Genomic DNA, 44,675 nt, shown 5'->3' with positions numbered 1-44,675 from the left:
AGGACGTCCCGGTCCTGTCGGCCCCGCAGAACCAGCAGTGCGTCGAGAACTCCACCCAGGCCAAGGGCGACGAACCGCTGTCGCACATCCTGGACCAGATCCCGGTCCTGTCCGGCAACGGTGTCGGCAACAAGTAGCACTCTTTTCCGCCGGCGGGCCGCAGAACTCTCGGCGGCCCGCCGGACCATCTTCTTTACGTGACCATTCACTTGCCGAGTCACGTCACGAGTCACGTGTCGAAGAGAAGGCCCCCGCCGTGTCCGGCGAAACTCAACATCGGGGTTCCTGGTCGCGGCGCTGCACAGGCCACGGGGCAGGCACGTCCTGACCGATGCGGTGGCGATGGCGCGGATCGGCCGCACACCGCTCGGCGCCGCCCGGACCGGCCTGGGTTTCCACATCGAGACGCTGATGGACCTGGCGCCCGTCTGGAAGCCACGCGAGGAGAGTCCGCCGATCCCGCCCAAGGAGCGGCCCCGGCCGAGCGATCCGCCACGCGTCGGCCAGATCGACCACTACGTGTCGGTTCGGAGGAGCTCACTGGCGTGTCGGGTGACGGGGCGAACGCCCCGCAGGCTGGGCCAAATGGGGCACTACCCGCAACCCTTGGGCGGTCTGCCCAGTTGATGATCATGCAGCTCCCCAACAGGAGTCCGCTTTCCGAAGGGAATGAACATGAAGAAGCTGTGGGCAACCGCGGCTATCGCCGCTTCTGTCGCCGGTATCTCGGCCGCGGCCGCCCCCCAGGCCCTGGCGATCGGCGACGACGGTGGCACGACCTCCGTCAGCGGCTACGGCGCCACGCAGTCGTTCGGCAACTCGGCGACCTACGGCAGCATGAGCCCTCAGATGGCGCTCATCCAGGGCTCGCTGAACAAGCCCTGCGTCGGCCTGCCCGCGAAGGCCAACGTGGGCTCGCTCGTCGGCGTCGTCCCGATCGCCGTCCAGGACGTCCCGGTCCTGTCGGCCCCGCAGAACCAGCAGTGCGTCGAGAACTCCACCCAGGCCAAGGGCGACGAACCGCTGTCGCACATCCTGGACCACATCCCGGTCCTGTCGGGCAACGGCACGAACAACAGCTGATCCCAGCACCGCGAGAGCGGGCCGCCGAGCACCTCGGCGGCCCGCTCTTCGCGTACTCGGTGGCCCTCTTGGTGTAGTCGGCGATCCACCCCTCGCCGCTCACTTCCCCAATACCGCCTCGGAACGAACGCACGGACGGACTCGGCACGGGAGACCGCATCCGGCCGCCTGGAAGAACGGGTTGAGCTTGCGGGCGACGGGGAGCCGGCGCTGATGGCGTTCTCGGGACGCGCAGGGACTCCGGGCCCGGCCAGTACGCCGCATACGGTCGCCGAGTCCTTACCGCCGCCGCTATCCCATGAGTCCACTCGCCCGCTCCACCGAGTCCGCCAGGTCGTCCACCGCCTTGTCCTCCGCGGCGGACGCCACCCGGTGTGCGCGGTCGGCGAGTTCGCCCAGCGGGAGGGCGCCGGGGAGCGGACTGCTGTTGTCGTCGCCCCTGCGCAGGTCGTCGGCGAAGTACGCGGCCACGGCGTCGACCTGGAGACGGGTGGAGGAGGTCCACAGGTCCTTGTCGAGGGAGCCGGTCTCCAGTTGGCCGGACTCCTCGTGCGGGGCGCGGGTGTCGGGGTCGAGCCAGCGGACGCTCGCGGTGGCGAGATGGCCGGAGGCGCCGGGCCTGGTGCGGACCGCGTAGAGGGCGGTGACCGTGTGGCCGGGGCCGATCTCGCCGCCGTCCACCCGGTCGTTGCGGAAGTCCTCGTCGGCGACCTGACGGTCGTCGTATCCGATCAGCCGGAACTGGTTGACGGTCTCCGGGTCGAAGGCGACCTGTGCCTTGGCGTCGCGGGCCGTGAGGTCGATGTTCTGCGGGAGCTGCTCGCAGAAGACCTTGCGGGCGTCCTCGATGGTCGAGACGTACGTCGTGTGGCCGTCGCCCTTGTCGGCGAGGCGCTCCATGAGAGCGTCGCCGTACTCGCTGCCCACGCCGACGCCGAAGAGGGTGATGCCGTGTTCGCGACGGGCGGTGGAGATGTTCTCGAGGATGGCGTCCGCGTCGGTCTCGCCGGTGTTGGCGAGGGCGTCGGAGATCAGCACGACGCGGTTGGTGGCGCCCTCGCGCAGACCCTTGACGGCCGTGGCGTACCCGGTGCGCACGCCCGCGCCGAGGTTGGTCGACTCCGTCGGTTCCAGTCCCCTGATCACGTCGTAGATGCGGTCGCGGTGGTGGCCAATGCGGGTCATCGGGAGCACGGTCCGGGCCTCGTCGCTGAAGGTGACCACGGCTATCGAGTCGTCGTCGCGCAGCCGGTCCGTCATCACGCCGAGGGCGTCCTTGGCGAGGTCGAGTCGGCCGGGCTCGCCCATGGAGCCGGAGATGTCGATGACGAAGGTGAGGGCGGCGGGCGGGCGCATACCGCTCTGGGCGGCATCGCGGGTGGCGAGGCCGACGCGGACCAGCGACCAGTCCTTCTCCCGGGTGCGAGCGCCGTCGACGGTGACCGAGAAGCCGTTGCCGTCGGGGCGCCGGTAGTCCTGCCGGAAGCTGTTGACGAACTCCTCGGGGCGGACGGTCGACGCGTCGGGCAGCCGGCCGTCGGCGAGGGCGCGGCGGGCGTAGCCGTAGGAGGCGGTGTCGACGTCGAGGGCGAAGGTGGAGAGGTAGTCGGGGGACGGCGCGAACTCGCGGCTCGCGTCGCCCGTCGGCGTGTCCTTCTGTTCGCCCTGGGAGGTGCCGGAGGTCCGGTTCGGGGCGGGCTGCGGGAACCCGCGTCCGCCGGACTTGTTCGAACCGTCCGTCGAGGAGCCGTTGCTGTCGCCCGCGCCGCAGCCGGTGAGGAGCAGGCCGCCCGCGAGCGTCAGGCCGATCAGGATGGCGACCGGTCGCCGCCGTCGCCCGGTCCTCGGCCGCCGCCGCGGTCGCCCTGTGTGCTCGTCGTTCCCCGTCCGTGTCATCCGTGCCCCCTCGGTGAGTCGCCTGTCCGCCGGCTGTCTGCCGACGTCCTTGGGCCGACGTCTGTGACTGTGACGCCCGAGGGGGCCCGGATGTGCGCTACGGAGCGTTGCGGATGGATCTCGAAGAGGCCACGAAGGGCGGTCGTCGAGACCGGTAGGAGACGCTCCGGAGATCTACGACACGATGTCCTTGCGCCGGAAACCCCGGAAGGCCAGGGCGAACAGGACGAGCGCGTACGTTATCGAAATCGCGGTGCCCTGGATCATGCCGCCCCACTCCGGGTTGGGCTGGATGGCGTCGGCCCAGGCGAACTGCCAGTGCGCGGGCAGGAAGTCGCGCCAGTGGCCGAGGGCGGTGACCGCGTCCAGGACGTTCCCCACGATCGTCAGGCCGACCGCGCCGCCGACCGCGCCCAGGGGTGCGTCCGTCTTGGTGGACAGCCAGAACGCGAGCCCCGCCGTCACCAGTTGGGACACGAAGACGTACGCGATGACCACGAGGAGCCGCTGGGCCGCGGTGCCCGCGGAGAGCGCGCCGCCGGTGGGGATCTCCAGCGGCCCCCAGCCGTACGCCGCCGTGCCCACCGCGATCGCGACGATCGGCAGCAGCACCATCGCGGCGAGGCTGAGGCCCAGCGCGACGGTGAGCTTGGACCACAGCAGCCGGGCCCGCGGCACGGGGGCCGCGAGCAGATAGCGCAGCGAGGACCAGCTCGCCTCGGAGGCGATCGTGTCCCCGCAGAACAGCGCGACGGGGATGACCAGGAGGAAGCCCGCGGAGACGAAGAGGTTCACCGCGGCGAAGTTGGCGCCCGACGCGGTCGCCGTGTCCATCAGGGTGACCTGCCCGTTGCGCGAGCCCGGGTCACCGCCGATCGCGAAGGCGACGACGAGCACGAAGGGCAGCACCGCGAGGATCGCGCCCATGACGAGCGTGCGGCGCCGCTTCAACTGCCGCAGCAGCTCGACGCGGAGCGGCAGCGTGTGCCGCGCCCGGTACCCGTCCGCCGTCTCGGCCCGTTCGACGAGCGTGCTCATGCGGCACCTCCGATCAGGGTGAGGAACGCGTCTTCCAGCCGTCGGTGGGGGCCCACCGACCGCACGGGGACTTCCAGTCGTACGAGCTCCACGAGCAGGCGCTCGGCGCTGCCGCCCTCGTCGAGGCGGACAAGCAGCCCGCCCTCGGCGGCGACGGCCGAGGCCACGCCGGGCAGCGCGCCGACCTTCTCGACGACCGGCCCCTCCACGGGCACGCCCGTACCGACGAGGAGGGTGTCGCCGGAGCCGACGATCTCGCTCACCGGGCCGGCCTGGATGAGCCGGCCGCGGTCCATGACCACCAGGTGGGTGCAGGACTGCTCGACCTCGGCCAGCAGGTGGCTGGAGACGATGACCGTGCGGCCCGCGGCGGCGTAGCGGATCATGACCTCGCGCATCTCGCGGATCTGGGGCGGGTCGAGACCGTTGGTCGGTTCGTCGAGGATGAGGAGGTCCGGGAGGCCCAGCATCGCCTGGGCGATGGCCAGGCGCTGGCGCATGCCCTGGGAGTAGGTGCGGACCGCGCGGGCCAGCGCGTCGCCCAGGCCCGCGATCTCCAGCGCCTCCTCCATGTGGGCGTCCTCGGCCGGACGGCCCGTCGCCTGCCAGTACAGCTCCAGGTTCTCGCGGCCCGAGAGGTGCGGCAGGAAGCCCGCGCCCTCGACGAACGCCCCGACCCGGGAGAGCACCGGGGCGCCCGGCCGGATCGCGTGCCCGAAGACACGGATCTCGCCGCCGTCGGGCTTGATGAGGCCCATCAGCATGCGCAGCGTGGTCGTCTTGCCCGCGCCGTTCGGCCCCAGCAGGCCCAGGACCTGGCCCTTCTCCACGCGGAACGACAGGTCCCGTACCGCGTACCGGTCCGCCGACTTCGCGTACCGCTTGCTCAGGTCGGTGATCTGGAGCGGGACTTCGGCGAGCTCGGGGTCGGGCGCGACCGGAGCCGTACGACGACGGCCGGTCAGCAGGAGTGCGGCGGCGGCCAGCGCGCCGGCCAGGGGCAGCCACCACACCCATGAGGGCAGCACGGCGGCGGCGGTCTTCACGCCGGGCGCAGTGGGCACGTGCAGGTCGCTCTTCAGGGAGACCGTGTACGTCGCCGGGGCCGCCGGTGAGGCGTAGCCGAGGTCCGTCGAGGCGAGGACCAGGCGCAGCCGGTGGCCCTTCTGGACGTCGTGGTCGATCGCGGGCAGCACGATCTTGACGTCCTTGCCCGCCTTCGCGCCGGTCACCCGCACGGGCGCCACCAGCTGCGAGGGCAGTACCTGCTGGGTGCCGCCCGGCCCGACGTCGTACACCTTCCCGAAGAGGACCGCGTCGTCGGTGCTCGACCGGACATGGACGGTCACGGTCGGCGACCCGGTGATCCGCAGGTCGCCGCGGAGTGCCGAGGAGTCGAACTGCGCGTACTGGCCCGGGAAGTCGAGGGACACCCCGAGCCCGAGCGCGGACAGCTGGGACAGGCCGCCGGTGCCGCCGCCGATTCCGGGGAGGGCGGAGATCGCGGGCGGACTCGCGCCCGCGGGATTCTGGAAGGTCTGCTCGCGTCGGCCGTCGCTCAGCGCGATGGTGTGCTCGCCGCTCTCCAGGCCGGGGTAGACGTCCCCGCTCGCGCCCCGCAACTGCGCGGCGCCGTCGGTGGAGTCGATGCCGCCGGTGCGGGTGACGCGGAAGGCGGGACCGGTGTCGGCGTTCTTGTCGTCCTTCAGATAGCGGTCGAACCAGGAGCCGACACGGGCCTCGACACGGCTCGTCTCCGGGTTGCCGCCGTCGTGCCCGCCGGCGATCCAGTCGACGTCCACGGGCGCGCCGTTGGCCCTGATCGCCTTGGCCATCGCGTCGGCCTGGCCGAGCGGGAAAAGGGAGTCGGTCTGGCCCTGCAGGATGAGGGTGGGCACCTTGATGCGGTCGCCGACGGCGGACGGCGAGCGTTCCTCCAGCAGAGCGCGCGCCTGGGCGTCCGGCTTCCCCGACTCCGCCACGCGGTTGTACATCGCGCACAGCTGCGCCTCGAAGTGGCCGCAGCCGCCGCCGGAGTTGATGAATATGCCGGCCCAGAGCTTCTTGAACACGTCGTTCGGGAAGAGCGCGTCCGCCAGGTTCCAGTACGTGATCGAGGGGGCGATCGCGTCGACCCTCTTGTCGTACCCGGCGGCCAGCAGGGAGATCGCGCCGCCGTACGAGCCTCCGGCCACTCCCACGCGCGGGTCGCCGCTCGTGTCGAGCCGGACCTCGGGCCGCTTGGCCAGCCAGTCGATGAGCTTGGAGACGTCGGCGACCTCGCCCTTGGGATCGTTCAGCCCGATCTTGCCGGTGGAACGGCCGAAGCCGCGCGCCGACCAGGTCAGCACCGCGTACCCGTCGCGGGCGAGTTGCTCCGCCTCCCGCCGCATGTCGTCCTTGCTGCCGCCGAAGCCGTGCCCGAGGAGCACGGCGGGGCGGCGGCCGGAGCCCGCGGTGAAGAACGACGTGTCGATGTTCACCCCGGCGCCCGTGGTCATCACACGGTCGGTGCGGTGGACGGCCGGTCCGTCGTCCGAGGCGACAGCGGTCCACGTACCGGCGCCGGCGAGCACGACGACGGCGGCCGCGGCGGCGAACCACCGTCGGCGTCCTCGCTGTGCGGGCCCGCGCAGTCGGGGCAGTCGAAGATCCATGTGTCAACGGTACGGGCCGCCACCGACGACGAAGGCAGCCGCCGGTCTGAACCCGCGCCCCTCCTCCGGGCGTACGAGGCCCTCCCCGCATACCGCGCCCGTGGTACGTGCTCTCTCGGGCATCTTCACGAGCGCGGTGGTGACGTGGGACTTCGTGTGAACCCCGGAAGGCTCAGACCTGGGCGTCCTCCGGGATCGACACCAGCCAGCGGGTCTCGCGGCGCGGGCGGAGGTAGAAGGCCCAGTAGAGGGTGGCGACGGCTGTGATGCCGCCGGTCCAGAGCAGGTACGTCATCTCCTGCTGGCTCAGGATGTAGGCGAGGACCGCGATCAGGAGCACCGGCATCGCGGGCCACAGTGGCATGCGCCAGGCCGGGGTGTGGCGGTGCTGGCCGCGCCGGGCGAGCAGGGCGGCGACCGCGACGAGCAGGTACATGGCCGTCACCGAGACGCCCGTGACGCCGTACAGGGTGTCCAGGTTGACGAAGCAGAGGAGGGCGCCGGGGACGCCCACCACGAGGGTGGCGACCCAGGGCGAGCCGAAGCGGCCGAGGCGGGAAAGGCCCTGGTTGACCGGCTCGGGCCAGGCCTTGTCACGGGCGGAGGCGAACAGCACCCGGGAGTTCTGGATGACCATCACGATGCCCGCGTTGATGATCGCGAGGGCGACGCAGAGGCTGACGAAGGTGCCGACGGCGGAGTTGGACCAGGCGGTGACCATGCCGCTGATGTCGCCGCCGGTAAGGGTGGACAGGTCCGAGGCGCCCATGGTGATCGCGACGACCGGGACGAGGATGATCACGGTCGAGATGGCGAGGGTGGCCAGGACCGTACGGGCGACGTTGCGGCGCGGGTCCTCCAGTTCCTCGGAGAGGTAGACCGCGGTCGAGAAGCCCTGGGTGATGAAGAGGGCGATCGCGAGTCCCGAGACCACCAGCATGGCCGTCACGGTGTCCGTGTGGCCGCCGGAGCCCGCCACCTGCATCGAGGTGAGGCTGCCGACGCCGCGCTGGCTGTGTGTGAAGCCCAGCACCGCCACGACGGCCGCCGCGATGACCTCCAGGACGAGGAAGACGCCGGTGATCCAGGCGTTGGCCCGCAGGTCGAGCAGGCCCGCGAGGGTGGCCAGGAGCATCACGCCCGCGCCCGCCATCGACGGGTTGAGATGCACGATCGGCGCCAGGTAGTCCGCGGTGCCCATCGCGATCACCGGCGGCACGATCATGACGACCAGGAGGGAGAGCACGAAGACCAGCCAGCCCGCGAGCCGTCCGGCCATCGTCGACACCATGGCGTACTCGCCGCCCGCGCTGGGGATGAGGGTGCCCAGTTCCGAGTAGCAGAACGCCACGGCGATACAGAGGAGCGAGCCGATCGCGATGGTGAGCGCGGTCGCCGTGCCGAGGGACGAGAACAGGTCGGGCACGACCACGAAGAGCGTGGAGGCGGGCGTCACGCACGAGAGCGTCAGCAGGGTGCCGCCGACGATACCGATGGAACGCTTGAGCTTTTGGGGGCTCCCGGAGGCCGTGGGGGCGGCGTCCGGCAGGGCCTGCTCGACAGGGCGGAGCGTGTCGGTCATGAAGCGGTTCCGATCGACTTATGCGTCAGAAGACGACTCTTGCGTCAGGTGATTCGGGCGGGAGCGCTATCGCCTCCGGCGGCTCGCGTCGTTCATCTCGTCGTCCGCTCCCGACGTTGATGGAACCTTGACGGAAACCGTTGCGTCAATGGCCGTTTACCTACGGAATCCGCAACGGTCAAGCGACGCAGGTCACATCACTTTCCCAGGTGCAGACGCCTACATGTTGCAATCATCAAGATTCATCGGAATGTGACCTTGCTTTCGAAGGCAACAACGCCAAACTGCCTCCGCTATCCGTTTCATCACCTCATGACGAGAACCGCAGTCGAGACCTCGAAATTCACCAGGATTGGTCCGCACTCCGGGACGCCTGGCGAACAGTGGAGCCGAGCATGGCGGTGCCCCGCCCCCCGGGACGGAGGGCGGGGCACCAGGAGGTCGCTCAGTGGTTGCGCGGGAAGCCCAGGTCCACGCCCGTCGGGGCGTCGGCCGGGTCGGGCCAGCGGGTGGTGACGACCTTGCCGCGGGTGTAGAAGTGCGTGCCGTCGTTGCCGTAGATGTGGTGGTCCCCGAAGAGGGAGTCCTTCCAGCCGCCGAAGGAGTGATAGCCGACGGGCACCGGGATCGGCACGTTCACGCCGACCATGCCCGCCTCGACCTCCAGCTGGAAGCGGCGGGCGGCGCCGCCGTCCCGGGTGAAGATGGCGGTGCCGTTGCCGAAGGGCGAGGCGTTGATGAGGGCGACACCCTCCTCGTAGGTGTCCACGCGCAGCACGCACAGCACCGGGCCGAAGATCTCGTCCTTGTACGCGTCCGAGGTCACCGGCACCCTGTCGAGCAGCGAGAGGCCGATCCAGTGGCCGTCCTCGTACCCCTCGACCGTGTACCCGGTGCCGTCGAGGACGACCTCGGAGCCCTGCGCCGCCGCGCCCGTGACGTAGGACGCCACCTTGTCGCGGTGCACGGCCGTGATCAGCGGACCCATCTCGGAGGCCGGGTCGTTGCCGGGGCCGATCTTGATCTTCTCGGCGCGCTCGCGGATCTTCTCCACCAGCGCGTCGCCGACCGAGCCGACCGCGACGACGGCGGAGATGGCCATGCAGCGCTCGCCGGCGGAGCCGTAGGCGGCCGACACGGCGGCGTCCGCGGCCGCGTCCAGGTCCGCGTCCGGGAGGACCAGCATGTGGTTCTTGGCGCCGCCCAGGGCCTGCACGCGCTTGCCGTTCGCGGAGGCCGTGGTGTGGATGTAGCGGGCGATCGGGGTCGAGCCGACGAAGGACACCGCCTTGACGTCCGGGTGCTCCAGGAGGCGGTCGACGGCCACCTTGTCACCGTGGACGACGTTGAAGACACCGTCGGGCAGACCGGCCTCGGCGAGCAGCTCGGCGACCTTCATGGCGGCCGACGGGTCCTTCTCGGACGGCTTCAGCACGAAGGTGTTGCCGCACGCGATGGCGATGGGGAACATCCACATCGGCACCATGGCCGGGAAGTTGAACGGCGTGATGCCCGCGACGACGCCCAGCGGCTGCCGGATCGACGCCACGTCGACCTTGGAGGCCACCTCGGTCGACAGCTCGCCCTTCAGCTGCACGGTGATCCCGCACGCCAGGTCGACGATCTCCAGACCGCGCGCCACCTCGCCGAGCGCGTCCGAGTGCACCTTGCCGTGCTCGGCGGTGATCAGCTCGGCGATCGCGTCCCGGTTCGCGTCGAGCAGCGCCCGGAACTTGAAGAGGATCGTGGACCGCTTGGCCAGCGAGGACTGGCCCCAGGTCGCGTACGCGTCCTTGGCCGCGGCGACCGCGGCGTCCACCTCTTCGACGGTCGCGAAGGCGACCTGGGTGGTCACGGCGCCGGTCGCCGGGTCGGTGACCGGCCCGTACGTACCCGACGCACCCTCGACAGTCTTGCCACCGATCCAGTGGTTGACGGTCTTCGTCATGGCCAAAAACTCCTTCACAGATGGCGGCGTCGGGCGGCGACGTGCCGGTCGTACTCCTCACGTGCCTTGACCGCCGACGATCGGGTCGCGGTCTCGGCCACAGGTACATCCCACCAGGCTTGGGCCGGGGGCGCGCCCGACACTGTGTCTGCCGTTTCGGTCTCCACGTAGACACATGTGGGAGTGTCCGCGGCGCGCGCCTCGGCAAGGGCCGACCGCAGGTCACGGACGGTCTTCGCGCGCAGCACCCGCATGCCGAGGCTGGCCGCGTTGGCGGCGAGGTCGACGGGCAGCGGCGCCCCCGTGTACGCACCGTCCTCGGAGCGGTAGCGGTACGCGGTGCCGTACCGCTCACCGCCCACGGACTCGGAGAGGCCGCCGATGGAGGCGTATCCGTGGTTCTGGAGTATGAGGACCTTGATCGCGACGCCCTCCTGCACGGCGGTGACGATCTCGGTCGGCATCATCAGGTAGGTGCCGTCGCCGACCAGCGCCCACACGGGCCGGTCGGGGGCCGCCATCCGGACGCCGATCGCGGCCGGGATCTCGTAGCCCATGCACGAGTAGCCGTACTCGACGTGGTACTGGTCGCGCGACCGGGCCCGCCACAGTTTGTGCAGGTCACCTGGGAGCGAGCCGGCCGCGTTGATCAGGATGTCGTCCTCGGTGACGACCTCGTCGAGGACGCCGAGGACCTGCGGCTGGGTGGGCCGGATGTCGATGTCCTCGGCCTCGTACGCCGCGTCGACGCGGTACTCCCAGCGCTCCTTGTCGTCCATGTACTCGGTGGCGTACGCGGGCTCGACGCGGTGGTCGTGCAGCAGCAGCGCCTCGGTGAGCGCTTCGAGGCCGGCCCGCGCGTCCGCGATCAGCGGGATCCCCGACAGCTTGTGACCGTCGTACGGCGCGATGTTGAGGTTCAGGAAGCGGACGTTCGAGGCGGTGAAGAGGGTGCCGGAGGCGGTGGTGAAGTCGGTGTAGCGGGTGCCGACGCCGATCACCAGGTCGGCGGTACGGGCGAGCTCGTCCGCGGTCGCCGTGCCGGTGTGGCCGACGCCGCCGACGTCCTGCGGGTGGTCCCACTTCAGTGATCCCTTGCCCGCCTGAGTGGAGGCGACGGGGATGCCGGTGGCGGCGGCGAGTTCGGCGAGCACGTCCTCGGCGCGGCTGTGGTGGACCCCGCCGCCCGCGACGATCAGCGGGCGCCGGGCCTCACGGATCGCCGTGACGGCGGCGGCCAGCTCGGAGGCGTCGGCCGCCGGACGGCGCACGGTCCAGATCCGCTCCTGGAAGAACTCCTCCGGCCAGTCGTACGCCTCCGCCTGCACGTCCTGCGGCAGCGCGAGCGTGACGGCACCGGTCTCGACCGGGTCGGTGAGCACGCGCATGGCCCGCAGGGCAGCCGGGATCAGCGCCTCGGGCCGGGTGACGCGGTCGAAGTACTTCGACACCGGGCGCAGACAGTCGTTGACCGACACATCGCCCGCGTAGGGGACTTCGAGCTGCTGGAGGACCGGGTCGGCGGGGCGGGTCGCGAAGATGTCGCCGGGCAGCAGGAGCACCGGGAGGTGGTTGATCGTCGCGAGCGCGGCGCCGGTGACGAGGTTGGTGGCGCCGGGTCCGATGGAGGTGGTCACGGCGTGCGCCGACAGCCGGTTGGACTGGCGGGCGAAGCCGACCGCCGCGTGCACCATCGACTGCTCGTTACGGCCCTGGTGGTAGGGCATCTCGTCGGCGTACTCGATCAGCGCCTGGCCGAGTCCGGCGACGTTGCCGTGACCGAAAATGCCCCAGGTGGCGCCGATCAGCCGCCGCCGCTCGCCGTCCCGCTCCGTGTACTGGGCGGCCAGGAAGCGCACCAGCGCCTGTGCGACCGTCAGCCTCGTCGTTGAGGTCATCGGTATCCCTCTGTGCTCGCTGTGTTGTCTACGTGTTCCGGGTGGAAGCAGATCCGCCACTCCCTGTCCTCGCCCGGTCCGGCCATCACGTTCAGGTAGTACATGGTGTGGCCGGGCTGGGCGATGGACGGGCCGTGCCATCCGTCGGGGACGAGGACGGCATCGCCGGTGCGGACCTCGGCGAGGACGTCGGATCCACCCTCGCGCGAAGGGAATACGCGCTGATAGCCGAATCCGTTCGGGCCGTCGATCTCGAAGTAGTAGATCTCCTCCAGCTCCGACTCGACACCGGGCCGGTGCTCGTCGTGCTTGTGCGGCGGATACGAGGACCAGTTGCCGCCGGGGGTGATGACCTCGACGGCGATGAGCTTGTCGCACTCGAAGGCGTCGGCGGAGGCGAAATTGCGCACCTGGCGTGCGCAGTTGCCACTGCCTCGGTCTTCGACGGGGACCTCCGGCGCGGGGCCGTAGCGGGCGGGGAGTCGGCGCTCGCACTTCGCTCCTGCCAGGGCGAAGCGGCCTCCCGCACCGGAGGCGATCTGGGCCCGGGCGTCACGGGGCACGTACGCGAAGTCGGAGACCCCCGCGAACACGCTTTCCCTGCCCAGGATTTGGAACTCTTCGTCCTCTGTGCGCACCGTACAGGCGCCACCCAGCGGAAGCACGATCCACTCACTGTCGCCGGTGGTGAAGGTGTGTGTGCCGCCGGGTCCGAGTTCGACCACGCGCAGGCTGCTGTGGGTCCAGCCGGCGTACTTGGGGTCGATGTCGACGGCGTACAGCCCGTCGGCGGTGGCCCCCTTGGGCACGTACAGGCCGCTGCTGCGGGTCGCGTCCGTCGTCGAGTGCGTCCTGGGGTCCGTCATCGGGTCCTCACAGCAGTCCTACGGCGGTGTCCACCGCGGCGGTCACATCCCCGTCGGCCGGGTAGAGCAGCGAGCGGCCGACGACCAGGCCCTGCACGGTGGGCAGTTGGAGCGCGCCGCGCCACTTCTCGTACGCGCCCTCCTGGTCCTCGCCGACATCGCCGCCGAGCAGTACGGCGGGCAGGGTGGAGGTCTCCATGACCCGGGCCATGTCGTCCGGGTTGTCGGTGACGGGGACCTTCAGCCAGGTGTACGCCGAACTGCCGCCCAGGCCGCTGGCGATGGCGATGGACTTGATGACGGCCTCGGCGCTCAGGTCGTTGACCAGCCTGCCCTCCGGCGTGCGGCGGCTGAGGAACGGTTCGACGAAGACCGGGAGGTGACGCTCCGCCATCTCGTCGATCGCGCGGGCGGTGGACTCCAGGGTGTTGAGCGAGCCCGGATCGTCGTAGTCGATGCGCAGCAGCAGCTTGCCCGCGTCGAAGCCGAGCCGCTCGATGTCCTGCGGACGGTGGCCGGTGAAACGGTCGTCCAGCTCGTACGAGGCGCCCTGGAGGCCGCCGCGGTTCATCGAGCCGAGGACCACCTTGTGGTCGAGGGCGCCCAGGAGCAGCAGGTCGTCGAGGATGTCGGCGGTCGCGAGGACGCCGTCGACGCCGGGGCGGGAGAGCGCGAGGCAGAGCCGTTCCAGCAGGTCGGCGCGGTTCGCCATGGCGAACTTGCGGTCGCCGACGGCGAGCGCCCCGCGGGCCGGGTGGTCCGCGGCGATGATCATCAGTCGCCCGTTGTCGCCCACGAGGGGGCGGCGGGGGCGGCGCGCGGCGGCCTCGGCGACGGCTTCGGGGCGGTGGGCGCGGAGCCGGACGAGCTCCGCCGCGTCGACGGCCCGGGGCGGGGCGGGAGTGGAGGCAACGATGGCGTCGCCGCCCTCGTGTCCCACGCGTCCCGCCCTCATCGGACCGCTCCCGCCATGAGCGCGTCCTCGACCTCTTCGGGGGTCGGCATCGCGGAGGAGCACTCCAGCCGGGAGGCGACGATGGCACCGGCCGCGTTGGCGTGCCGCATGATCCGCTCCAGGTCCCAGCCGGCGAGCAGGCCGTGACAGAGGGAGCCGCCGAACGCGTCACCGGCGCCGAGGCCGTTGAGGACCGTCACCGGGAGGGGCGGCACCTCGGCCGAGGTGCCGTCGCGGTGGACGGCGAGGACGCCCTTGGGGCCCTGCTTGACGACGGCGAGTTCGACGCCCGCCTCGAGGAGGGCCTCGGCCGCCGCGTGCGGTTCGCGGACGCCGGTGGCGATGTCGACCTCGTCGAGGTTGCCGACGGCGACGGTGGTGTGGCGCAGGGCCTCGGCGTAGAAGGCCCGGGCGGATTCCTCGGGGGTCTGCCTGACTGTGCCCTTCCTGGCTGTGCTGTTCCAGAACATGGGCCGCCAGTCGAGGTCGAAGACCGTCGTGGCGGACTTGGCCCGGTGGGCGAGCGCGGCGAGCGTCGCCGTCCGGCTGGGCTCCACGCTCAGGCCGGTCCCGGTCACCCAGAAGATGCGCGCCTCGCGGACGGCGTCCAGGTCGAGGTCGTGCGCGTCGATCTCCAGGTCCGGGGCCTTGGGCTGCCGGTAGAAGTACAGCGGGAAGTCGTCGGGCGGGAAGATCTCGCAGAACGTCACCGGGGTGGGCAGCCCGGCGACCGGGGTGACCCAGCGGTCGTCCACGCCGAAGCCGCGCAGCGCCTCGTGGAGGTATGCGCCGAAGGGGTCGTCACCGGTGCGCGTGATCACCGCCGTACGCCGTCCGAGCCGGGACGCGGCCACCGCGACGTTCGTCGCCGAGCCGCCCAGGAACTTCCCGAAGGACGTCACCTGCGCCAGCGGGACCCCCGTCTGCAACGGGTAGAGGTCCACACCGATCCGCCCCATGGTGATCAGGTCGTACGCCATCGAGTTCCCTTCGCTTCGGCTCCCCCAAGGTCTAGCGCCGTGCGGGGAGCCCTGTCAACAGTTTGTCCAGACATTCGGACCAGGCCTTGACACCTCCCTCGTGCCGCCCGAAGCTGACGCCCATGACGTCGTTGTCACCGCAGGCATCACCTCAGTCCTCACTGTCCCGCATCCGGATCGGTTCGGCTCCGGACTCCTGGGGCGTCTGGTTCCCCGACGACCCCCAGCAGGTCCCCTGGCAGCGCTTCCTCGACGAGGTCTCCCAGTCCGGGTACGAGTGGATCGAGCTGGGCCCCTACGGCTATCTGCCCACGGATCCGGCCCTGCTCAAGGAGGAGACCGCGCGGCGCGGGCTCACCGTGTCGGCCGGCACCGTCTTCACCGGGCTGCACCGGGGTCCCGAGGTGTGGGACGCCACCTGGGCGCACGTCTCGGACATCGCCGCACTCACCCAGGCGATGGGCGCCGAGCACCTCGTCGTCATCCCGGCGTTCTGGCGGGACGACAAGACGGGCGAGGTGCTGGAGGACAGCACGCTGACGCCGACGCAGTGGCGCAATCTGACCGCCCAGACCGAGCGGCTCGCCCATGAGGTGCGGGAGCGCTACGGGCTGAAGATCGTCGTCCACCCGCACGCGGACACGCACATCGACAGCGAGGAGAACGTCACGCGTTTCCTCGACGCGACCGACTCCTCCCTGGTGTCGCTGTGCCTGGACACCGGCCACTACGCGTACTGCGGCGGCGACAACGTCAAGCTCATCGAGACCTACGGGGAGCGCATCGGCTACCTCCACCTCAAGCAGGTGGATCCGCTGGTCCTGGCCGAGGTGCGGGCGAACGAGGTGCCGTTCGGGCCCGCCGTGGCCAAGGGCGTGATGTGCGAACCGCCGTCCGGCGTACCGGCGCTCGCGCCCGTCCTCGCCGCCGCCCAGAAGCTCGACGTCGAGCTCTTCGCCATCGTCGAGCAGGACATGTACCCGTGCCCGCCGGACAAGCCGCTGCCGATCGCCCAGCGCACCCGGGCGTTCCTGAGGTCCTGCGGAGCGTGACGGCTTCACCGTGACCGCTTCACAGTGTCCCGCGGAGCCTGACCCTCCGCGGGGAGGGCCGTGGGGCCCGTCGAGAGCTCGGGGCTCGGCGGGCCTTCCGGCGTCGCTGTGCCGCGTTGCACCATGGGTGTTCCCCAGGTGCGGGCGGCGGCGGGAGGGCCGATGGTGACGCGAATCGTCTCGCGGTCGGGGCACGGGCCGGGCGGTGCCTGGGAAACGGCCCTCGCACGGCCGCATCCACGGCTGCGGCCCGGGGTGATCAGCTACCGCGGGATCCGGCTCGCGCTCGACCGGCCACGGCGCAGGCTGGAGGCGCCGATCGGCGCGGCGACCCTGTTGCTGGGCTTCGAACAGCCCCTGCGCATCTCCCGCGTGGGCCGTCCCCCCGTCACCCTCAGGTCGGTGTTCTCGGGACCGACCACCACCGCGGCCGTCGGCGAACACGACGGACGGCTGGCGGGCGTCGAGGTGCTGCTCGCCCCCTGGGCCGCGTTCACACTCTTCGGCACACCGCAGTACGAACTCGCCGACCGGACCCTGGATCCCGACGAGCTCCCGCATGTACTGGGCTCGCGGGACGCGGGCCCGGGCGGGCGTCGTCTGCGGAACGTCGCTGAACTCTCCGCCGCGCTGGCCGCGTTGCCGGGTTGGCCGGAACGCTTCGAACTGCTGGACGACGTCCTCGTGCGCTGGCGCTCGGCGGGAACGCCCGGTTCGGCACGGGTGGTGCGGGCGTGGGCGCAGTTGCAACGGACCTGGGGCGCGATGCCGGTGGCCCGGCTCGCCGAGGACGTCGGCTGGAGCGTACGGCAGTTGGAGAATCGTTTCCGGGAGCAGATCGGGCTCGGCCCCAAGGCGGCGGCCCGGGTGCTGCGCCTGGAACGGGCCAGGCGGCTGCTCGCCGCGGGCCGCTCACCGGCCGAGACGGCGGCGGCCTGCGGGTTCTACGACCAGGCCCACCTCAGCGGCGAGTTCCGGGCGATGACGGGGTGCACACCGCGGGAGTTCACGGCGGCCCGCGGAGCTCAGCCGGTTCCACGGCCCGGTCCGCCGGGGGCCGATCGGATGGCCGGGGAGGCGACCAGTCTGGTGCTCTCCCCCGACCGGAGCGATCAAAGTGACCGGGGTGCGATTTTTTCCAAGACCCGTGGGCTCCGTTGATTGCAGGCTGAACTTCCGGCGGCTGATCCGACGGGGGAACGCGGGCGGCTTCCGAGGAGGGGGTGCGGGGAGCTGGTGGGCCGGATCCAGCGTGGGTCCGGCCCACCGCTCGCGTACGCACGACGCACCCGGCCCGCCACCGGTCCCCTGACGCGCATACGTCGCGACGGTCCCCTCGGCTCTACGGTCCCCTCGGCGCGAATGCTTCACGCGTGTCACAAAAACCACCGCCCTGTCACACATGTCGCGTGTACGCAGGCCTTGTGTCACACCCTTCCAACAGGCCCTGCCCTGCGGTCACTCTGTGTCGTTCAACGAGCGCAGGCTTTGTGATCGCCAGCGCAGCGCCCGGCTCCCCCGACGGCCACCCCCCGGCCGCCGCCGCGACGCGCGCAGGGAGGTGCCACTCATGACCGACCGTAGGCTCTGGTCGTACAAGGAGATCGCGGCGCACATCAAGGTGCAGCCGGACACCGTGCGGTCGTACCGCAAGCACGGACTGCTGCCGCCGCCCGACCACGTGGAGAGCGGGAAGCCCTACTGGTACGCGGACACCGTCCGCACCTGGGTCGCCTCCCGCCCCGGAAACCGCGGCCGAAGAGACTGACCACGCACCCCGTCCCCGCTCGCCGCCCCCTCGCCGCCCCCTCGCCGCCCCCTCGCTGCGCCCCGCCCCTCGCCCGGGTGCGGGGCACAGCCCCTGTCCGGGCTCAGCTCCACGGTTCGATGACCGTCACCCCCGCCCCCGGCGCCGCCCCCAACGCCGCCAGGGCCGCAGGGACCGCGTCCAGCGGGATGGTGGAGGTGACCAGGAGGTCGGGGCGGAGCACCCCGGCGCGGACCAGTTCGAGCATGCGGGGGTAGGCGTGTGCCTGCATGCCGTGGCTGCCCAGGAGTTCGAGTTCGAGGCCGATCACCCGGGCCATCGGAACCGCGGGGTCCTCGGGCAGCAGACCGACCTGGACGTGGCGCCCCCGGCGGCGCAGACCGTTCACCGAGGCCGCACAGGTGACCGGGGAGCCGAGCGCGTCGAGGGAGAGATGGGCGCCGCCGCCGGTCAGCTCCCGGACCGCCGCCGCCGTGTCCCCGACCCGCGAGGCGTCCACGGCCTCCACCGCGCCGAACTTCCGCGCCAGGTCCAGGGCCTGGGATGAGAGGTCCACGGCCACGACCCGCGCCCCGGCCGCCGCCGCGATCATCACCGCCGACAGTCCCACGCCTCCGCAGCCGTGCACCGCGACCCACTCCCCCGCCGCCACCCGGCCCTGCGCGACCACCGCGCGGAACGCCGTGGCGAACCGGCAGCCCAGCGACGCCGCCGTCGCGAAGGACAGCTCGTCCGGCACCGCCACCAGGTTCACCTCGGCGTGGTCGAGTGCCACGTACTGGGCGAAGGAACCCCAGTGGGTGAACCCCGGCTGGGTCTGCCGCTCGCACACCTGCTGGTCTCCCGCCGCGCAGGAGGGACACGTTCCGCAGGCGCAGACGAACGGGACGGTGACCCGGTCGCCGGGGCGCCAGCCGGTCACCCGCGCACCGACCGCCTCGACGGTCCCCGCGAGTTCGTGGCCCGGCACATGCGGCAGCGTGATGTCCGGGTCGTGCCCCATCCAGCCGTGCCAGTCGCTGCGGCACAGTCCGGTGGCCTCGACCCGCACCACCACCCCGTGCTCCGCGGGCACCGGGTCCGCCACCTCGCGCACCTCGGCCGGCTCCTCGTACCGCTCGAACACCACTGCCCGCATCCGTCTCGCCCCTCCGCCCGAAGATCACCCTTCCGGAGCGAACGCTATCCGCGCGCCTCGACCTTGTCCCGCTCCCGATCGTCCTCCCGATCGTCCGCCTGGTCGTCCGCCTGCCAGGCGCTGTCCGGCTCCGACTCGCTCTCGCTCAGTCCGAACCGGTCGTGGAAGCGCCGCAGCGGCCCCGGTGCCCACCAGGTCGCGCGGCCCGTGAGGCGCATGACCGCCGGGACCAGCAGACTGCGGACGACCATCGCGTCCATCAGCACGGCGAGCGCGATGCCCAGGCCGAGCATCTTGGTGTTGGTCACGCGTGAGGTGCCGATCGCGACCATCACCACGGCGAGGATGACCGCGGCCGCGGTGATCAGTCCGCCGGTGCGCTGGAGGCCGAAGCGGACCGCCTCCCGGTGGTCGCCCGTGTGGTCGTACTCCTCCTTTATCCGGGAGAGCAGGAAGACTCCGTAGTCCATGGAGAGGCCGAAGGCGACGCAGAACATGAGGACGGGGAGCGTCGTCTCTATCGTTCCCGGGCTGGTGAAGCCGAGCAGGCCCGACAGATGGCCGTCCTGGAAGACCCAGACCACCGCGCCGAACATCGCCGTCAGGCTGAGCGCGTTGAGCAGCACCGCCTGGATCGGGATCAGCACGCTGCCGGTGAGAAGGAAGACCAGAAGCAGAGTGACGATCGCTATGAAGGCCGCGGCCCAGGGGAGCCGGTCGGCTATCGCGTGCTTGGAGTCGACCAGGACCGCCGCCGTGCCGGTCACCGCCGTGTCGAACGGGGCCTGTGTCGCGCGCAGTTCGCGCACCAGCCGCTGGGCTCCGTCGCCGACGGCCTCGCCCTTCGGCAGCACCGTGAAGTAGGCCGAGTCACCCTGCGCCAGGGGCCCGTCCACCCGCAGCACCTCGGGCAGTGCGGCGATCCGGTCCTTGTAGGCCGTGTACTGGGCCTCGCTCGCCCGCCCCTCCGCGAGCACCTCCAGGGCACCACCGGGGCTGCCCGGGAAGCCGTCCCGTATGTGCTGCTGGACGACGTGGGACTCCGCACCCGAGGGCAGCTGGCGGTCGTCCGCGGTGCCGAACTTCACGCCCAGGAAGGGCAGTCCGAGCACGATCAGCCCGACGGTGGTGGCGACGGCGAAGACCGGAGCCCTGCGCATGACGAGGGAGGCCATGCGTCCCCAGGCGGCCCCGTCCGCGCTCGCCGTCGGCCTGCCGCGCCGGAACAGGCGGCGCAGATCCAGCGCGTTCACCCGGTGGCCGAGCAGCACCAGCGCCGCCGGGAGCAGAACCAGAGCGGCGGCTGCGGCCAGCAGCACCACGGCGATGCCCGCGTAGGCGAAGGAGCGCAGGAAGTACTGCGGGAAGAGCAGCATCGCGGCCAGGGAAACGGCGACCGTCAGAGAGGAGAAGAGGACCGTGCGGCCCGCGGTGCGCAGGGTCGTGGCGATGGCCGTGATGGCGTCTTCCCTGCTCGAACCCGGTGGAGAGCTCGGGGAGGGCGCGGCGCCCTTGGCCAGTTCCTCGCGGAATCTGCGGACGATGAACAGGGCGTAGTCGATGGCGAGGCCGAGTCCCAGGGCCGTGGTGAGGTTCATCGCGAAGACGGAGACGTCGGTGAACTCCGTGAGGCCGCGCAGTACCGCGTTCGTGCCCAGGATCGCGACGATGCCCACGCCGAGCGGCAGCAGGGCCGCGATCGCGCTGCCGAAGACCATCACCAGCAGCACGAGGGTCACCGGCAGGGCGATCATCTCGGCCCGGGTCAGGTCCTCGCGGATGGTCGTCTGCATCTCGTGCTGGACCGCGACCGGGCCACCGACCCTGACCTCGACCGGCCCGTGCGTCCCTCGATAGAAGGGCGCCAGGCGGTCCAGGGTCTCGCTCGCCGTCTTCTCGTCGCCCGATATCCGCGCGGCGATCAGCGCCTCGTGGCCGTCCTTCGCCTTCAGCGCCGGTGCGCCCGACGCCCAGTACGAACCGACCCCCGTGACGCCCCGCTCGGCGGCGAGCCGCGCCGCGAGCCGCTTCGCCTCGGCCGCGACCGAGGGAGCGTCGACCGTGGCGCGCCCCGAGCCGACCAGGAGCAGCAGATTGGGCTGCGAGGCGGGGAACTCCCGCTCCAGCGCCTTGGTCGCGTACGTCGACTCGGCGGTCGGGTCCTGCCAGCCGCCGCTGCCCAGCCGGTCGGCGACCCCGCTGCCGGCGACCACGGCGAGCGCGGTGAGCAGCAGCGCGACGAACAGGGAGAGCCGGGGGCGCGCGGTCACGAACCGGGTCCAGCCTCCGACCCGGGCACCGCGACCGGTTCGCGGGCCACCGCCCACCCGTCGGCCGTCACCCGCCCGCGGACCGCTCTTCCCCGGCGGACTTCCGCTCTCCGGCGGGCCTCCGCCCACCCGCGGTTCGTCGCCCGCGTTCGCGTCGGCGCTCGCGCCCCTCCCGCGCCCCGCGGCGCTCCCGTGGTCGTCATCCGCGCTGTTGACTTCGGTCATCGTGCGGTGTCCCCTTCACCGTGACCCCCTGTCCGCGCGGCGGTGTCCGTCCGGCCATCCGGTCGTGTGCGCAGGCAGCAGGGGTCGACCATTGCCATAGAATGGCAAACACGAGAGATCGCTCGCGTTTCACTAGAATGCGAGCGACCGCTCGTGTTTGTCAATCACGTTCGGAGAGCTGGGGATAACTCGTGCCCGACAAGCCCGAGACGCAGCGGACCGCCGACGCGCAGACCGCCGACAGGCAGACCGCCGACGCGCGGACCGTCGACGAGCGCCCCCGCCGACGGCAGGCCCGCGGCGAGCGCAGGATCGCCCAGCTGCTGGAGGCCGCCGCCTCCGTCTTCTGCACCACCGGCTACACCGCCGCCAGCACCAACGCCATCGCCCGCGAGGCGGGCGTCTCGCCGGGCACGCTGTACCAGTTCTTCCCGAACAAAGAGGCCATCGCGATCGAGCTGGGCGACCGGCTCATGCACGAGATGCGCGACACCTACGGCGAGGCACTGGCCCCGGTCGACCCCAGGACCCCGCTGGAGGAGGCCGTGGGCGCCGCGGTCGACCGGTTCATCGCCTTCAACTGCGATCACCCCGTGTTCTTCGCACTGATGCACGGCCCCGACATCCCGGGCCGGATCGCCGAAGAGCACGACGCCCTGCACGCGACCCTGATCTCGCGGATAGAGGGACTGCTCTCCTCCCTCATGACCGACGCGTCCGCCACCGAGGTCACGCGCATCGCGCACGTATGCCTGGGCATCTACAAGGCCGGCCTGGAGCTGGTCCTCTCGAACGAGGGAGCCGAGCGCGAGGCCTACATCCGAGAGTTGAAGGACGTCCTGCTCCGCTACCTGGAGCCGCTGATCCGCGACAGGACACTCACCCCGGCGGACCTCACCACCGGCCCCGCGGAGTTCACGGCTCCAACCCCCTGACCACGCACGACCCCAACCCGATGACCACGCACGACCCAACCCCCCGACCGCACACGGCGACCCGGCCGTCGAGCACGGCCGCCCACGCCTCGGCCGCGGCGGAGTACCCCATACTGCGACATAGCGGACATCTGCCATAAGGTTCGGATAAATCAGACCGAGCCCAAGGGGCAAGCCGTGACCCAGAATCAGCCGCCCGGCGCGCCCCGGGCCCGCATTCCCGGACCCCAGCAGCCCCCGCCGTCGTACCCCCAGATCCGCACCGGACTGTGGCGACGCTGCCTGGGCGGCGGGCTCGCGCTCTGGACGCTGACGGCGATCGTCACGTACACGACGAGAAACACCACGCTGCTGCCGACCCTGATCCTGCTCGGCAGCTTCCTGGTACCCGTCGTCTTCACGCTCTGGGCGTACGAGCGCCACGGCCGCGACCTCGGCGTCCAGGTGATCCTCGGCTGCTTCCTGACCGGCGGGACCCTCGGGGTACTGGGCGCGTCGGTGATGGAGAACCACCTGCTCCACCCCTCGCTGTCGAGGTGCCTCGGCGTCGGACTGACCGAGGAGGCGGCGAAGCTGGCCGCGCTGGCGTTCGTCCTGCGCCGCCACCCCCGACTCCGGGGACTGCGGGCCGGCCTCGTGCTCGGCGCGAGCGTCGGCTTCGGCTTCGCGGCGCTGGAGAGCGCGGGGTACGCGTTCGACGCCGCCGTCTCCCTCAAGGGACTGGATCTGCGCGCACTGCTGGAGACGGAGATCCTGCGCGGGCTCCTCACCCCCTTCGGGCACGGCCTGTGGACGGCGATCACGGGAGCGGTGCTGCTCACGTACCGCAACCCGCAAGGGCGCTTCCAGTACGCCGGCCCGGTGGCGGGCAGCTACGTCGGCGTGTCGCTGCTGCACGCCCTGTGGGACTCGACACACGGCATCGCGCTCTGGCTGGTCGCGCGGCTGACCACGACGGGGCTCGACCGGACGCTGTTCGGGCTGGGGTACCTACAGGGGCCCACCGACGAGCAGAAACATCTCTTCACGCTGTTCTCGGTGGGCGGCCTGATCATCGTCGCGCTCGCGGGGGTCGGCTGGGTGCGTTCGCTGACACGCCGCGACTTCGCTTGGAGAAATACCCCCTAGGGGTATAGTGTTGAGTACCTGAGCAAGTCACCCGAACCTCACACGCCTCGACGAGGAGTACGCCATGACCGCGCAGACCGACACCCCGGGTTCCGTCACGACCGTCTACCAGGTGAGCGGAATGAGCTGCGGGCACTGTGAGGGCTCCGTCTCCGGTGAGATCTCCGAGATCCCCGGCGTCACCTCGGTGAAGGCCGTCGCCGCCACCGGCGAGGTGACCGTGGTCTCCGCGGCGCCGCTCGACGAGGAGGCCGTGCGCGCCGCCGTCGACGAGGCGGGCTTCGAGCTCGCCGTCCAGGCCTGAGTCACCGGCCTCGCACTCACCGGTCGCTCCCCCGCGCCTTCCAGTTCCCCGTATCACCCACATCACCTGTATCACCAGTACCACCCCGCACCACCCAGCGCTTCACGCAGCTCTCCATACCGGGCCGTACCGACCAGCTGATACTGGATCCGTACGGCCCGGCTCATTCCCTGGAGCCCGACCATGACCACCGCAGCACCCGAGCCGGCCATAGCCGTGACGACCCCGACCACCGCGACAGCCGCGCCGTCGGAGGTGGAGCTCACCATCGGCGGAATGACCTGCGCCTCCTGCGCGGCCCGCGTCGAGAAGAAGCTCAACCGCATGGACGGCGTCACCGCCACGGTCAACTTCGCGACGGAGAAGGCGAAGGTCTCGTACCCGGTGGGGGTACAGGTCGCCGACCTCGTCGCCACCGTCGTGAAGACGGGATACACGGCCGAGGAACCCCCGCCGCCACGCCTCGAAACGCCGGAACGGGCCACCGACGCCGGCGCCGCCGACGAGGACCCCGAACTCGCCTCCCTGCGCGAACGGCTCGTCGTCTCGGCCCTGCTCGCCCTCCCCGTCGTCCTGATGTCGATGGTCCCGGCGCTGCAGTTCGACAACTGGCAGTGGCTCTCGCTGACCCTCGCCGCACCCGTCGTGGTCTGGGGCGCACTGCCCTTCCACCGGGCCGCGTCCACCAACGCGCGTCACGGCGCGGCCACCATGGACACCCTCGTCTCGGTCGGCACGCTCGCCGCGTTCGGCTGGTCCCTGTGGGCGCTGTTCTGGGGACACGCGGGCATGCCGGGCATGCGGCACGGCTTCGACCTCACCGTCTCGCGCACGGAGGGGTCGTCGACGATCTATCTCGAAGTCGCCGCGGGTGTCGTCGCGTTCATCCTGCTCGGCCGCTACCTGGAGGCCCGCTCCAAGCGGCGGGCCGGAGCCGCGCTGCGGGCGCTGATGGAGCTGGGGGCCAAGGACGTCGCGGTGCTACGGGACGGCCGTGAGGTCCGTATCCCGGTCTCGCGGCTGGCGACGGGCGACCGTTTCGTCGTGCGGCCCGGCGAGAAGATCGCCACCGACGGGACGGTGGTGGAGGGTTCCTCCGCCGTCGACGCCTCCATGCTGACGGGCGAGTCGGTGCCGGTGGACGTGACGGTGGGTGCCGCCGTCACCGGCGCGACCGTGAACGCCGGCGGACGGCTCGTCGTCGAGGCGACCCGGGTCGGCGCCGACACCCAACTCGCGCGGATGGCCCGGCTCGTCGAGGACGCGCAGAACGGCAAGGCCGAGGTGCAGCGCCTCGCCGACCGGATCTCCGGGATCTTCGTGCCGGTGGTGCTGGTGATCGCGCTCGGCACGTTCGGGGTGTGGCTCGGCGTCACCGGCGACACGGCCGCCGCCTTCACCGCGGCCGTCGCGGTGCTGATCATCGCCTGCCCCTGCGCCCTCGGTCTCGCGACCCCGACCGCCCTGATGGTCGGCACCGGCCGCGGCGCGCAACTCGGCATCCTCATCAAGGGCCCCGAGGTCCTGGAGTCCACGCGCCGCGTCGACACGGTCGTCCTGGACAAGACCGGCACGGTGACGACGGGACGGATGACACTGCGGGAGGTGTACGTCGTCGCCGACACCGACGAGAAGGAGCTCCTGCGGCTCGCAGGCGCCCTGGAACACGCCTCCGAGCATCCGGTGGCCCAGGCGATCGCCGCGGGCGCTCAGGAGCGGGCTGGTGACCTTCCCCCGGTGGAGCACTTCGAGAACGTCCCCGGGCTCGGCGTACGCGGACGCGTGGAGGGTCACGACGTCCAGGTGGGGCGGCTCCACGAAGGCGAGCTCCCGGAGGCGCTGGCCCGCGCCAAGGCCGAGGCACAGGCGGAGGGACGTACGGCCGTCGTGGTCGCCCGGGACGGGGTGGCACTCGGTGTCCTGACCGTCGCCGACGCGATCAAGGAGACCAGCGCCGAGGCGGTGCGCGCGCTGCGCGGCCTGGGGCTCACACCGGTCCTGCTCACCGGGGACAACCGGGCGGTCGCCCAGTCCGTGGCGCGTGCCGTCGGCATCGATCCCGGGGAGGTGATCGCCGAGGTGCTGCCCGAGGACAAGGTCGCCGTCGTCAGGCGCCTCCAGAGCGAGGGGCGGACCGTGGCGATGGTCGGTGACGGGGTGAACGACGCGGCGGCGCTCGCCACCGCCGACCTGGGCCTCGCAATGGGGACGGGCACGGACGCGGCGATCGAGGCGAGCGACCTGACGCTGGTCCGGGGGGATCTGCGGGTGGCCGCGGACGCGATCCGACTGTCGCGCAAGACCCTCTCCACGATCAAGGGGAACCTGGTCTGGGCGTTCGGATACAACGTGGCGGCACTGCCGCTCGCCGCGGCCGGACTCCTCAACCCGATGATCGCGGGGGCCGCGATGGCCTTCTCGTCGGTGTTCGTGGTGACGAACAGCCTTCGACTCAGGACATTCTCATGACGACGGAGTAAGAGTCCCCCTAGAGTCCAACGGGAGCCTCACATAAGCTCTTCACAAGGCTCGCGCATCTTCCTTACGCTTGGGCCCCGATTGCCATATCAGGGCTCTTGCGTATCTTCAGGACATACGCAAGAGACGCAGATCACAGTGATGCGAACGTAACCATCGAAGGGGTTCGTGAGTCTAAGTTGGCGATGCCGGAGACGTCTTGGGGGGCGTCTCTGACATCTGGGGATGTCTTGGGGGACGTTCCCGGAACTGCGTTGCCGGGGCGCGTGCAGCGGGGAGCTTTGAGCGGCCCTCCCGTCGGTACGGGTCCCGGCAGACCGCACCCCAGCAGTACATGAGCACCGCAGTAGTACAGAGAGTTTTGCTCGTTTTGCTCACGGCCGGTCCGGTCAGCCCGGCCGGCCGGGAGCAAGGCGTAAGCACGCTCGCAGCGATTCAGGCGCTGTCCCACAGACGCCCGGCCGGATCCCGTGGGGGGAATCCGCACCGGGACAAGGAAAGCGCCCTGACTGCCGGCCCGTGGGGGGACCGGTAGCAGGGCGCTTTCCGTTTTTCTTGTAAGTGACCTGCGCCTAGCGGGCCTCGACCGGGACGAAGTCGCGCAGGACCTCGCCCGTGTAGATCTGGCGCGGGCGGCCGATGCGGGAGCCGGGCTCCTTGATCATCTCGTGCCACTGGGCGATCCAGCCCGGGAGGCGGCCGAGGGCGAACAGGACCGTGAACATCTCGGTCGGGAAGCCCATCGCGCGGTAGATCAGACCGGTGTAGAAGTCCACGTTCGGGTAGAGGCTGCGCGAGACGAAGTAGTCGTCGGAAAGCGCGTGCTCCTCCAGCTTGAGCGCGATGTCCAGCAGCTCGTCGGACTTGCCGAGTGCCGAGAGGACGTCGTGCGCCGCCGCCTTGATGATCTTCGCCCGGGGGTCGAAGTTCTTGTAGACGCGGTGGCCGAAGCCCATCAGACGGACGCCGTCCTCCTTGTTCTTCACCTTGCGGATGAAGGAGTCGACGTCGCCGCCGGAGGCCTGGATGCCCTCCAGCATCTCCAGCACGGACTGGTTGGCACCACCGTGCAGGGGACCCCACAGCGCGCTGATGCCGGCGGAGATCGACGCGAACATGTTCGCCTGCGACGAGCCCACCAGGCGCACGGTGGAGGTCGAACAGTTCTGCTCGTGGTCGGCGTGCAGGATGAGCAGCTTGTCGAGCGCGGCGACGACGACCGGGTCGAGCTCGTAGTCCTGGGCGGGGACCGAGAAGGTCATGCGCAGGAAGTTCTCGACGTACCCGAGGTCGTTGCGCGGGTAGACGAAGGGGTGACCGATCGACTTCTTGTAGGCGTACGCCGCGATCGTCGGAAGCTTGGCAAGAAGGCGGATCGTCGAAAGGTGACGCTGCTTCTCGTCGAACGGGTTGTGGCTGTCCTGGTAGAACGTCGACAGGGCACTGACCACCGACGACAGCATCGCCATCGGGTGGGCGTCGCGCGGGAAGCCCTGGAAGAAGCGCTTGACGTCCTCGTGCAGCAGGGTGTGCTGCGTGATCTCGTTCTTGAAGGTGGAGAGCTCGTCCACGTTCGGCAGCTCGCCGTTGATCAGCAGAGAGGCCACCTCAAGGAAGGTAGAGCGCTCGGCCAGCTGTTCGATCGGGTAGCCGCGGTACCGGAGGATGCCCTGCTCACCGTCGAGGTAGGTGATCGCGGATTTATACGCGGCGGTGTTGCCGTACCCGCTGTCCAGCGTCACCAGCCCGGTCTGGGCGCGGAGCTTCCCGATGTCGAAGCCCTTGTCGCCGACGGTGCTGTCGATCACCGGGTAGGTGTACTCGCCATCGCCGTACCGCAGTACTACAGAGTTGTCGCTCACGTCATCCCTCACCGACGTTGTGCCTCTTCTTCGAGGTGCCCTGACTGTCTCTACCATCCCCCATTTGGCCCTGGAGAGTGCACTCGGGGTCGACCATTGGGCCTATTGGCGGCACTCAGTGCCGCCAACCTTCTCATCCTGCCCCCCTTCGCCCTGGTTCCGGAAGTGCTGTGTGACCTTTGCGACTCGTTTGATCGATCATTTTTTGTGATGCCTGGGGTGGGGGTGGGTCTCCCATCCCCACGGGGTTCCGCCCCGGACCCCGTGGGGCGTCATTTCGGCTGCGGGTGGGTGGGGCCGGTCGCACGGTTCCCCGCCCCCCTAAGAGCCTTGGGGCGCCCGGTGTTCGAGGGCTGGGCCGTCACGCGGTGAGGCGGTGATCGAGGGATGTGTGGCGGCGGCCCGCCGACACCGTGCGGACCGCCTGGCCGATCGCCTTGCGGGAGCCGACCAGGACGACGAGCTTCTTGGCCCGGGTGACCGCCGTGTAGAGCAGATTGCGCTGGAGCATCATCCACGCGCCGGTGGTGACCGGGATCACCACCGCGGGGTACTCACTGCCCTGGGAGCGGTGGATCGTCACCGCGTACGCGTGGGCCAGCTCGTCGAGTTCGTCGAAGTCGTAGGGGACCTCCTCGTCCTCGTCCGTCAGCACCGTCAGACGCTGCTCCTCGGAGTCGAGTGAGGTGACCACGCCCACGGTGCCGTTGAAGACGCCGTTCTCCCCTTTTTCGTAGTTGTTGCGAATTTGGGTCACCTTGTCGCCGACCCGGAAGACCCTGCCGCCGAAGCGTTTTTCGGGCAGGTCGGGGCGGCCGGGCGTAATCGCCTGCTGCAACAGGCCGTTGAGGGTGCCCGCGCCCGCCGGGCCGCGGTGCATGGGCGCCAGCACCTGGATGTCCCGGCGCGGGTCGAGCCCGAACCTGGCCGGAATCCGCCGTGCCGCCACATCCACGGTGAGCCGCCCGGCCTCCTCGGTCTCGTCCTCGACGAAGAGGAAGAAGTCCTTCATGCCGTCGGTGACGGGGTGCTGCCCGGAGTTGATCCGGTGCGCGTTCGTCACCACTCCGGACTGCTGGGCCTGGCGGAAGACCTGGGTCAGACGGACGGAGGGGATGGGGCTCCGGTCGGCGAGCAGGTCGCGCAGGACCTCGCCCGCGCCGACGCTGGGAAGTTGGTCGACGTCCCCGACGAACAGCAGGTGGGCGCCCGGCGGCACCGCCTTGACCAGCTTGTTGGCGAGGAGGAGGTCGAGCATGGAGGCCTCGTCCACGACCACCAGGTCGGCGTCCAGCGGCCGGTCCTTGTCGTACGCCGCGTCCCCGCCCGGCTTGAGCTCCAGGAGCCGGTGCACGGTGGAGGCGTCCGCTCCGGTCAGCTCGGCGAGTCGCTTGGCGGCACGGCCCGTCGGCGCCGCGAGCACGACCTTCGCCCGCTTGGCGCGCGCCAGCTCCACGATCGAGCGGACCGTGAACGACTTGCCGCAGCCGGGGCCTCCGGTGAGCACCGCGACCTTCTTGGTGAGCGCCAGCCGGACAGCCTCCTCCTGACCGGGCGCCAACTCCGCGCCCGTACGCCCCTTCAGCCAGGTCAGTGCCTTGTCCCAGGCCACGTCGTGAAAACCGGGCATCCGGTCCTCGGTGGTGCGCAGGAGGCGCAACAGCTGTGCGGAGAGCGAGAGTTCGGCGCGGTGGAAGGGGACCAGGTAGACGGCCGTGACGGTGTCCGGGCCGCCGTCGGGACCGGGGACCTTCTCGCGTACGACGCCCGGCTCCCGTACGCCACCGGGTTCGTCCTCGTCCTCGGCCGGCTCCGCCAGTTCCGCCAGGCATTCGATGACCAGGCCCGTGTCCACCTGGAGCAGCTTCACCGCGTCGGCGATCAGCTGCTCCTCGGGGAGGAAGCAGTGGCCCTGGTCGGCGGACTGCGACAGGGCGTACTGCAGGCCCGCCTTGACGCGCTCGGGGCTGTCGTGCGGGATGCCGACGGACTGGGCGATCTTGTCGGCGGTGAGGAAGCCGATGCCCCAGACGTCGGCGGCCAGGCGGTAGGGCCAGTTCTTGACGACCGAGATCGACGCGTCGCCGTACTTCTTGTAGATGCGCACCGCGATCGACGTCGACACCTCGACGGTCTGGAGGAAGAGCATGACCTCCTTGATCGCCTTCTGCTCCTCCCAGGCGTCGGCGATCTTCTTGGTGCGCTTGGGGCCGAGGCCGGGGACCTCGATGAGGCGCTTCGGCTCCTCCTCGATGATCTGGAGCGTGTCCAGCCCGAAGTGCCGGGTGATGCGGTCGGCGAAGATCGGGCCGATGCCCTTGACCAGGCCGGAGCCGAGGTAGCGGCGGATGCCCTGGACGGTGGCGGGCAGGACGGTCGTGTAGTTCTCCACCGTGAACTGCTTGCCGTACTGCGGGTGGGAGCCCCAACGGCCCTCCATCCGGAGCGACTCGCCCACCTGGGCGCCGAGGAGTGCGCCCACGACGGTGAGCAGATCGCCGGCGCCGCGGCCGGTGTCCACCCTCGCGACCGTGTACCCGTTCTCCTCGTTGGCGTACGTGATCCGCTCGAGCACGCCCTCGACGACCGCCAGTTGCACCTGCCGGTTCCCCGCCTGATTGGACATGATCCGAAGGTACCTGTGACGACTGACAGCCGGGGCGCCGCGGCGGACAGCGGCGGGCGGGCGGACCTGCGCCTCGCTCCCGTTCAGCCAACCGCTGATGGCGGCCAGTGCGCCGGGGCCGTAGTCGGAGCCGACGTCGCGTCCCAGGTCGGCCACGGAGACGGAGCGCAGGGCGTCCCGCCGGACGGTCTCGGCGGCGGCCATGGCCCGGGAGAGGCCGGACCGGGCCCGACAGCGAATGTCCGAGTCGACGAATGAAGCGCCCTAAAGGTACATAAGATCCATAACGAACAATGTCCGACGAGTGTCAACGAGAGAAGGGCAGGACGTCTCATGAAGTTCGCAGTCATCGGCGGGACCGGGCTGATCGGGTCGCAGGTCGTGCGGGACCTGAACGCGGCCGGACACGAGGCGGTGGCGCACTCACTGTCCACCGGGGTCGACGTCCTCACAGGTCAGGGCCTGGACGCGGCGCTGGCCGGCGCCGACGTGGTCGTCAACCTGACCAACTCCCCCACCTTCGACGACGCCTCCGCCGTGTTCTTCCGGACCTCGATGGACAACCTCCTGGCCGCGGCCCAGCGGACGGGCGTCGGACACTTCGTCATCCTGTCCATCGTCGGCACCGACCAGGTGCCGGAGCTCGACTACTACCGCGCCAAGGCTCTCCAGGAAGACATCCTCAAGGCCGGCCCCGTCCCGTACTCCATCGTCCGCGCCACCCAGTTCATGGAGTTCGTCGACGCCGTCCTGTCCTGGACCGCCGACGCCGGCACCGTCCGCCTGCCCCGCACCCCCATCCAGCCGATCGCCGCGGCGGACGTCGCGGCCACCGTCGCCGAGGTCGCGGCCGGATCACCCCTGAGCGGCACCCTCGACGTCGGCGGGCCCGACACCTACACGCTGGACGAACTGGGCCGGATCACCCTCACCTTCAAGGGCGACGAGCGCTCGGTGACCGTCGACGACACCGCCGGCATGTTCGCCGCGGTCCACGGCGACGTCCTCACCACCAAGAAGGGCGCCCGCATCGCCCCCACCCACTACACCGACTGGCTGAAGTAGCCCCACAGGAGCACCCGCGATCCGCAAGGGGCGGGTGCTCCACCCCTTGCCCCACCCCTTGCCCCACCCCCTGCCCCACCCCCTGCCCCGCCCCCACCTCACTCCGCTCATCCGAGCGCCGTTCATCACGATCCGATCTCGGCATGTGGTTGAGGTCTTGATTAATGCTCGTGTAATCGATTCCAATCCTCCGTGTAATCGATTCCACGAGGAGGTGGAGCGGCGATGGCGAGCATCAAGGACGTTGCCGCCGAGGCCGGCGTATCCGTCGCCACGGTCTCGCGCGTCCTGAACGATCATCCGTCGGTCAGCGAAGACGCACGCACCCGCGTGCTGGCCGCAGTACAGACCCTGGGCTACCGCCCGAACGCCGTCGCCCGCTCCCTGCGCACCGACCAGACCCGCACCCTCGGCCTGGTCATCAGCGACGTGCTCAACCCGTACTTCACCGAGCTGGCCCGCTCCGTCGAGGAGGAGGCCCGCGCCCTCGGCTACAGCGTGATCATCGGCAACGCCGACGAACGGCCGGACCTCCAGGACCACCACGTACGGACCCTGCTGGACCGGCGGATCGACGGACTGCTCGTCTCCCCCGCCGACGGCGGCTCCCCCGGAATGCTGGACGCCGCGCGAGCGGGGACACCCATGGTCTTCGTGGACCGCTGGATCCCGGGCGTGGACGTGCCCGTCGTACGGGCGGACGGCCGGACGGCGGTCCGGGATCTCGTGGCGCATCTGCACGCGCTCGGACACCGCCGGCTCGCGATCATCGCGGGACCCGCGGCGACCACCACCGGCAGCGAGCGCGTCGAGGCCTTCCGGGAGGCCATGGCCGAGCACGGGCTGCCGCTCCCGGACACCTACATAGGCCAGGGCGACTTCCAGGCCGAGAGCGGACGGCGGGTCACCGAGGGCTTCCTCGACCTGCCCGAACCGCCCGAGGTCGTCTTCGCCGCCGACAACCTGATGGCGCTCGGCGCGCTGGACGCGGTCCGCGCGCGCGGGCTGCGGGTTCCCGAGGACATCGCGCTCGCGGCGTTCGACGACATCCCGTGGTTCGTGCACACCGATCCGCCGATCACCGCGGTCGCCCAGCCGACCGGCGAGCTGGGGCGGGCCGCCGTACGCGCGCTCGTCGACCGGATCGAGGGCCGCCCCCCGCAGTCGGTCACCCTCACCGCCCATCTCGTCGTCCGCCGCTCGTGCGGCGAACCTGCCCCCACCCCGCACTCCCCCGTAACGAACAGGAGTAAGTCGTGAGCAACCAGGACGAGTTGCTGCGCATCGAGGGCATCCGAAAGACCTTCCCCGGCGTGGTCGCGCTCGACAGCGTCGACTTCGATCTGCGCCGCGGCGAGGTGCATGTGCTGCTCGGCGAGAACGGTGCCGGCAAGAGCACGCTCATCAAGATGCTCTCGGGCGCCTACCAGCCCGACTCCGGGCGCGTCCTCGTCGACGGCGAGGAGGTGCGCATCCACGGTGCGCAGGACTCCGAGCGCCTCGGGATCGCGACCATCTACCAGGAGTTCAACCTCGTTCCCGATCTGACGGTCGCCGAGAACATCTTCCTGGGGCGGCAGCCGCGCCGCTACGGGTTGATCGACCGGAAGACGATGGAGGCCGAGGCCGCCGAACTGCTGGAGCGGGTCGGGGTCAGCGTCTCCCCGCGCGCGCGGGTGCGTGAACTCGGTATCGCACGTCTCCAGATGGTCGAGATCGCGAAGGCGCTGAGCCTGAACGCCCGCGTTCTGATCATGGACGAGCCGACCGCGGTGCTCACCTCCGAAGAGGTCGAAAAACTCTTCGCCATCGTGCGCCAGCTGCGCGAGGACGGTGTCGGCATCGTCTTCATCACGCACCACTTGGAGGAGATCGCCGCCCTGGGGGACCGGGTCACCGTCATCCGGGACGGCAAGAGCGTCGGGCAGGTCCCGGCCTCCACCACCGAGGACGAGCTCGTACAGCTCATGGTGGGGCGGTCGATCGAGCAGCAGTATCCACGCGTGCGGGCCACTGGTGACGACGGCTCCGGGGCCGCCCTGCTGACCGTCGAGGGGCTGACCCGTGACGGGGTCTTCCACGACGTGAGTTTCGAGGTGCGGGCCGGTGAGGTCGTAGGTATCGCGGGGCTCGTGGGGGCCGGGCGTACGGAGGTCGTACGAGCGGTCTTCGGGGCCGATCCGTACGACAAGGGGGCCGTCAAGGTCGCCGGTTCCGAGCTGCGGCGGCACGACGTGAACGCGGCGATGGCGGCCGGGATCGGGCTCATCCCCGAGGACCGCAAGGGCCAGGGGCTGCTCCTGGACGCCTCTGTCGAGGAGAACCTCGGCCTGGTCACCATGCGGGCGGCGACCCATGGCGGGCTCGTCGACCTCAAGGGCCAGCGGGAGGCCGCCGCGCGGATCGCCGAGCAGCTCGGCGTCCGGATGGCCGGTCTCGGCCAGCACGTGCGCACCCTCTCCGGCGGCAACCAGCAGAAGGTCGTCATCGGCAAGTGGCTGCTGGCCGACACCAAGGTGCTGATCCTCGACGAGCCGACCCGTGGCATCGACGTCGGCGCCAAGGTCGAGATCTACCAGCTCGTCAACGAACTGACGGCCGCCGGCGCGGCCGTACTGATGATCTCCAGCGATCTGCCCGAGGTGCTCGGCATGAGCGACCGGGTGCTGGTGATGGCCCAGGGCCGGATCGCGGGCGAACTGTCCGCCGACGAGGCGACCCAGGACTCCGTGATGGCACTCGCCGTCAGCACACCGACCACCAACTCTGTTACCGCTGTGGAGGGCTCCCGTGGCCACTGACACGCTCAAGAGCACTACGGGCGCGAGTGGCGCCTCGGCGGTCCGCCGCCTTCTGCTCGACAACGGGGCGCTCACCGCGCTCATCGCCCTCGTCATCGCGATGTCGGCGCTGTCCGGCGACTTCCTGACGACGGACAACCTGCTCAACATCGGCGTCCAGGCGGCCGTGACCGCCATCCTCGCCTTCGGTGTGACCTTCGTGATCGTCTCGGCGGGCATCGACCTGTCGGTCGGCTCGGTCGCCGCGCTGTCCGCCACCGTCCTCGCCTGGATGGCGACATCGGAGGGCGTCCCGGTCTGGATAGCGGTGATCCTCGCGGTCGCGACCGGCATAGCGTGCGGCCTGGTCAACGGCGTCCTGATCTCCTACGGGAAGCTGCCGCCGTTCATCGCGACGCTCGCCATGCTGTCGGTGGGCCGCGGACTGTCCCTGGTGATCTCGCAGGGCTCGCCGATCGCCTTCCCCGAATCTGTCTCGCACCTCGGTGACACCCTCGGCGGCTGGCTGCCGGTCCCCGTCCTGGTGATGGTCGTCATGGGCCTGATCACTGCCCTGATCCTGGGCCGTACGTACATCGGCCGCTCCATGTACGCGATCGGCGGCAACGAGGAGGCCGCGCGCCTCTCGGGCCTGCGGGTGAAGAGGCAGAAGCTCGCGATCTACGCGCTGTCGGGTCTCTTCGCGGCCGCCGCGGGCATCGTGCTCGCCTCCCGCCTGTCCTCGGCGCAGCCGCAGGCCGCGCAGGGCTACGAGCTGGACGCGATCGCCGCGGTCGTCATCGGCGGCGCCTCCCTGGCGGGCGGCACCGGCAAGGCGTCCGGCACGCTGATCGGCGCCCTGATCCTCGCGGTGCTCCGCAACGGTCTGAACCTGCTCTCCGTCTCCGCCTTCTGGCAGCAGGTCGTCATCGGCGTCGTGATCGCGCTGGCGGTGCTGCTGGACACGGTGCGGCGCAAGGCCGGGGCGACTCCGGTGGCCGCCGGGGCGGGTGCGCCGGGCGGCAGGGGCAAGCAGGCGGCGACGTACATCATCGCGGCCGTGGTCGCGGCGGCCGTCGTCGGTGCGATGTCCTTCCTGCACAACGGCTCCTCGTCGGCGACGAAGAAGGTGGGCCTGTCCCTCTCCACCCTGAACAACCCGTTCTTCGTGCAGATCAAGTCGGGTGCCCAGCAGGAGGCGAAGAAGCTCGGCGTGGACCTGACGGTCACGGACGCGCAGAACGACGCCTCGCAGCAGGCCAACCAGCTCCAGAACTTCACCAGTTCGGGTCTCGGCTCGATCATCGTCAATCCGGTGGACTCGGACGCGGCGGGCCCGGCGGTCCGCTCCGCGAACAAGGCAGGCATCCCCGTCGTCGGCGTGGACCGGGGCGTGAACAAGGCCGACACGGCCGCGCTGGTCGCCTCCGACAACATCGCGGGCGGCAAGCTCGGCGCCAAGGCGATGGCCGAGAAGCTGGGCGGCAAGGGCAAGATCGTGATCCTTCAGGGTCTGGCCGGAACGTCCGCGAGCCGTGAGCGCGGCGCGGGCTTCGCCGAGGGTCTGAAGGCCTACCCGGGCATCGAGGTCGTCGCCCGGCAGCCCGCGGACTTCGACCGCACCAAGGGCCTCGACGTGATGACGAACCTGCTTCAGGCGCACCCCGACATCCAGGGCGTCTTCGCCGAGAACGACGAGATGGCGCTCGGCGCGATCAAGGCGCTCGGCTCCAAGGCCGGCACGTCGGTCTCGGTCATCGGCTTCGACGGCGAACCGGACGGCCTGAAGGCGGTCAAGGACGGCACGATGTACGCGTCCGTGGCCCAGCAGCCGACGGAACTCGGCCGGATCGCGGTGGAGAACGCGCTGAACGCCGCCGAGGGCAAGAAGGTCGAGAAGACGGTGATGGTGCCGGTGAAGGTGGTAACGAAGGAGAATGTGGCCGGCTTCGGCGGATGACCTGAGCGGGCCGCCCGGAAAGCGCGCCGCGGACGACCTCCGCACGCCGCCGGGCGGCTCGCCCTGTTGCTTCGACTCACCTTCATGACTCACCTTCATAGGGAGAAAGTTCATGTACGACTACGACCTGCTGGTCGTGGGATCGGCCAACGCCGACCTGGTGATCGGGGTCGAGCGGCGGCCCGCGGCCGGCGAGACGGTGCTCGGCTCCGACCTCGTCGTCCACCCCGGCGGCAAGGGCGCCAACCAGGCGGTCGCCGCCGCCCGCCTCGGAGCCCGTACGGCGCTGCTGGCGCGGGTCGGCGACGACGCGCACGGGCGGCTGCTGCTCGACTCGCAGCGGGCGGCCGGGGTCGACACGGCGGGCGTGCTCGTCGGCGGAGCGCCGACCGGGGTGGCGCTGATCACGGTGGATCCCTCCGGGGACAACAGCATCGTGGTCTCGCCGGGTGCCAACGGCCGCCTCACACCCGAGGACGTACAGTCCGCCGGAAACCTCCTGGCGACCTCCCGGGTGGTCTCGGCACAGCTGGAGATCCCGTTGGAGACGGTCGTGGAGGTCGTACGGAATCTCGCTCCCGGCAGCCGATTCGTACTGAACCCGTCGCCGCCGCGCGCACTGCCCGCCGAGGTGCTCGCGGCCTGCGATCCGCTGATCGTGAACGAGCACGAGGCGCGGGTGATCGTCGGCACGGATCTCGGGGACTCCCCGGAGGACTGGGCGTCCGCCCTGCTCGCCCTCGGCCCGCGCTCGGTGGTGATCACGCTGGGCGCGCGGGGCGCGCTGGTGGCTTCCGCCGAGGGCGCCGCGCGGGTGCCGTCGGTGAAGGTGGAGACGGTGGACACGACGGGCGCGGGGGACGCGTTCACGGCGGCACTGGCGTGGCGGCTGGGGCTCGACGAGCCGCTCGCCGAGGCGGCCGCGTACGCCGCCCGCGTCGGTGCGGCGGCGGTCACCCGCGCCGGCGCGCAGGAGTCCTTCCCAACGGCCGAAGAGGCCGAAGAGGTCGCGTCGCCATGAAGAAGGCCGGAATCCTGAACCGCCATCTGTCGGGCGCGCTGGCCGAGCTGGGCCACGGGGACGGGGTGCTCGTCTGCGATGCCGGGATGCCCATCCCCGCCGGTCCGCGCGTCGTGGACCTGGCCTTCCGGGCCGGGGTGCCGTCCTTCGCCGAGGTGCTCGACGGGCTGCTGGAGGAACTCGTGGTGGAGGGCGCCACGGCCGCGCGCGAGGTCCGCGGGGCGAACCCGGAGGCGACGGCCCTGCTGGACGCCCGTTTCCCCACGCTGTCGACGGTCTCCCACGAGGAACTGAAGTCACTGTCGGCGGGCGCGAAGCTGATCGTCCGCACGGGAGAGGCGCGGCCTTACGCGAATGTGCTGCTGCGGTGCGGGGTGTTCTTCTGACCCGACGCCCGACAGGTTCGGCGCGGTGTCCGACAGGTTCGGCACGGTGTCCGACACGCTTCGAGGGGCCCGGTCCGTCGACCAGGCCCCTCGGTTTTCCCCTCCGACATCAGAACCCCCGCGATCCCCCCGGATCCCCCTCCAGAAGTCCTGATGCCAAGTACGACACGCGGTGTGGGGGAAGGGTTGCACGGCCTTCCGAGATTTTTTCGGGATGCTTTCCGGCATGAGTGAATCCGCTTCCTCCTTCGAGGACGACGTGCTCGGTGAACTGGGCGACGACAAGCTCCAGGAGATCGCGGGGCTGCTGGGGACCGACACGGCGGGCGCCCAGGAAGTGGTCGGGACCACGGTCTCGGCACTCGCCGGCCCCGTACAGGAGGAGGCCGCGGCGGCGCCCGAGGAGGAGGCCCCGCTCCAGGGCGTTTCCACGCTGGGCGGGTTCGCCACCGGCGGCCTCATGGCCGGGGTGCTGGCCAAGGTGAGCAAGCCGGTCGCGAACGCCGTCGCCAAGAAGACGGGCATCCCGGCGGCCACGGTCACCCGTGTCATCGAGATGCTCGTCCCGGTCGTACTGACGGTCCTCAGCAAGCGGGCGGCACGCAAGAAGTGACGGCGGCCCGCCGACCGGCTACCCGGCGTGCTCCACGAACCGTGCCGCCGTCTCGGCCAGCACCTCCCGCCCGTCGCGCGCCCACAACCCGTCGTTGAAGAGCTCGACCTCGATCGGCCCGGAATATCCCGCCGCCTCGACGTACCCCCGCCACTCCCGCATGTCGATCGAACCGTCGCCGATCTGACCGCGGCCGTTGAGGACGCCCTCGGGCAACGGAGTCGTCCAGTCCGCGAGCTGGAAGGTGTGGATACGGCCGCCGGCGCCCGCGCGGGCGATCTGCGCGGGAGCCGTGTCGTCCCACCAGATGTGGTACGTGTCGACGGTGACGCCCACCTGGTCCGCGGGGAAGCGTTCCGCGAGATCCAGGGCCTGGGCGAGGGTGGACACCACACAACGGTCCGCGGCGTACATGGGGTGCAGGGGCTCGATGGCCAGCCGTACGCCCCGCTCGGCGGCGTACGGGCCCAGCTCCCCCAGCGCGTCGGCGATCCGCTCCCGCGCGCCGTGCAGATCCTTCGAGCCGGCCGGCAGCCCCCCGGAGACCAGAACCAGGGTGTCGGTGCCGAGGGTCGCGGCCTCGTCGACGGCCGCACGGTTGTCGACGAGCGCTCGCGTCCGCTCTCGCGGGTCGATCGCCGTGAAGAAGCCGCCGCGGCAGAGCGTGGTGACGGCCAGACCGGCGTCGCGGACGAGTTTGGCGGTGGCGTCGAGGCCGTACGACTGGACGGGTTCACGCCAGAGTCCGACGCCCGGGATCCCCAGCTCGATGCAGGACTCGACCAGTTCGGGCATCGACAGTTGCTTGACCGTCATCTGGTTGATGGAGAAGCGGGCGAGACTGCTCATGAGGTCACTCCGTACAGCGCCAGCAGGGTCTTCATCCGGGCCTCGGCGAGCTCCGGGTGCGGGAACAGGCCCAGGGTGTCCGCCAGCTCGTACGCCCGCGCGAAGTGCGGCAGCGAGCGGGCCGACTGGAGCCCGCCGACCATGGTGAAGTGCTCCTGGTGCCCGGCCAGCCACGCCAGCAGGACGACGCCCGTCTTGTAGAACCGGGTCGGCGCCTCGAAGAGATGGCGGGAGAGCTCGACGGTGGGGTCGAGAAGCTCACGGAAGCCCTTCACATCTCCGGTGTCGAGCACCCGTACCGCCTCCGCCGCGAGCGGACCCAGCGGATCGAAGATGCCGAGCAGGGCGTGGCTGAAGCCCTGCTCGTCGCCCGCGATCAGCTCGGGGTAGTTGAAGTCGTCACCCGTGTAGCAGCGGACGCCCTGCGGCAGGCGGCGGCGCAGGTCGACCTCGCGCCGGGCGTCGAGGAGGGAGACCTTGATGCCGTCGACCTTGTCCGGGTGGGCCGCGATGACCTCCAGGAAGACGTCCGTCGCCGCGTCCAGGTCGCCCGACCCCCAGTAGCCCTCAAGGGCCGGGTCGAACATGGGGCCGAGCCAGTGCAGGATCACTGGCTCGGACGCCTGGCGGAGCAGATGCCCGTAGACCTCCAGGTAGTCCTCGGGCCCCTTCGCGGTCGCCGCCAGCGCCCGGGAGGCCATGAGGATGGCCTGCGCCCCCGACTCCTCGACGAGGGCGAGCTGCTCCTCGTACGCCGTGCGCACCTCCGGCAGCAAGGCCGGCCCGGTGAGCTGATCGGTGCCGACACCGCACGCGATACGGCCCCCGACCGCCTTCGCCTCCGCCGCCGACCGGCGGATGAGTTCCGCCGCGCCCGCCCAGTCGAGGCCCATCCCACGCTGCGCGGTGTCCATCGCCTCGGCGACGCCGAGCCCGTGGGACCACAGGTGGCGGCGGAACGCGAGGGTGGCGTCCCAGTCGACGGCGGCGGCCGAGTCGGGCGAGACGTCCGCGAACGGGTCGGCGACGACATGCGCGGCCGAGAAGACCGTACGGGAGCTGAAGGGCGCGCCGGTGGCGAGGGCGAGCGGGGTGGCACGCGGCTCATAAGCCCTCAACGCGCCGTTCGGATCCGGCAGTCGAATGGTCACAGCGAGATCTCCGGCACGTCGAGTCGGCGGCCCTCGGCCGAGGACCTCAGCCCCAGTTCGGCGAGCTGGACGCCGCGGGCGCCGGCGAGGAGGTCCCAGTGGTAGGGGGCGTCGGCGTACACATGCCGCAGGAACAGCTCCCACTGCGCCTTGAAGCCGTTGTCGAACTCGGCGTTGTCGGGGATCTCCTGCCACTGGTCGCGGAAGGAGTAGGTGGCCGGGATGTCCGGGTTCCAGACCGGCTTGGGAGTGGCGGACCGGTGCTGGACGCGGCAGTTTCGCAGCCCGGCGACGGCCGACCCCTCCGTCCCGTCGACCTGGAACTCGACCAGCTCGTCGCGGTTGACGCGCACCGCCCAGGACGAGTTGATCTGGGCGATGGCGCCACCCTCCAGCTCGAAGACGCCGTACGCGGCGTCGTCGGCGGTGGCGTCGTACGGCTTGTCCTGCTCGTCCCAGCGCTGCGGGATGTGGGTGGCGGTGAGCGCCTGGACGGAGGTGACCCGGCCGAACAGCTCGTGCAGCACGTACTCCCAGTGCGGGAACATGTCGACGACGATGCCGCCGCCGTCCTCCGCGCGATAGTTCCAGGAGGGCCGCTGGGCGCTCTGCCAGTCGCCCTCGAAGACCCAATACCCGAACTCTCCGCGGATGGAAAGAATCCGTCCGAAGAAGCCCCCGTCGATGAGCCGCTTGAGTTTCAGCAGCCCCGGGAGGAAGAGCTTGTCCTGCACGACCCCGTGCTTGATGCCCTTCTCGTGGGCGAGGCGGGCCAGCTCCAGGGCGCCGTCGAGGCCGGTGGCGGTGGGCTTCTCGGTGTAGATGTGCTTGCCCGCGGCGATGGCCTTCTTGATGGCCTCCTCGCGGGCGGAAGTCACCTGGGCGTCGAAGTAGAGGTCCACGGTCGGGTCGGCGAGGACCTCGTCCACGTCCGTCGACCAGTGCTCCAGGCCGTGCTGCTCGGCGAGCGCCTTCAGCGCGTGCTCGCGGCGGCCGACGAGGACCGGCTCGGGCCACAGCACCGTGCCGTCGCCGAGGTCGAGGCCGCCCTGGTCGCGCAGGGCGAGAATCGAGCGGACGAGGTGCTGGCGGTAGCCCATGCGCCCCGTCACGCCGTTCATGGCGATTCGCACCGTCTTGCGTGTCACGAGATTCCCTTCGTACGCGGGTTCCGCGCCGCGTACGCCCCACTGGTGAACGTGACAGCAAGCGCTTTCTACTCAAGAAGAAGTTAGCCTCTGTCGAGCCGATTGGACAAGACCATACGGACGACGAGATGTTCGACCGTCCGGACGGCTGGACGTAGGGGGCGTGAGCACGGTCGGATGGAGCACTACGAGCACGACGGGTACGGCAGGCCAAAGAGCACAGCGAGCACGAGAAGCACGATGAGGTGCTACGAGATGCGTGACCGGAGGACGACGAGATGACCGTGACCCTGGCGGACGTGGCGGCGCGGGCGCAGGTCTCGCCCGCGACCGTGTCCCGGGTGCTGAACGGGAACTATCCCGTCGCGGCGTCCACGCGCGAGCGGGTGCTGCGCGCGGTGGACGACCTGGACTACGTACTGAACGGGCCCGCGAGTTCGCTGGCCGCCGCCACCTCCGACCTGGTCGGCATCCTGGTGAACGACATCGCCGACCCCTTCTTCGGGATCATGGCGGCCGCGATCCAGTCGGAGATCGGCGGCCCCGGGGGGCGTGCGGGCGGCGAACGGCTCGGGGTCGTGTGCAACACCGGCGGCTCCCCGGAGCGTGAGCTGACCTACCTCACGCTCCTTCAGCGCCAGCGCGCCGCCGCCGTCGTCCTGACGGGCGGTGCCGTCGAGGACGCGCCGCACGCGGCGGCGGTCGCGGCGAAGCTGCGCAAGCTCGGGGACGCGGGGACCCAGGTGGTCCTGTGCGGACGGCCGCCCGCGCCCGACGCCCCCGAGGCGATCGCGCTCACCTTCGACAACCGGGGCGGCGGCCAGCAGCTCACCGAGCACCTGATCGGGCTCGGCCACCGCCGGCTCGGCTACATCGCGGGCCCCGAGGAGCGGACGACGACCCGGCACCGCCTGGAGGGGCACCGCGCCGCGCTGGCCGCGCACGACATCGAGGACGATCCGCGCCGCACGGTGCACGGACGCTACGACCGTCGCGCCGGCTACGAGGCGACGCTCGAACTCCTGCGCCGCGACCCGTCGTTGACGGCTGTCGTCGCCGCCAACGACACCGTCGCCCTCGGCGCGTGCGCCGCGCTGCGCGAGGCGGGCCTGCGTATCCCCGACGACGTGTCCGTCGCCGGCTTCGACGACCTCCCCTTCAGCATCGACGCGGTACCCGCGCTGACGACGGTGCGGTTGCCGCTGTCGGAGGCGGGGGCCCGGGCCGGCCGCATCGCGATGGGCCGCGAGGAGCCGCCGCCGGGCGGGATCGCGACGGTGCGGGGGGAATTGATGGTGCGGGGGTCTACGGGGGTGCCGCGGGCCTGAACGGGGGTTTTCGCCCCCGCCGCCCCCACCCGTCCCGTCCCCGGGGGCTCCGCCCCCAGACCCCCCGGGGGGTGTGTCGGCTGCGGGCCGGTGGGGGCTTGGCGCGCAGTTCCCCGCGCCCCTGGGGCACGGGGCTGCGCCCCAGTGCCCCAGTGCCCCGGCGCCCCGGCGCCCCATCGGCCTCGGCCTCGTCCTCGTCCTCGAACGCCGGGCGGCCGGGGCATGCGAGGCGAAGCCCCGCCTTGGGGGCGCGGGGAACCGGGCGGCCGGACCTCACCGGGCCCGCAGCCGAACCACGTACGGAAGGGACCGTGCCAGTCCCACTCGCCCTCAGCCGAGTGACGCACGGAAGGGGCCGTGGCGGTGCGTCGCAAGCGCGTCGCTTACGTTCGGATCGAGCAGCGGCTCGCTTGCCCGGTCCACGTCTGATCCGGCGGCGACGGGCTCGACGTACCGGCACGGCCCCGACCCACCCACCGGGCCCGCGATCACACGTGCGGACGGTGCCCCTTCTCCTGATGGGGGAACGACTGGTCGGCACCGGGCAGCGTCGGCTTCGGAAGGGTCGCGACCTCCTCCTTCGCCTTCTCCAGCTGCTCCGCCGTGTCATCGGGCAGCCGCGGCGGACGCGGACGCCCGTGCGAGAAGCGGAACGCCGACGTGAGGTCACCGAACGCCGACCGCCGCCAGTCACTGACGTTGGGCTCCTCGACCCCCGTGAAGCGCTCCAGGAACTGCAGCGCCGAGGTGTGGTCGAAGGCCTCCGAGGCCACCCAACCCCCCACCGTCCAGGGCGAGACGATGATCGCGGGGACTCGGAAGCCGCCTCCGATGGGCAGCCCCTGCACGAACTCGTCCGCGGTTCCGGCCGGAGGCGTCGGCGGCGGAACGTGGTCGAACAGGCCGTCGTTCTCGTCGTAGTTCAGAATGAACGCGGTCTTCCGCCACACCTTCGGGTTGGAGGCGATCGCCTCGATCTTCGACGCGACGAAATCGGCGCCCGCGGCGGGCAGGTAGTCCGGGTGCTCGGACTGGAAGCTCGTCGGCATGATCCACGACACGGCCGGCAGCCGGTCGTTGCGCGCGTCGTCCTCGAACGTGCCCTCCGGCTGCGGACGCACACCACGCTCGTACAGGTCGGACCCCGGCGCCGCCGAGCGGAAGCTCGCGAACTGCTCCAGCATATTGCAGCCGTAGTCGTCGTCCTGCTGGTACACCTTCCAGCTGACCCCTGCCGCCTGCAGCCGCTCCGCGTACGTCGTCCACCGGTACGGCGTCGGCGCCTTGTTGACGAGGACCGGCCCGCCCTGCGTGCCGCCCGGGTCGATCGTGCCCGTCATCCAGTACAGCCGGTTGGGCCAGGTCGGTCCGAACACCGAGCAGAAGTAGTGGTCGCAGACGGTGAACGTCTCCGCCAGCGCGAACTGGAACGGGATGTCCTCGCGGGTGTAGTAGCCCATCACGTACGGCCCGTTGGCCCCGTCCGCCTTGTGGTGCGCCGGCAGCCAGCGGTCCATCTTCCCGCCGTTCCACGCCTCGTGCTGCACCGCCCACGCGTGGCTGGTGGACGGGATCGCCTGGGCGCTGGACGTGTGGGTGTCGAGGTGGAAGGGGAGCAGATACCCCTTCGGGTTCACGGCGTCGGGCTGGTAGAAGACCGACCGGCCGTCGTCGAGCTTCAGCGC

Annotated in this window: 33 protein-coding genes and 1 pseudogene; 17 read left to right on the top strand and 17 right to left on the bottom strand. The window is 70.8% G+C overall.

Annotated elements, in window-relative coordinates:
* Window positions 1-137 (top strand): annotated as a pseudogene (locus ACFVWD_RS42470) (RdlA protein); the annotation flags it as partial.
* Between the two features lie 538 nt (window positions 138-675).
* On the top strand, window positions 676-1,083 hold the full coding sequence (locus ACFVWD_RS42465; protein ID WP_389603277.1) for a rodlin: 408 nt from the start codon (window positions 676-678) through the stop codon (window positions 1,081-1,083).
* 291 nt (window positions 1,084-1,374) lie between these two features.
* On the opposite strand, the gene ACFVWD_RS42460 is transcribed toward ACFVWD_RS42465, so the two are convergent.
* From ACFVWD_RS42460 to iolC, 9 genes are all read right to left on the bottom strand, one after another.
* Entirely contained in the window at window positions 1,375-2,979 is a 1,605-nt protein-coding gene (locus ACFVWD_RS42460) for a von Willebrand factor type A domain-containing protein (protein WP_389603276.1), read from the bottom strand.
* Between the two features lie 174 nt (window positions 2,980-3,153).
* A complete protein-coding gene (locus tag ACFVWD_RS42455; RefSeq protein WP_217566591.1) occupies window positions 3,154-4,017 on the bottom strand; it encodes an ABC transporter permease in 864 nt (287 codons plus the stop codon).
* A complete protein-coding gene (locus ACFVWD_RS42450; RefSeq protein ID WP_389603275.1) occupies window positions 4,014-6,674 on the bottom strand; it encodes an alpha/beta fold hydrolase in 2,661 nt (886 codons plus the stop codon). The genes ACFVWD_RS42455 and ACFVWD_RS42450 overlap by 4 nt, the downstream gene beginning before the upstream one ends.
* Window positions 6,675-6,846: 172 nt before the next feature.
* On the bottom strand, window positions 6,847-8,256 hold the full coding sequence (locus tag ACFVWD_RS42445) for an APC family permease (RefSeq protein ID WP_389603274.1): 1,410 nt from the start codon (window positions 8,254-8,256) through the stop codon (window positions 6,847-6,849).
* A 445-nt stretch (window positions 8,257-8,701) separates the two neighbouring features.
* Window positions 8,702-10,204: a CoA-acylating methylmalonate-semialdehyde dehydrogenase gene (mmsA, locus tag ACFVWD_RS42440; RefSeq protein WP_389603273.1), complete on the bottom strand. Its 1,503-nt coding sequence runs from the start codon at window positions 10,202-10,204 to the stop codon at window positions 8,702-8,704.
* Window positions 10,205-10,218: 14 nt separating this feature from the next.
* Window positions 10,219-12,102 (bottom strand): 3D-(3,5/4)-trihydroxycyclohexane-1,2-dione acylhydrolase (decyclizing), encoded by a 1,884-nt coding sequence (iolD, locus tag ACFVWD_RS42435; RefSeq protein ID WP_389603272.1) that lies wholly within the window; start codon window positions 12,100-12,102, stop codon window positions 10,219-10,221.
* A complete protein-coding gene (gene iolB / locus ACFVWD_RS42430; RefSeq protein ID WP_389603271.1) occupies window positions 12,099-12,968 on the bottom strand; it encodes a 5-deoxy-glucuronate isomerase in 870 nt (289 codons plus the stop codon). Before iolB ends, iolD begins: the two co-directional genes overlap by 4 nt.
* Window positions 12,969-12,975: 7 nt before the next feature.
* Window positions 12,976-13,923, bottom strand: coding sequence for a deoxyribose-phosphate aldolase (locus ACFVWD_RS42425; protein ID WP_389603270.1), 948 nt, complete (start codon window positions 13,921-13,923; stop codon window positions 12,976-12,978).
* Window positions 13,920-14,903: a 5-dehydro-2-deoxygluconokinase gene (gene iolC, locus ACFVWD_RS42420; protein WP_389603269.1), complete on the bottom strand. Its 984-nt coding sequence runs from the start codon at window positions 14,901-14,903 to the stop codon at window positions 13,920-13,922. Before iolC ends, ACFVWD_RS42425 begins: the two co-directional genes overlap by 4 nt.
* A gap of 122 nt (window positions 14,904-15,025) precedes the next feature.
* On the opposite strand from iolC, the gene ACFVWD_RS42415 reads away from it, so the two are divergent.
* From ACFVWD_RS42415 to ACFVWD_RS42405, 3 genes are all read left to right on the top strand, one after another.
* Window positions 15,026-15,955, top strand: coding sequence for a sugar phosphate isomerase/epimerase family protein (locus ACFVWD_RS42415; RefSeq protein WP_389603268.1), 930 nt, complete (start codon window positions 15,026-15,028; stop codon window positions 15,953-15,955).
* A gap of 162 nt (window positions 15,956-16,117) precedes the next feature.
* Window positions 16,118-17,116 (top strand): helix-turn-helix domain-containing protein, encoded by a 999-nt coding sequence (locus tag ACFVWD_RS42410; RefSeq protein ID WP_389603267.1) that lies wholly within the window; start codon window positions 16,118-16,120, stop codon window positions 17,114-17,116.
* Window positions 17,117-17,525: 409 nt separating this feature from the next.
* Window positions 17,526-17,723: a helix-turn-helix transcriptional regulator gene (locus tag ACFVWD_RS42405; RefSeq protein WP_382185782.1), complete on the top strand. Its 198-nt coding sequence runs from the start codon at window positions 17,526-17,528 to the stop codon at window positions 17,721-17,723.
* A 103-nt stretch (window positions 17,724-17,826) separates the two neighbouring features.
* On the opposite strand, the gene ACFVWD_RS42400 is transcribed toward ACFVWD_RS42405, so the two are convergent.
* Window positions 17,827-18,861 carry a zinc-dependent alcohol dehydrogenase family protein gene (locus ACFVWD_RS42400; RefSeq protein ID WP_389603266.1) on the bottom strand — a complete coding sequence of 345 codons (1,035 nt, stop codon included), beginning with the start codon at window positions 18,859-18,861 and terminating at the stop codon, window positions 17,827-17,829.
* A gap of 44 nt (window positions 18,862-18,905) precedes the next feature.
* Window positions 18,906-21,356 (bottom strand): MMPL family transporter, encoded by a 2,451-nt coding sequence (locus tag ACFVWD_RS42395; protein ID WP_389603265.1) that lies wholly within the window; start codon window positions 21,354-21,356, stop codon window positions 18,906-18,908.
* Between the two features lie 311 nt (window positions 21,357-21,667).
* Between ACFVWD_RS42395 and ACFVWD_RS42390 the strand changes: the two genes are divergently transcribed.
* The 4 genes from ACFVWD_RS42390 (at window position 21,668) to ACFVWD_RS42375 (ending at window position 26,192) form a co-directional block, all read left to right on the top strand.
* Window positions 21,668-22,291, top strand: a complete 624-nt coding sequence (locus tag ACFVWD_RS42390) for a TetR family transcriptional regulator (RefSeq protein ID WP_389603283.1) — start codon at window positions 21,668-21,670, stop codon at window positions 22,289-22,291.
* Window positions 22,292-22,468: 177 nt separating this feature from the next.
* Entirely contained in the window at window positions 22,469-23,419 is a 951-nt protein-coding gene (locus tag ACFVWD_RS42385; RefSeq protein ID WP_389603264.1) for a PrsW family glutamic-type intramembrane protease, read from the top strand.
* A 64-nt stretch (window positions 23,420-23,483) separates the two neighbouring features.
* The gene (locus ACFVWD_RS42380; protein ID WP_389603263.1) at window positions 23,484-23,723 is read left to right on the top strand and encodes a heavy-metal-associated domain-containing protein; all 240 of its coding nucleotides are present in this window, start codon (window positions 23,484-23,486) and stop codon (window positions 23,721-23,723) included.
* A gap of 183 nt (window positions 23,724-23,906) precedes the next feature.
* The gene (locus tag ACFVWD_RS42375; protein ID WP_389603262.1) at window positions 23,907-26,192 is read left to right on the top strand and encodes a heavy metal translocating P-type ATPase; all 2,286 of its coding nucleotides are present in this window, start codon (window positions 23,907-23,909) and stop codon (window positions 26,190-26,192) included.
* Window positions 26,193-26,773: 581 nt separating this feature from the next.
* Here ACFVWD_RS42375 and ACFVWD_RS42370 read toward each other — a convergent pair.
* Both ACFVWD_RS42370 and ACFVWD_RS42365 read right to left on the bottom strand, forming a co-directional pair.
* Window positions 26,774-28,063: a citrate synthase gene (locus ACFVWD_RS42370; protein ID WP_067370471.1), complete on the bottom strand. Its 1,290-nt coding sequence runs from the start codon at window positions 28,061-28,063 to the stop codon at window positions 26,774-26,776.
* Window positions 28,064-28,424: 361 nt separating this feature from the next.
* Window positions 28,425-30,689, bottom strand: coding sequence for an ATP-dependent RecD-like DNA helicase (locus ACFVWD_RS42365; RefSeq protein ID WP_389603282.1), 2,265 nt, complete (start codon window positions 30,687-30,689; stop codon window positions 28,425-28,427).
* A gap of 333 nt (window positions 30,690-31,022) precedes the next feature.
* On the opposite strand from ACFVWD_RS42365, the gene ACFVWD_RS42360 reads away from it, so the two are divergent.
* The 7 genes from ACFVWD_RS42360 (at window position 31,023) to ACFVWD_RS42330 (ending at window position 38,514) form a co-directional block, all read left to right on the top strand.
* Window positions 31,023-31,754: an SDR family oxidoreductase gene (locus ACFVWD_RS42360; RefSeq protein ID WP_389603261.1), complete on the top strand. Its 732-nt coding sequence runs from the start codon at window positions 31,023-31,025 to the stop codon at window positions 31,752-31,754.
* Window positions 31,755-31,979: 225 nt separating this feature from the next.
* Window positions 31,980-33,014 (top strand): LacI family DNA-binding transcriptional regulator, encoded by a 1,035-nt coding sequence (locus ACFVWD_RS42355; RefSeq protein WP_389603260.1) that lies wholly within the window; start codon window positions 31,980-31,982, stop codon window positions 33,012-33,014.
* Window positions 33,011-34,555, top strand: a complete 1,545-nt coding sequence (locus tag ACFVWD_RS42350) for a sugar ABC transporter ATP-binding protein (protein ID WP_389603259.1) — start codon at window positions 33,011-33,013, stop codon at window positions 34,553-34,555. The genes ACFVWD_RS42355 and ACFVWD_RS42350 overlap by 4 nt, the downstream gene beginning before the upstream one ends.
* Window positions 34,545-36,494 (top strand): substrate-binding domain-containing protein, encoded by a 1,950-nt coding sequence (locus tag ACFVWD_RS42345; protein WP_389603258.1) that lies wholly within the window; start codon window positions 34,545-34,547, stop codon window positions 36,492-36,494. Before ACFVWD_RS42350 ends, ACFVWD_RS42345 begins: the two co-directional genes overlap by 11 nt.
* Window positions 36,495-36,606: 112 nt before the next feature.
* Window positions 36,607-37,515: a ribokinase gene (locus ACFVWD_RS42340; protein WP_389603257.1), complete on the top strand. Its 909-nt coding sequence runs from the start codon at window positions 36,607-36,609 to the stop codon at window positions 37,513-37,515.
* Window positions 37,512-37,901, top strand: a complete 390-nt coding sequence (gene rbsD, locus ACFVWD_RS42335; protein WP_168508783.1) for a D-ribose pyranase — start codon at window positions 37,512-37,514, stop codon at window positions 37,899-37,901. Before ACFVWD_RS42340 ends, rbsD begins: the two co-directional genes overlap by 4 nt.
* Window positions 37,902-38,127: 226 nt before the next feature.
* A complete protein-coding gene (locus ACFVWD_RS42330) occupies window positions 38,128-38,514 on the top strand; it encodes a DUF937 domain-containing protein (protein ID WP_389603256.1) in 387 nt (128 codons plus the stop codon).
* 18 nt (window positions 38,515-38,532) lie between these two features.
* Here ACFVWD_RS42330 and ACFVWD_RS42325 read toward each other — a convergent pair whose 3' ends face one another.
* Genes ACFVWD_RS42325 through ACFVWD_RS42315 form a run of 3 tightly spaced genes read right to left on the bottom strand, consistent with a single transcriptional unit; the run spans window position 38,533 to window position 41,662 of the window.
* Window positions 38,533-39,363 carry a sugar phosphate isomerase/epimerase family protein gene (locus ACFVWD_RS42325; RefSeq protein ID WP_389603255.1) on the bottom strand — a complete coding sequence of 277 codons (831 nt, stop codon included), beginning with the start codon at window positions 39,361-39,363 and terminating at the stop codon, window positions 38,533-38,535.
* Window positions 39,360-40,514: a dihydrodipicolinate synthase family protein gene (locus ACFVWD_RS42320; protein ID WP_389603254.1), complete on the bottom strand. Its 1,155-nt coding sequence runs from the start codon at window positions 40,512-40,514 to the stop codon at window positions 39,360-39,362. Before ACFVWD_RS42320 ends, ACFVWD_RS42325 begins: the two co-directional genes overlap by 4 nt.
* Window positions 40,511-41,662 carry a Gfo/Idh/MocA family protein gene (locus ACFVWD_RS42315; RefSeq protein ID WP_389603253.1) on the bottom strand — a complete coding sequence of 384 codons (1,152 nt, stop codon included), beginning with the start codon at window positions 41,660-41,662 and terminating at the stop codon, window positions 40,511-40,513. The genes ACFVWD_RS42320 and ACFVWD_RS42315 overlap by 4 nt, the downstream gene beginning before the upstream one ends.
* A 278-nt stretch (window positions 41,663-41,940) precedes the next feature.
* Here ACFVWD_RS42315 and ACFVWD_RS42310 point away from each other — a divergent pair, with 278 nt between their 5' ends.
* Window positions 41,941-42,990: a LacI family DNA-binding transcriptional regulator gene (locus ACFVWD_RS42310; protein ID WP_067370505.1), complete on the top strand. Its 1,050-nt coding sequence runs from the start codon at window positions 41,941-41,943 to the stop codon at window positions 42,988-42,990.
* Window positions 42,991-43,478: 488 nt separating this feature from the next.
* On the opposite strand, the gene ACFVWD_RS42305 is transcribed toward ACFVWD_RS42310, so the two are convergent.
* Window positions 43,479-44,675, bottom strand: a 1,197-nt coding sequence (locus ACFVWD_RS42305) for an alkaline phosphatase family protein (RefSeq protein ID WP_389603252.1), incomplete at its 5' end; no start/stop codon positions are given.

The organism is Streptomyces sp. NPDC058086 (assembly GCF_042885015.1).
Taxonomy (GTDB): domain Bacteria; phylum Actinomycetota; class Actinomycetes; order Streptomycetales; family Streptomycetaceae; genus Streptomyces.
The sequence above is the reverse complement of the archived record's forward strand: the minus strand, read 5'-3'. Positions and strand labels throughout refer to the sequence as shown.

Bases quoted from the DNA above. Each gene is read 5' to 3' on its own strand.
- ACFVWD_RS42465 (WP_389603277.1), top strand. From the start codon at position 676: ATGAAGAAGCTGTGGGCAACCGCGGCTATCGCCGCTTCTGTCGCCGGT.
- ACFVWD_RS42460 (WP_389603276.1), bottom strand. From the start codon at position 2,979: ATGACACGGACGGGGAACGACGAGCACACAGGGCGACCGCGGCGGCGG.
- ACFVWD_RS42455 (WP_217566591.1), bottom strand. From the start codon at position 4,017: ATGAGCACGCTCGTCGAACGGGCCGAGACGGCGGACGGGTACCGGGCG.
- ACFVWD_RS42450 (WP_389603275.1), bottom strand. From the start codon at position 6,674: ATGGATCTTCGACTGCCCCGACTGCGCGGGCCCGCACAGCGAGGACGC.
- ACFVWD_RS42445 (WP_389603274.1), bottom strand. From the start codon at position 8,256: ATGACCGACACGCTCCGCCCTGTCGAGCAGGCCCTGCCGGACGCCGCC.
- mmsA (WP_389603273.1), bottom strand. From the start codon at position 10,204: ATGACGAAGACCGTCAACCACTGGATCGGTGGCAAGACTGTCGAGGGT.
- iolD (WP_389603272.1), bottom strand. From the start codon at position 12,102: ATGACCTCAACGACGAGGCTGACGGTCGCACAGGCGCTGGTGCGCTTC.
- iolB (WP_389603271.1), bottom strand. From the start codon at position 12,968: ATGACGGACCCCAGGACGCACTCGACGACGGACGCGACCCGCAGCAGC.
- ACFVWD_RS42425 (WP_389603270.1), bottom strand. From the start codon at position 13,923: ATGAGGGCGGGACGCGTGGGACACGAGGGCGGCGACGCCATCGTTGCC.
- iolC (WP_389603269.1), bottom strand. From the start codon at position 14,903: ATGGCGTACGACCTGATCACCATGGGGCGGATCGGTGTGGACCTCTAC.
- ACFVWD_RS42415 (WP_389603268.1), top strand. From the start codon at position 15,026: ATGACGTCGTTGTCACCGCAGGCATCACCTCAGTCCTCACTGTCCCGC.
- ACFVWD_RS42410 (WP_389603267.1), top strand. From the start codon at position 16,118: ATGGTGACGCGAATCGTCTCGCGGTCGGGGCACGGGCCGGGCGGTGCC.
- ACFVWD_RS42405 (WP_382185782.1), top strand. From the start codon at position 17,526: ATGACCGACCGTAGGCTCTGGTCGTACAAGGAGATCGCGGCGCACATC.
- ACFVWD_RS42400 (WP_389603266.1), bottom strand. From the start codon at position 18,861: ATGCGGGCAGTGGTGTTCGAGCGGTACGAGGAGCCGGCCGAGGTGCGC.
- ACFVWD_RS42395 (WP_389603265.1), bottom strand. From the start codon at position 21,356: ATGACCGAAGTCAACAGCGCGGATGACGACCACGGGAGCGCCGCGGGG.
- ACFVWD_RS42380 (WP_389603263.1), top strand. From the start codon at position 23,484: ATGACCGCGCAGACCGACACCCCGGGTTCCGTCACGACCGTCTACCAG.
- ACFVWD_RS42375 (WP_389603262.1), top strand. From the start codon at position 23,907: ATGACCACCGCAGCACCCGAGCCGGCCATAGCCGTGACGACCCCGACC.
- ACFVWD_RS42365 (WP_389603282.1), bottom strand. From the start codon at position 30,689: ATGTCCAATCAGGCGGGGAACCGGCAGGTGCAACTGGCGGTCGTCGAG.
- ACFVWD_RS42360 (WP_389603261.1), top strand. From the start codon at position 31,023: ATGAAGTTCGCAGTCATCGGCGGGACCGGGCTGATCGGGTCGCAGGTC.
- ACFVWD_RS42355 (WP_389603260.1), top strand. From the start codon at position 31,980: ATGGCGAGCATCAAGGACGTTGCCGCCGAGGCCGGCGTATCCGTCGCC.
- ACFVWD_RS42340 (WP_389603257.1), top strand. From the start codon at position 36,607: ATGTACGACTACGACCTGCTGGTCGTGGGATCGGCCAACGCCGACCTG.
- rbsD (WP_168508783.1), top strand. From the start codon at position 37,512: ATGAAGAAGGCCGGAATCCTGAACCGCCATCTGTCGGGCGCGCTGGCC.
- ACFVWD_RS42330 (WP_389603256.1), top strand. From the start codon at position 38,128: ATGAGTGAATCCGCTTCCTCCTTCGAGGACGACGTGCTCGGTGAACTG.
- ACFVWD_RS42325 (WP_389603255.1), bottom strand. From the start codon at position 39,363: ATGAGCAGTCTCGCCCGCTTCTCCATCAACCAGATGACGGTCAAGCAA.
- ACFVWD_RS42310 (WP_067370505.1), top strand. From the start codon at position 41,941: ATGACCGTGACCCTGGCGGACGTGGCGGCGCGGGCGCAGGTCTCGCCC.